The sequence below is a fragment of the Rhodococcus sp. 27YEA6 genome, from assembly GCF_044908235.1.
Classification (GTDB): domain Bacteria; phylum Actinomycetota; class Actinomycetes; order Mycobacteriales; family Mycobacteriaceae; genus Rhodococcus_F; species Rhodococcus_F qingshengii.
In genome coordinates, this window is sequence record NZ_JBIYCY010000012.1 from 115344 (window position 1) to 172932 (window position 57589).

General features: G+C 64.2%; 46 protein-coding genes, 4 tRNA genes and 1 rRNA gene (1 of these 51 running past the window's edge). 28 read left to right on the plus strand and 23 right to left on the minus strand.

Annotation, left to right across the window (positions count from 1 at the left end; genetic code table 11):
• Nucleotides 1-648, plus strand: partial view of an acyl-CoA thioesterase gene (locus tag ABH939_RS24960; RefSeq protein WP_404650300.1) — the 3' portion only. Its footprint begins 174 nt before the window's first position; only the last 648 of its 822 coding nucleotides appear in the window; its start codon lies off the left edge, out of view; its stop codon occupies nucleotides 646-648.
• Here the strand turns inward: ABH939_RS24960 and ABH939_RS24965 are convergent.
• Nucleotides 638-1999: an MFS transporter gene (locus ABH939_RS24965; protein WP_007733331.1), complete on the minus strand. Its 1362-nt coding sequence runs from the start codon at nucleotides 1997-1999 to the stop codon at nucleotides 638-640. The genes ABH939_RS24960 and ABH939_RS24965 overlap by 11 nt on opposite strands.
• Before the next feature lie 128 nt (nucleotides 2000-2127).
• Between ABH939_RS24965 and ABH939_RS24970 the strand changes: the two genes are divergently transcribed.
• From ABH939_RS24970 to lysA, 5 genes are all read left to right on the plus strand, one after another.
• Nucleotides 2128-2742 carry a PadR family transcriptional regulator gene (locus ABH939_RS24970; RefSeq protein ID WP_047888983.1) on the plus strand — a complete coding sequence of 205 codons (615 nt, stop codon included), beginning with the start codon at nucleotides 2128-2130 and terminating at the stop codon, nucleotides 2740-2742.
• Complete coding sequence (locus ABH939_RS24975) at nucleotides 2739-4769, plus strand: FAD-dependent oxidoreductase (protein WP_404650302.1); 2031 nt, start codon at nucleotides 2739-2741, stop codon at nucleotides 4767-4769. The genes ABH939_RS24970 and ABH939_RS24975 overlap by 4 nt, the downstream gene beginning before the upstream one ends.
• 19 nt (nucleotides 4770-4788) lie before the next feature.
• Nucleotides 4789-5592 (plus strand): mycolate reductase, encoded by an 804-nt coding sequence (gene cmrA, locus ABH939_RS24980; RefSeq protein WP_019749133.1) that lies wholly within the window; start codon nucleotides 4789-4791, stop codon nucleotides 5590-5592.
• 172 nt (nucleotides 5593-5764) lie between these two features.
• A complete protein-coding gene (locus ABH939_RS24985) occupies nucleotides 5765-6304 on the plus strand; it encodes a hypothetical protein (RefSeq protein ID WP_404650303.1) in 540 nt (179 codons plus the stop codon).
• Nucleotides 6305-6351: 47 nt separating this feature from the next.
• On the plus strand, nucleotides 6352-7695 hold the full coding sequence (gene lysA / locus ABH939_RS24990) for a diaminopimelate decarboxylase (RefSeq protein WP_054187164.1): 1344 nt from the start codon (nucleotides 6352-6354) through the stop codon (nucleotides 7693-7695).
• A 19-nt stretch (nucleotides 7696-7714) separates the two neighbouring features.
• On the opposite strand, the gene ABH939_RS24995 is transcribed toward lysA, so the two are convergent.
• On the minus strand, nucleotides 7715-9454 hold the full coding sequence (locus ABH939_RS24995) for a helicase HerA-like domain-containing protein (RefSeq protein ID WP_404650305.1): 1740 nt from the start codon (nucleotides 9452-9454) through the stop codon (nucleotides 7715-7717).
• A 120-nt stretch (nucleotides 9455-9574) separates the two neighbouring features.
• Here ABH939_RS24995 and orn point away from each other — a divergent pair, with 120 nt between their 5' ends.
• Both orn and ABH939_RS25005 read left to right on the plus strand, forming a co-directional pair.
• Nucleotides 9575-10174: an oligoribonuclease gene (gene orn / locus ABH939_RS25000; RefSeq protein ID WP_024487359.1), complete on the plus strand. Its 600-nt coding sequence runs from the start codon at nucleotides 9575-9577 to the stop codon at nucleotides 10172-10174.
• A gap of 84 nt (nucleotides 10175-10258) precedes the next feature.
• Nucleotides 10259-10331 (plus strand) — tRNA-His (locus ABH939_RS25005).
• Nucleotides 10332-10567: 236 nt separating this feature from the next.
• On the opposite strand, the gene ABH939_RS25010 is transcribed toward ABH939_RS25005, so the two are convergent.
• On the minus strand, nucleotides 10568-10978 hold the full coding sequence (locus ABH939_RS25010; protein ID WP_007733298.1) for a MerR family transcriptional regulator: 411 nt from the start codon (nucleotides 10976-10978) through the stop codon (nucleotides 10568-10570).
• A gap of 55 nt (nucleotides 10979-11033) precedes the next feature.
• Between ABH939_RS25010 and ABH939_RS25015 the strand changes: the two genes are divergently transcribed.
• Nucleotides 11034-11996 carry an oxidoreductase gene (locus ABH939_RS25015; protein WP_039973324.1) on the plus strand — a complete coding sequence of 321 codons (963 nt, stop codon included), beginning with the start codon at nucleotides 11034-11036 and terminating at the stop codon, nucleotides 11994-11996.
• A gap of 134 nt (nucleotides 11997-12130) precedes the next feature.
• On the opposite strand, the gene ABH939_RS25020 is transcribed toward ABH939_RS25015, so the two are convergent.
• Entirely contained in the window at nucleotides 12131-13300 is a 1170-nt protein-coding gene (locus ABH939_RS25020) for an Ig-like domain-containing protein (RefSeq protein ID WP_125052658.1), read from the minus strand.
• Nucleotides 13301-13668: 368 nt separating this feature from the next.
• Here ABH939_RS25020 and ABH939_RS25025 point away from each other — a divergent pair.
• From ABH939_RS25025 to ABH939_RS25035, 3 genes are all read left to right on the plus strand, one after another.
• Nucleotides 13669-13741: transfer RNA gene (locus ABH939_RS25025), tRNA-Lys, on the plus strand.
• Between the two features lie 111 nt (nucleotides 13742-13852).
• Nucleotides 13853-15283, plus strand: a complete 1431-nt coding sequence (locus tag ABH939_RS25030) for an amidase (RefSeq protein WP_404650308.1) — start codon at nucleotides 13853-13855, stop codon at nucleotides 15281-15283.
• Between the two features lie 93 nt (nucleotides 15284-15376).
• Nucleotides 15377-15449, plus strand: a tRNA-Lys gene (locus ABH939_RS25035).
• Nucleotides 15450-15515: 66 nt separating this feature from the next.
• On the opposite strand, the gene ABH939_RS25040 is transcribed toward ABH939_RS25035, so the two are convergent.
• The gene (locus ABH939_RS25040; protein ID WP_007733292.1) at nucleotides 15516-15737 is read right to left on the minus strand and encodes a DUF3618 domain-containing protein; all 222 of its coding nucleotides are present in this window, start codon (nucleotides 15735-15737) and stop codon (nucleotides 15516-15518) included.
• Between the two features lie 145 nt (nucleotides 15738-15882).
• Between ABH939_RS25040 and bcp the strand changes: the two genes are divergently transcribed.
• Complete coding sequence (gene bcp, locus ABH939_RS25045; RefSeq protein WP_007733290.1) at nucleotides 15883-16356, plus strand: thioredoxin-dependent thiol peroxidase; 474 nt, start codon at nucleotides 15883-15885, stop codon at nucleotides 16354-16356.
• Here the strand turns inward: bcp and ABH939_RS25050 are convergent.
• Entirely contained in the window at nucleotides 16353-17702 is a 1350-nt protein-coding gene (locus ABH939_RS25050) for a dipeptidase (protein ID WP_404650309.1), read from the minus strand. The two genes, bcp and ABH939_RS25050, sit on opposite strands and share 4 nt — an antisense overlap.
• A 290-nt stretch (nucleotides 17703-17992) precedes the next feature.
• Between ABH939_RS25050 and ABH939_RS25055 the strand changes: the two genes are divergently transcribed.
• The gene (locus tag ABH939_RS25055; RefSeq protein WP_003945379.1) at nucleotides 17993-18694 is read left to right on the plus strand and encodes a TetR family transcriptional regulator; all 702 of its coding nucleotides are present in this window, start codon (nucleotides 17993-17995) and stop codon (nucleotides 18692-18694) included.
• A gap of 58 nt (nucleotides 18695-18752) precedes the next feature.
• On the opposite strand, the gene ABH939_RS25060 is transcribed toward ABH939_RS25055, so the two are convergent.
• Both ABH939_RS25060 and ABH939_RS25065 read right to left on the minus strand, forming a co-directional pair.
• A complete protein-coding gene (locus tag ABH939_RS25060) occupies nucleotides 18753-19151 on the minus strand; it encodes a holo-ACP synthase (protein WP_003945362.1) in 399 nt (132 codons plus the stop codon).
• Nucleotides 19152-19161: 10 nt separating this feature from the next.
• On the minus strand, nucleotides 19162-28473 hold the full coding sequence (locus tag ABH939_RS25065; RefSeq protein ID WP_404650310.1) for a fatty acid synthase subunit beta domain-containing protein: 9312 nt from the start codon (nucleotides 28471-28473) through the stop codon (nucleotides 19162-19164).
• A 419-nt stretch (nucleotides 28474-28892) separates the two neighbouring features.
• Here ABH939_RS25065 and ABH939_RS25070 point away from each other — a divergent pair, with 419 nt between their 5' ends.
• Nucleotides 28893-29609 (plus strand): hypothetical protein, encoded by a 717-nt coding sequence (locus tag ABH939_RS25070; protein ID WP_064689267.1) that lies wholly within the window; start codon nucleotides 28893-28895, stop codon nucleotides 29607-29609.
• A 73-nt stretch (nucleotides 29610-29682) separates the two neighbouring features.
• Nucleotides 29683-29764 (plus strand) — tRNA-Leu (locus ABH939_RS25075).
• Nucleotides 29765-29823: 59 nt separating this feature from the next.
• Here the strand turns inward: ABH939_RS25075 and ABH939_RS25080 are convergent.
• Nucleotides 29824-30543, minus strand: a complete 720-nt coding sequence (locus tag ABH939_RS25080; RefSeq protein WP_064689268.1) for an aspartate/glutamate racemase family protein — start codon at nucleotides 30541-30543, stop codon at nucleotides 29824-29826.
• A gap of 258 nt (nucleotides 30544-30801) precedes the next feature.
• Here ABH939_RS25080 and ABH939_RS25085 point away from each other — a divergent pair, with 258 nt between their 5' ends.
• Nucleotides 30802-31209, plus strand: a complete 408-nt coding sequence (locus ABH939_RS25085) for a hypothetical protein (protein ID WP_021333455.1) — start codon at nucleotides 30802-30804, stop codon at nucleotides 31207-31209.
• Nucleotides 31206-31586: a DUF3817 domain-containing protein gene (locus ABH939_RS25090; RefSeq protein WP_003945334.1), complete on the plus strand. Its 381-nt coding sequence runs from the start codon at nucleotides 31206-31208 to the stop codon at nucleotides 31584-31586. The genes ABH939_RS25085 and ABH939_RS25090 overlap by 4 nt, the downstream gene beginning before the upstream one ends.
• A 62-nt stretch (nucleotides 31587-31648) precedes the next feature.
• On the opposite strand, the gene rdgB is transcribed toward ABH939_RS25090, so the two are convergent.
• The 7 genes from rdgB to clpS all read right to left on the minus strand — a co-directional run bounded on the left by rdgB (nucleotide 31649) and on the right by clpS (nucleotide 36729).
• Nucleotides 31649-32257: an RdgB/HAM1 family non-canonical purine NTP pyrophosphatase gene (gene rdgB / locus ABH939_RS25095; RefSeq protein WP_064689269.1), complete on the minus strand. Its 609-nt coding sequence runs from the start codon at nucleotides 32255-32257 to the stop codon at nucleotides 31649-31651.
• A 3-nt stretch (nucleotides 32258-32260) separates the two neighbouring features.
• Nucleotides 32261-33046, minus strand: a complete 786-nt coding sequence (gene rph / locus ABH939_RS25100; protein WP_003945332.1) for a ribonuclease PH — start codon at nucleotides 33044-33046, stop codon at nucleotides 32261-32263.
• Nucleotides 33047-33098: 52 nt separating this feature from the next.
• A complete protein-coding gene (locus tag ABH939_RS25105; RefSeq protein WP_007733274.1) occupies nucleotides 33099-33857 on the minus strand; it encodes a cyclic nucleotide-degrading phosphodiesterase in 759 nt (252 codons plus the stop codon).
• Nucleotides 33858-33954: 97 nt separating this feature from the next.
• Complete coding sequence (locus tag ABH939_RS25110) at nucleotides 33955-34614, minus strand: rhomboid family intramembrane serine protease (protein WP_064689271.1); 660 nt, start codon at nucleotides 34612-34614, stop codon at nucleotides 33955-33957.
• 92 nt (nucleotides 34615-34706) lie between these two features.
• A complete protein-coding gene (locus tag ABH939_RS25115) occupies nucleotides 34707-35774 on the minus strand; it encodes a P1 family peptidase (RefSeq protein WP_064689272.1) in 1068 nt (355 codons plus the stop codon).
• Nucleotides 35771-36361 (minus strand): DUF2017 domain-containing protein, encoded by a 591-nt coding sequence (locus ABH939_RS25120; RefSeq protein ID WP_042925785.1) that lies wholly within the window; start codon nucleotides 36359-36361, stop codon nucleotides 35771-35773. The genes ABH939_RS25115 and ABH939_RS25120 overlap by 4 nt, the downstream gene beginning before the upstream one ends.
• Nucleotides 36362-36417: 56 nt before the next feature.
• Entirely contained in the window at nucleotides 36418-36729 is a 312-nt protein-coding gene (clpS, locus tag ABH939_RS25125) for an ATP-dependent Clp protease adapter ClpS (protein ID WP_029255695.1), read from the minus strand.
• Nucleotides 36730-36850: 121 nt separating this feature from the next.
• On the opposite strand from clpS, the gene ABH939_RS25130 reads away from it, so the two are divergent.
• The 3 genes from ABH939_RS25130 to ABH939_RS25140 are packed head-to-tail and all read left to right on the plus strand — an operon-like array spanning nucleotide 36851 to nucleotide 40893.
• Nucleotides 36851-38191, plus strand: coding sequence for a nicotinate phosphoribosyltransferase (locus tag ABH939_RS25130; RefSeq protein ID WP_030537905.1), 1341 nt, complete (start codon nucleotides 36851-36853; stop codon nucleotides 38189-38191).
• Nucleotides 38188-38835 (plus strand): nicotinamidase, encoded by a 648-nt coding sequence (locus tag ABH939_RS25135; RefSeq protein ID WP_042925786.1) that lies wholly within the window; start codon nucleotides 38188-38190, stop codon nucleotides 38833-38835. Before ABH939_RS25130 ends, ABH939_RS25135 begins: the two co-directional genes overlap by 4 nt.
• Nucleotides 38836-38844: 9 nt before the next feature.
• Nucleotides 38845-40893: an ATP-dependent DNA helicase gene (locus ABH939_RS25140; RefSeq protein ID WP_064689273.1), complete on the plus strand. Its 2049-nt coding sequence runs from the start codon at nucleotides 38845-38847 to the stop codon at nucleotides 40891-40893.
• Between the two features lie 68 nt (nucleotides 40894-40961).
• On the opposite strand, the gene glgP is transcribed toward ABH939_RS25140, so the two are convergent.
• Nucleotides 40962-43562 (minus strand): alpha-glucan family phosphorylase, encoded by a 2601-nt coding sequence (glgP, locus tag ABH939_RS25145; RefSeq protein WP_064075828.1) that lies wholly within the window; start codon nucleotides 43560-43562, stop codon nucleotides 40962-40964.
• Between the two features lie 177 nt (nucleotides 43563-43739).
• Between glgP and ABH939_RS25150 the strand changes: the two genes are divergently transcribed.
• Genes ABH939_RS25150 through ABH939_RS25160 form a run of 3 tightly spaced genes read left to right on the plus strand, consistent with a single transcriptional unit; the run spans nucleotide 43740 to nucleotide 49413 of the window.
• Nucleotides 43740-45764 (plus strand): alpha-1,4-glucan--maltose-1-phosphate maltosyltransferase, encoded by a 2025-nt coding sequence (locus ABH939_RS25150; protein ID WP_404650311.1) that lies wholly within the window; start codon nucleotides 43740-43742, stop codon nucleotides 45762-45764.
• Nucleotides 45764-47965, plus strand: coding sequence for a 1,4-alpha-glucan branching protein GlgB (gene glgB / locus ABH939_RS25155; RefSeq protein WP_030537900.1), 2202 nt, complete (start codon nucleotides 45764-45766; stop codon nucleotides 47963-47965). The genes ABH939_RS25150 and glgB overlap by 1 nt, the downstream gene beginning before the upstream one ends.
• On the plus strand, nucleotides 47965-49413 hold the full coding sequence (locus ABH939_RS25160; RefSeq protein ID WP_042446171.1) for a neutral zinc metallopeptidase: 1449 nt from the start codon (nucleotides 47965-47967) through the stop codon (nucleotides 49411-49413). Before glgB ends, ABH939_RS25160 begins: the two co-directional genes overlap by 1 nt.
• A gap of 18 nt (nucleotides 49414-49431) precedes the next feature.
• Here ABH939_RS25160 and ABH939_RS25165 read toward each other — a convergent pair whose 3' ends face one another.
• The 3 genes from ABH939_RS25165 to ABH939_RS25175 all read right to left on the minus strand — a co-directional run bounded on the left by ABH939_RS25165 (nucleotide 49432) and on the right by ABH939_RS25175 (nucleotide 52090).
• Nucleotides 49432-50328, minus strand: a complete 897-nt coding sequence (locus tag ABH939_RS25165) for a tetratricopeptide repeat protein (RefSeq protein WP_030537899.1) — start codon at nucleotides 50326-50328, stop codon at nucleotides 49432-49434.
• 105 nt (nucleotides 50329-50433) lie between these two features.
• Nucleotides 50434-50796 (minus strand): DUF3817 domain-containing protein, encoded by a 363-nt coding sequence (locus ABH939_RS25170; RefSeq protein ID WP_003945330.1) that lies wholly within the window; start codon nucleotides 50794-50796, stop codon nucleotides 50434-50436.
• Nucleotides 50797-50896: 100 nt separating this feature from the next.
• On the minus strand, nucleotides 50897-52090 hold the full coding sequence (locus ABH939_RS25175) for an acetyl-CoA C-acetyltransferase (RefSeq protein ID WP_070159775.1): 1194 nt from the start codon (nucleotides 52088-52090) through the stop codon (nucleotides 50897-50899).
• A 107-nt stretch (nucleotides 52091-52197) separates the two neighbouring features.
• On the opposite strand from ABH939_RS25175, the gene mce reads away from it, so the two are divergent.
• The gene (mce, locus tag ABH939_RS25180; RefSeq protein WP_007733251.1) at nucleotides 52198-52671 is read left to right on the plus strand and encodes a methylmalonyl-CoA epimerase; all 474 of its coding nucleotides are present in this window, start codon (nucleotides 52198-52200) and stop codon (nucleotides 52669-52671) included.
• Nucleotides 52672-52711: 40 nt separating this feature from the next.
• Nucleotides 52712-53770 (plus strand): hypothetical protein, encoded by a 1059-nt coding sequence (locus ABH939_RS25185; RefSeq protein ID WP_042452411.1) that lies wholly within the window; start codon nucleotides 52712-52714, stop codon nucleotides 53768-53770.
• A 7-nt stretch (nucleotides 53771-53777) separates the two neighbouring features.
• On the opposite strand, the gene ABH939_RS25190 is transcribed toward ABH939_RS25185, so the two are convergent.
• Both ABH939_RS25190 and nucS read right to left on the minus strand, forming a co-directional pair.
• On the minus strand, nucleotides 53778-54122 hold the full coding sequence (locus ABH939_RS25190; protein ID WP_054828484.1) for a hypothetical protein: 345 nt from the start codon (nucleotides 54120-54122) through the stop codon (nucleotides 53778-53780).
• A gap of 19 nt (nucleotides 54123-54141) precedes the next feature.
• Entirely contained in the window at nucleotides 54142-54816 is a 675-nt protein-coding gene (gene nucS, locus ABH939_RS25195; protein ID WP_007733244.1) for an endonuclease NucS, read from the minus strand.
• Between the two features lie 42 nt (nucleotides 54817-54858).
• On the opposite strand from nucS, the gene ABH939_RS25200 reads away from it, so the two are divergent.
• Nucleotides 54859-56451 carry an adenylate/guanylate cyclase domain-containing protein gene (locus ABH939_RS25200; protein ID WP_063316266.1) on the plus strand — a complete coding sequence of 531 codons (1593 nt, stop codon included), beginning with the start codon at nucleotides 54859-54861 and terminating at the stop codon, nucleotides 56449-56451.
• Nucleotides 56452-56591: 140 nt separating this feature from the next.
• Complete coding sequence (locus tag ABH939_RS25205) at nucleotides 56592-57218, plus strand: dihydrofolate reductase family protein (RefSeq protein WP_404650312.1); 627 nt, start codon at nucleotides 56592-56594, stop codon at nucleotides 57216-57218.
• A 278-nt stretch (nucleotides 57219-57496) separates the two neighbouring features.
• Here the strand turns inward: ABH939_RS25205 and rrf are convergent.
• A 5S ribosomal RNA gene (rrf, locus tag ABH939_RS25210) occupies nucleotides 57497-57589 on the minus strand; the annotation flags it as partial.

Below are 57589 nucleotides of genomic sequence, written 5' to 3' on the forward strand. Positions count from 1 at the left end.
CTCGGCGATCCGCTGTCGTTGACCGTCAACTTTGCCGGTCCGATCACCGAGGGCGCCTTCGAGATCTCCGCCCGGCCGGTGCGCACCAACCGCTCGACGCAACACTGGTCCATCGAACTTTCTCAGGACGGAACCGTCGCCACTACCGCGACGGCAGTGTTCGGTACCAGGCGTGAAACCTGGTCGTCTACCGAGATCACGATGCCGGAAGTTCCGTCGGCCGAAGACGTTACGCTGCTGCCGTTCCCCGAGTTCATCGCCTGGGCACAGAACTACGAGATGCGCTTTGTCGAGGGTGCGATCCCCGACCTGGAGTCGGGCGAGCATCCCGACTCGACAACGACGCTCTGGGTGCGCGATCAACCGGCACGCGCTCTCGACTTCACGTCGCTGGCCGCACTGTGCGATGTCTTCTTCCCACGAGTCTTCTTGCGCCGAGGCAAGATGGCTCCGGCTGGGACGGTCTCGATGACCATCTACTTCCACGCCGACGCTCAGACGCTGACCGAACAGGCAGACAATTCCGTGCTGGGAACCGCGCGGACCCAACGGTTCGGCAACGGGTACTTCGATCAGTCGGCCGAAATTTGGGGCAGTGACGGCGCATTGCTCGCTACGACACACCAGTTGGTCTACTTCAAGGATTGACGGGCAGCGCACTGTCCCCTTCCGGCGCCTTCACCATCGACAATGCGGCAAGGCCGACGCCGAGAACCACCAGCAGTCCGATGATGCCGGCACGGTCTGCACCGAAGAGCCATGCAAACAGGCCGAACAGTGTCGGTGCCAAAAACGACACTGCTCGGCCTGTGGTCGCATACAGGCCGAACATCTGACCTTCACGCCCAGGCGGGGTGATGCGCGCCAGGAAGGTTCGTGCCGAAGACTGAGCGGGCCCGACGAAGAGGCAGAGCGCGAGACCGAAGATCCAGAACATCACCGGCCCGGACACCGCGATCAGGATCGCGCCGACCACGATCATCGACGCCAGCGAGACGGTGATGACCTGTTTCGGTCCGATCCGATCGTCGAAACGTCCGGCCACCAATGCACCGATTGCGGAAATCACGTTGGCCGCAACACCGAACAACAGCACGTCGGCCGCACTGATTCCGTAGACGTTGACAGCCAGCACGGCTCCGAAGGTGAACACGCCCGCGAGACCGTCACGAAAGAGCGCGCTCGCGATCAGGTACCAGATCGTGCGCCTGTCGACGTTCCAGAGTTCGCGCAGATCGCGCCACAACACCCGATAGGAGTCGAGGAACCCGGCCTTGGACGCTCCCGGATCGACCGCGGGGCTGGGCAACTCGGGAACCTTGAAGAACACCGGAATCGCGAAGACCGCGAACCACACTGCAGCCAGCAGTGCCACCATCCGGATGTTCATGCCGCCGTCGGTGGTCAATCCGAGGAATCCCCGAGTGTCGCCGTCGCCGACGATGAACCCGAAGTAGCACAGCAACAGCAGCACGATTCCGCCGAAATATCCCATGGCCCAGCCGAAGCCGGAGACTCTACCCAGATTCTCCGGTGTCGACACCTGCCGCATCATGGCGTTGTAGGGAACGCCGGCAAGCTCGAAGATCACCGAACCGATTGCGAGCAGAACCAATCCGAGCCACAGATAGCGGTAGTTGTCCTCGACGAAGTAGAGGCCCGCCATCGAGAGCACGGTGATGCCGGTCAGTATCGCGAGCGAGAGTTTACGTTTACCCGACGCATCGAAACGTTGTCCGGTGATCGGAGCGAGAATCGCAATGAAGAAGCCGGCGATTCCGAGTGCCCAGCTGAGCCACGTAGTTGCCGAAATCGTGCCGGGAAGGTCGTCACCGACCGCGTCGGTGAGATAGACCGAGAAGACGAACGTGAGGATCACTGCGTTGAATGCGGCCGATCCCCAATCCCACAGCCCCCATGCGAACACTTGACTCTTCGTGGCCGCACCGCCGATGCCTGCGGGTGGCTCGGCCTGCGTGCTCGTGGACTCGGCGCTCATACGGCGAAGCCTAACTGCGCGCGGGCGACTCGGCGCCTCTCTCCGAAGTCGACATACAAGACGTTCTATGCACCCGAGTTAGTACGCACTTAGTTGCATACGCACCTGAGTGCATAGATACTTTTTCCATGGCACTCGAACATGCGTTGCTCGTCTCCCTTTCCGAACAGGATGCGTCGGGATACGACCTCACACGCCGGTTCGACAAGTCGATCGGCTTCTTCCACAGCGCGACGCACCAGCAGATCTACCGAGTCCTCAAGCGAATGGACGAGGCAGGCTGGGTGGAGGTGGAGGCCATCGCGCAGGACGGCCGACCGGACAAGAAAATGTACCGCGTCAGCGATGCCGGCCGCGCCGAACTGACCCGATGGATCGCAGAGCCGTCCGAACCGAACCACCTGCGCAACGAGTTGGCCATCAAGATCAGGGCCGCTGCGCACGCCGATCTCCCCGCTCTACGACGCGAAGTCGCTCGCCACCGCGACGGCCACGCCGCCCGCCTCGACGTCTACCGACTCATCGAAAAGCGTGACTTCCCCAATCCAGCAGCGCTTTCCGGCTCTTCACTGCACCAGTACCTCGTACTTCGCGGCGGCATCCGCGTCGAAGAAGGATTCACCGACTGGTGCCAGGAAGTTCTGGACGCATTGCCCACTGGCGAGTACGCCATCGAAGACACCGGCGAGTACGCCACCGAAGACACTGGCGAGTACGCCACGGAAGGACATCTTCAGTCATGACGGATACACAGTTCCCCCGCCTGCTCGAACCGCTCGACCTCGGATTCACGACGCTGAAGAACCGCGTCGTCATGGGATCGATCCACACCGGCCTCGAAGATCGCGCGAAGGACACCGACCGCTTGGCCGAGTACTTCGCCGAACGTGCCCGTGGCGGAGTCGGCTTGATCATCACCGGCGGCTACGCGCCCAACCGCACCGGTTGGCTCTTACCCTTCGGTGCCAAGCTGACCAACCGCATCGAAGCGCGCCGTCACCGCCGGATCACCAAGGCGGTTCACGACGCGGGTGGAAAGATCGCCATGCAGATCCTGCACGCCGGCCGCTACAGCTACCAGCCGTTCAGTGTCTCCGCGTCGTCGATCAAGGCGCCCATCAATCCGTTCCGTCCGCGCAAGCTGACCGGCCGTGGGGTGCGTTGGCAGATCCGGAACTACGTTCGCTGCGCGCGTCTGGCCAAGTCCGCGGGTTACGACGGCGTCGAAATCATGGGCGGTGAGGGCTACTTCATCAACCAGTTCCTCTGCGAGCGCACGAACAAGCGCACCGACCAGTGGGGCGGCAGTTCCGAGAACCGTCGACGCATGGCAGTCGAAATCGTGCGACGCACACGCAAGGCCGTCGGCCCGAACTTCATCATCGTGTTCCGGTTGTCGATGGCAGACCTGGTCGAGGGCGGTCAGACCTGGGATGAAATCGTCTCGTTGGCAAAGGAAGTCGAAGCTGCCGGCGCCACGATCATCAACACCGACATCGGATGGCACGAGTCACGGGTGCCCACCATCGTCACCTCGGTTCCCCGAGCAGCCTTCGTGGACATCACGAGCAAGCTCGAGAAGCACGTCGACATTCCGGTAGCCGCCTCGAATCGGATCAACATGCCCGAGACTGCCGAAGAGATCCTCAACCGCGGTGACGCGCAGTTGATTTCGATGGCCAGGCCGATGCTCGCCGATCCCGACTGGGTGAACAAGGCCGAGCGCGGAGCGTCCGACGAGATCAACACGTGCATCGCCTGCAACCAAGCCTGCCTCGACCACGCCTTCGTTCACAAGCAGGTCTCCTGCCTGCTCAATCCGCGCGCGGGCCGTGAGACCACGCTGATCCTCTCCCCCACTCGGCGGACCAAGAATCTCGCCGTCGTCGGCGCCGGTCCTGCCGGACTTTCCGCAGCACTCAATCTTGCTCAGCGTGGTCATTCGGTCACGTTGTTCGAGGCCTCGGACAAGATCGGCGGACAGTTCGGGATCGCACAGCTCATTCCGGGTAAGGAAGAGTTCGCCGAAACCATTCGCTACTACACCCGCATGCTGGACGTGGGCGGAGTGACAGTCAAGCTCGAAACCCGCGTCGCACCAGCAGATCTCATCGGATCCTTCGACGAAGTGGTGGTTGCCACCGGCGTGACGCCGCGGGTTCCCAAGATCCCCGGCATCGAGAACCCGAAGGTGCTGACCTACGCCGAGGTCGTCCGAGAGGGCAAGCCCGTCGGCAAGTCCGTCGCCGTCATCGGTGCCGGCGGCATCGGCGTCGACGTGAGCGAATTCCTCACGCACCCCACTTCCCCCACTCTTCATCTCAAGGAGTGGAAGCAGGAATGGGGCGTCACCGAACCCGAAATGGCCCCGGGCGCTCTCACCACTCCGGTACCAGAGCTCTCCGAGCGGGAGGTCTACCTCCTCCAACGCAAGCCAGGACGCATCGGCGCCGGCCTCGCGAAGACCACCGGCTGGGTCCACCGGGCGGCCCTCAAGAACAAGGGCGTCCACGAGCTCTCGGGCGTCAACTACGAGCGCATCGACGACGCCGGCCTGCACATCACCTTCGGTGAGAAGCACGAGAAGCCCCGACTTCTCGAGGTCGACACCATCGTCATCTGCGCCGGGCAGGAGTCGGTTCGCGATCTAGTGGACGAACTGACCGTCGCGGGCGTGGTGACCCACATCATCGGCGGCGCGGATGTCGCTGGAGAACTCGACGCCAAGCGTGCCATCGAACAGGGCACACGACTGGCCGCGAAGATCTGACCGGCTACGCTGACTGATCGTGAGCCTGCCGACACCCACAACCACAGCCCGCGCCGTAGTGACCGGCGCCTCCTCCGGCATCGGAGAGGCACTGGCCGCTGATCTGGCATCACGCGGACACTCCCTGATCCTCGTTGCCCGTCGTGGCGAGGTCATGGAGGTCCTCGCCGAGAAGCTTCGCGCCGCGCACGGCGTTGAGGTGGAGGTCCGTGCATCGGACCTCTCCGACAGCGCGGCGCGTGCCGTTCTGGTCGAGGAACTCGGTGGCCGCGACATCAGCATCCTGTGCAACAACGCCGGTATCGCCACCTTCGGGCCGATCGCCGAGCTGGACCCGGCATACGAGCGCGACCAGGTCGAGCTCAACGCCGTTGCAGTGCACGATCTCACGCTGGCCGTGCTGCCGGGCATGCTCGCGCGCAAGTCCGGAGCCATCCTGATGGTCGGGTCCGCGGCCGGAAACATGCCGATCCCCAACAACGCGACGTACGCCGCCACCAAGGCGTTCGTGAACACCTTCGCGGAATCGTTGCGAGGTGAACTCAAGGGCACCGGAGTGAACGTCACCCTGCTCGCCCCAGGCCCCGTACGCACCGAAACCCCGGACCCGGCCGAAGCGTCGATCGTCGACAAGCTCGTCCCGGACTTCTTCTGGATCTCGAGCGAGTACACCGCCAAGGTCTCGCTCGACGGCCTGGCCGAGAACAAGATGCGCGTCGTACCGGGCATCTTGAGCAAGGCGATGTCCGTCGCGGGCGGTTACAGCCCGCGTGCCGTCGTTGCGCCGATCGTGGGCACGTTCTACAAGAAGCTCGGCGGCTGATTCACTCAAACTTCTCAGAGCAGGCCATAGCAGACCATATAGTCGGTTAATGGCGATGCGAAGAACACTGTCAGTCGGGGCAATCCTTCTTTTGACCGGAGGGTTGCCCCTACTGCTGCCCACGGCAGCGAATGCATGTTCGTGCGCATCATCGGCTACCCCGGAAGAAGCCGTGAGCGTCTCCAGCACCGTTTTCCTCGGGACTCCGACGGAGAAAACTTCGGACGGGTTCGAGGACACCTACCTGTTCGACGTCAGCCGGGTCTACAAAGGCGATCTGGCATCGGTGACGTCGGTGGGGACACTCGCGAACGGGAACGGTTGTGGCACAAGCTACGTGCTCGGCACCGAGCAGCTGATGTTCGTTTCTGCGCCGTACGACGTCGACGCCGAGCACGAGGGGCACAGCTGCGGCCGGCTACCGAAACCGGGTTCGACATCCAAGCGGCGGTCGAGTCCGTGTACGGCGCCGGTTACGCCCCGAGTGCCGGCGGAACTCCGTCCGTTGGTGTGTCCGCCGACCGATCGACGGTCATCGGCGGAGGCGCCGCGGTGGCATTGCTCGCGGTGCTCGGTTGGTTCGGATGGAGGCGGCGACGGGCACAGTGAGTCCACGGGCACAGTGCCGAGGCCGTCAGAGCCGCGTCAACCTCGTTCGGCGGCGCGTCAAGTAAGCGTCAAGATCCGCCCCACCGGTGATCTTCGGGAGTAGATCTGAAAGTAGCCCGCAACACGGCGGGTCACCTTCAGGAGATCGACGTGACGCTACTCGAAATCTTCCCCTCCCTACGCGGCGCAATGACACCGCGTATGGATCCTGCGTTGTGGCCCATCAGTACTCGCCACGACCACAGCGGGCGTGTCTGCATCGGCGACGTCTCCCTCGAAGAGATCGCGGACCAGTACGGCACACCGACGTACGTCGTCGACGAGGCGGACGTGCGGCACCGCTGCCGCACGTATCGAGAGATCTTCCCCGACTCGGAGATCGTGTACGCCGGCAAGGCACTGATGATTCGAGCGATGGCTACCTGGGTCTCCGACGAGGGACTCGGGGTGGATGTCTGTTCCGCCGGTGAACTCGCCGTCGCGCTTGCCGCGGGCGTGGACCCCCATCGAATCATCCTGCACGGCAATGCCAAATCGGTTTCCGAACTGAGGGCGGCGGTCAACGCGGGTGTCGGCCGGATCGTCCTCGACTCCCCCAGCGAAGCGGTACGGCTCGCGTCGGTGTGCACCCACCGACAGAAGGTGTTGGTCAGAGTCACACCCGGCATCGACATACACGGACACAAGGCAGTGTCCACGGGCATCGTGGACCAAAAGTTCGGCCTACCAGCGTTTTCCGAAGAACTGGAACATACGGTATCCGTCGTCGCCAACGCGACGCACCTGCAGCTCATCGGCCTGCATTGCCATCTCGGCTCCCAGATCACCGATCCCGAACTCTTCCGCCCCGCGATCGAGACGATGATCGCACAGATGGACGACATACGACGCACGCATCGAATCATCCTCACCGAACTCGATCTCGGCGGTGGCCATGGGATCGCCTACGTGCCGGGAGATGCCCAATTGGATCTGACCCGCCTCGCTCACGTCATCGACGAAACTCTCGACGACGCGTGCACCCGAAACCGCTTCCCTCGCCCCGAAATCGTGCTCGAGCCTGGCCGAGCGATCGCTGCGCGGGCCGGAGTCACGCTCTATCGCGTACAGAACATCAAGTCGATCAGCGGGGGACGAACCTTCGTCTCCGTCGACGGCGGGATGAGCGACAACCCTCGGGTGTCGTTGTACGACAGCCACTACGACGTCGAACTGGTGAACCGACATTCGCGCGCACCGCTCCAGGAAGTCACCGTCGCCGGGCGACACTGCGAATCGGGCGACGAAATTGCCGTCGGAGCAAGGCTTCCCGCCGACCTACATGAAGGTGACCTGTTGGCAGTGCCGTGTACGGGCGCATACCACCACAGCATGGCCTCCACCTACAACAGCGTCGGCCGGCCGCCGGTCGTCGCCGTGCTGGGCGGGATTGCGCGGCCGTTGATCAGGCGCGAATCGATCAACGACCTGCTGGCCCGCGAGGTCGGCATCTGACCTCGCGGGCGCCTGAGCCTCAGCGCCTGCGGCGACTACCGGTGCCGAAGATGTTTCGCGAAATCTCGCGTCCCGCAGCCGAAGCCGCCGAGCGCAGGAAACTCTTGACAGCCGAGTTGCCCAAGATCTGCTCGGCGATGTTGGGGCCCTCCGGCTCGGCCGGCGGCGGTGGCGGCAGATCGGGCAGCGGCGGAAGATCCAGGGACTGATCCGCTGTCGGAGCACCGGCCACCTTGGCCGTCAGCTTCTCGTACGCCGACTCGCGGTCGATGGTCTGGCCGTACTTCTGATTCAGGGGACTCGACGACGCGGCCGCCTTGATCGCGTCGTTGCCGATGGTGTCCATCAGCGACCTCGGAGGACGAATCTTGGTCCAGGCCACCGGCGTCGGCGCACCCTTTTCCGAGAGTACGGTCACGATGGCTTCACCGATGCCGAGTGAAGTCAGTGCCTTTTCCAGGTCGTAGTGCTCGGTCTTCGGGTACGTGCGGACGGTCTTGTTGAGGGCTTTCTGATCGTCGGGCGTGAAGGCACGCAGGGCGTGCTGAACCCGCGCACCCAACTGTGACAGCACCGAATTCGGAATGTCGGTCGGAAGTTGCGTGCAGAAGAACACGCCGACGCCCTTGGAACGAATGAGCTTGACCGTCTGTTCGACCTGCTGCAGGAAGGCCTTCGACGCGTCCGCGAACAGAAGGTGCGCCTCGTCGAAGATGAACACGAGCTTCGGCTTGTCCAGATCTCCCTCTTCGGGCAGCGTCTGGAACAGGTCCGCGAGCACCCACATCAGGAAGGTGGAGAACATTGCCGGGCGCGCCGCCTGGGCACCGAGTTCGAACAGCGTGATCACACCGGCACCGCCGACGACACGCAGCAGATCCTCGGTTTCGAGTTCTGGTTCACCGAAGAAGGTGTCACCACCATCTGCTTCGAGGTTGACCAACGCGCGCAGAATCACTCCCGCCGTCGCCGAGGAAACTCCGCCGATACCCTTCAGATCGGCCTTGCCCTCAGCGCTTGTCAGGTGGGCGATGACCGAACGCAGATCCTTGAGGTCCAGCAGGGCGAGGCCCTGAGTGTCGGCCCAGTGGAAGATCAGCCCGAGTGTCGATTCCTGGGTCTCGTTGAGGCCCAACACTTTACTGAGCAGGATCGGCCCGAAACTGGTGATGGTCGCGCGCACCGGGATACCGATTCCGTCAGTACCCAACGACAAGAACTCGACTGGCATCCCAGCGGGAGTCCACGAATCGTCGCCCGTCTCGACTGCGCGAGACTTCATCTTCTCGCTCGGATCCCCCGCCTTCGACAGACCCGAGAGATCGCCCTTGACGTCGGCCATCACAACCGGCACACCCGCGGCGGACAGCTGCTCGGCGATGCCCTGCAACGTCTTGGTCTTGCCGGTACCCGTCGCACCGGCGATCAGACCGTGACGGTTGATCGTCGCCAACGGAATCCGCACCCGCGCGGTGGGATCTGCAACACCGTCGATCACCACCGAGCCGAGCTCGAGTGCCCGCCCCTCGGATGAATAGCCCGCCGCGATTTCAGCGGCAGCACCCGAGGGCACCTGAGCAGCGGGGGTGGCTCCGGCCGATGCTTCGGCCTCGGCGGCAGCCGCTTCCTTCTCTGCTTCCTCAGCTGCTGCAGCGGCTTCAGCTGCAATCCGAGCGGCTTCGGCAGCGGCAGCCTTGGCAGCTTTCGCCTTCTCCGCCGGCGTCAGCGGCGCTGCTCCGTCCTTCGGATCCACGGTCATCGAAAAGCCCTCCTCGTTGCAATGCGGCGAAGTTCTTGTCATCACCCGAACGCCGTCTCACACACGTCGAGTTTCCACCGCAGACCTTATCCCGCGCCCGCGCGCACTACTGTGTTCCTGGTGCAGGACAAATTGGTATGGATCGATTGCGAAATGACCGGGCTGCGACTCGAGTCGGACAAACTCATCGAGATTGCGGCTCTGGTGACCGACAGCGACTTGAACATCTTGGGCGAAGGTGTGGACATCGTCATCCACGCCGACGACGACGCGTTGGCTGCAATGCCCGACGTCGTGAAGAAGATGCACGCAAAGTCGGGACTGACCGAAGAGGTTCGTAAGTCGACGGTCACCCTCGCCGAGGCGGAGAAAGAGGTGCTCGCGTACATCCGCAAGCACGTTCCCGTCGCCGGTACGGCTCCCTTGGCGGGTAATTCAATCGCCACCGACCGCGGATTCATCTCACGGGACATGACGGCACTGGACACATACCTGCACTACCGGATGATCGACGTCAGCTCCATCAAAGAACTCTCCCGCCGCTGGTACCCGCGAATCTACTTCGGCCAGCCCGAAAAAGGTCTCGCCCACCGGGCACTCGCCGACATCAAGGAATCCATCCGCGAACTCAAGTACTACCGCGGCACTGCATTCGTCGCGGCGCCCGGACCGTCGAGCGCGGAGATCGCAGCCGTCGTAGAGGGCTTGGGTCCCGCCTGACCTGCCGATTGGCTTCCTGACCGACTTTCGCGCTAGTATCTCTTTCGTCAAAGCAGCCGGGTCAAACCGGTGGCCGAGGCAATGGTGGGCGTAGTTCAGTTGGTAGAGCACCAGGTTGTGATCCTGGCTGTCGCGGGTTCGAGTCCCGTCGCTCACCCAAGCGGAACCCCCGAAGATGTCGAAAGACATTTTCGGGGGTTCTTATGGTTTGTGCGCCAGCCCCAATCTCCCCTTCCACAGCCGGGTGAGGTGGCGACCGCGACAAATCGCGCGCTCCCGAGCAACCCGTGCCCGAGCTGAGCGAACGTACCTCTCGTCGCCTCAGATCGACCGAAAGCCACTTTCGCTTACATCGGGGTAGCTGGAATTCGCCGCAAATGGCCCAGCCGTCGATCACTCGGGCGACGGTTGCGGCTCCCAGACACCTACGACGGTCCCCTCGCGAACATGTCGCTCGTACACCGAAACCTTGTCGTGGATGACGTTCAGGTTTTCCTGCATCGCAGCGATCCTGGATCGAATCAACTCCTCATGCGACTGTAAAAGTGAAAGCCGCTCCTTCTCGTTTCCTGGACCTGACCTGACGAGAGCGGCGAATTCGCGGATCGTGGCGATCGGCATACCCGAGTCTCGGAAGCGATTGCACAGCTTCAACCAAGAGACATCGCTTTCGGAGTAGACCCGACGCCCACCTGCCGAGCGCGCCACCTCGTGAACGAGCAATTCCTCACGTTCGAAGTATCGAAGGGAATCGATACTGATTCCGGTCTGGACAGCGACGTCACCGATTGACAGTTCGCGCATTGCCTGGCGACCTTTCCTTGACCTGGAGTGCACTCCAGATTTTACGGTCGCAGCCATGAATTCCATCCAGCGCAAAATCAACACCGGATACTCCCGAGTCTCCACTGCCGACGACGTACTTGCCGGACAAGATTTAACAGGCACTACGGTTTTGGTCACCGGCGGGTACTCCGGACTGGGATATGAGGTTTCGCAGTCACTTTCTTCGGTCGGCGCGCGAGTTGTAGTTCTTGCCCGCCGACCAGAACAGGCACGGAGGGCGGTGGCCGACCTTCCGGGTATCGAAGTGCGAGCGTGCGACCTGTCGGACCCGAGCAGTGTCAGATCGTGTGCGCGAGAAATTCTCGAATCCCGGATCACTCCAGACATCATCATCTGCAATGCGGGGGTCATGGCCTGCCCGGAACTCCGTGTCGGCTCCGGATGGGAATCACAATTCGCGATCAATCACCTCGGGCACTTTGTACTGGTGAACCTGCTTGTGCCAGCCATGCCCGCAAACGGTTCTCGCGTAGTCGCTGTCTCGTCGGCGGGACATTTTCTGTCGGGAGTGCGTTGGAATGACATACATTTCCGCAACGGTTACGACCGCTGGCTTGCGTACGGTCAAGCCAAGACTGCAAATGCTCTATTCGCTGTACAGCTGGCGAGCTCCGGTGCTTCACGCGGTATCAGTGCGTTCTCCGTCCATCCCGGGAGCATCCTCACTCCGCTTCAACGTCACTTCTCCACATTGGAGAAACACGATCTCGGATGGACGACGTCGAATGGCGACGCCGTGCCGGGGTTCAAGACTCCCTCCCAGGGCGCCGCTACAACGGTGTGGGCAGCGACGGCACCGATACTCGCCGATCACTCCGGCGCGTATCTCCAGGACTGCAACATCGCGGACGTCGCGCAGACCGATGACATGAGCGTCGGCGGAGTGAAACCTTGGGCTACCGATCCCGCCGACGCACGCAGATTGTGGGCACTGTCCGCTGAGATGACCGGAGTGGACGCGTTCGGTCGACGCTGACACCGAGCGAACGTACCTCCCGTCGCCTCAGATAGACCGAGAGGCACTTTCGCTCACAAAAGGTGTGCAGATGCAGAAATGCCCCCAACCGGACGGTCGGGGGCATTCTGCCGTTCAAGGCTTCAGGGACGAACTCAGACGTCCGCGTTGCCGGTCTTCCAGACGCTCCAGGGGATGTTCCAGTCACCGAGGCCGTCGGTGCCGGAGAGAGTGCCGCCGACGGTGTTCTTGACGACGACGATGTCCCCACGCTTGGTGTTGTCGTAGACCCACTTGGCGTTGGACGGGCTCAGGTTGAGGCAGCCGTGACTTGTGTTGGAGTAGCCCTGCTGCCCGACCGACCACGGCGCCGAGTGGAAGAAGATACCGCTGTAGGACATTCGGGTCGCCCAGTCGACGGGGGTCTTGTAACCCTGCGCCGAGGTGACCGGGACGCCGTACGTGGACGAGTCCATGATCATGTTCGCGAAGCGGTCACCGATGATGTAGACGCCGTTGTCGGTAGGAGTGCTGTCCTTGCCCATGGAGGTGGGCATGGTCATGACAGTCTCACCGTTGACCTGGAAAGTGACCTGCTTGGTGTTGTCGTCCGCCGTGGCGATGACGGCATCACCGATGGTGAAGGAACTCTTGGCGTCTTCCTGCCCGAAGACTCCCTTGCCGAGATTGCGCCCGTACACGTTGACGCTCACGTCGACCTTGGTGCCCGGTGCCCAGTAGTTCTCCGGACGCCAACGGACCTCACGATTGTTGACCCAGTAGAACGCACCTTCGACGGCCGGAGTCGTGGTGACGGTGATCGCGGCTTCGGCAGCCTTGCGATCGGGGATGTTCTCGTCGAACTGCACCGCGATGGGCTGACCGATGCCGACCACGTCACCCTCGTTGGGCAAGACGTACGGCTTGGTGACGTTGCCGGGTGCGCTGGTGGTGAAGGACGTGACCGTCGTACTTGCGCCACCCAATCCGAATGCGCGGGCCTCGATTTTGTACTTGCGGTTGTAGCCGAGTGGCTCGGTGGTGGTCCACGACGCACCGTCGGCAGCAATCGCGCCGGCAACTGCCTTGCCGTCCTGATTGACCATCGTCACGTCGGACAGAGCGCCGTCAGCGACGTTGATCTTGACCGGGTCGCCCGGCGAGAAGCCGACAGCGCCGTCGGCAGCGGTCGAGGTGAGCTTCGGCTTGATGAGTTCGGTGAGCGGATTGGAATCGATCGGCGCCGACCCTTCGGTACTGACGTCCTTGCCGCCCGACGTGCACGCGGTCATCAGAACGAGAGCACCGAGAGACGCCGCGATCATCGCCGCGCCCTTCGACGCTCGACCGTTCCCCCCGCGCACGGACAGACCCCACCTTTGACGACTCATCGTTCGACTCCGCTTCACAATTTCTCCGACTAACTTCCGCGTCACATGCGAATCCCACTTACCGGAAGGCAAGTGGGACTTGCGGTATGACTGCGCTGCACCAATGATGCCAGGCGCGCTCGTTACCAACGGTCATGAAAGGCCACGCCGTCAGTAACGTTCAAGTATCAATCGCTCCGAACCGTCCGTTTTGTTACCGCTTTCAGCGGATTTCCTCCGATCGGACTACAGCGGTGACGCCTCCACCTGGCGATTTGCTCCCGAACCGGCGATTCGGCTAATGTTCTGTCTCGCAAGAGCGAGCGCCTATAGCTCAGTTGGTAGAGCAAGTGACTCTTAATCACTGGGTCCGGGGTTCGAGTCCCTGTGGGCGCACTTGCAAAGGTCCCCACCTTCTTCGGAAGGTGGGGATTTTTCTTTGTGTCGTGGTGAACAGGTTGTGGTGAATAGACTTCACAGTTATCGGAACCACGGCCTGGAGGATTGATGACCGAGCGCGAAACCACACCGGGCAGCGAGCTGGCATTTGCCGGTGTGGCGGGTCAGGCCGCTCTGATCCGGTCCGGAGAAATATCGGCCCGCGAGCTCACCGAGAACACACTTCGCCGTATCGAACGCCTCGATTCGACGCTCAATGCTTTTGTGCGAGTTCTCGCAGACGAAGCGCTCGACGAAGCGACACGTCTCGATCAGCGCCAGGCCGACGGCCACAGCCTGGGCCCACTGCACGGAGTTCCGATCGCGATCAAAGACGAGAACGACGTCGCCGGAACGCCGACGACGTACGGCGGTGCGGCGGCAACCCGCATCGCCTCTGCTGACTCGGAGGTCGTCCGGCGGTTGCGCGACGCCGGCGCGGTGATCGTCGGCAAGACGACGATGCCCGAGTTCGGCATCTGGCCCTTCACGGAGACTGCTGCAAACGGCTACACCAGAAACCCTTGGGACACCGGCGTATCCACGGGCGGATCGAGCGGAGGATCTGCGTCGGCCGTCGCGTCAGGCATGGTCGCAGCGGCAATCGGTGGCGACGGCGGCGGTTCCATCCGACTGCCTTCGGCGTTCTGCGGGTTGTTCGGACTCAAACCGCAGCGCGGTCGGGTGAGCACCGCGCCGAACCGCAACCTCTGGCGCGGACTCGGCACACTAGGCCCTCTCACTCGTTCCGTCGAGGACAGCGCGCTCGTGTACGACGTGATAACCGGTACCACCGGGACCGACGACTACACAGCCGAAACGCTCCGCACCAGCTTTGCCGAGTCAGCCGCGTCGGCGCCCGGGCCGCTTCGCATTGCAGTGTCCACCCGGAGTCCGGTCCGGGGCGTCCGCCCGTCCCCGGAGGTCGTTGCCGCGGTGCATTCGATCGCAGAGATGTTGAGCGCGTTGGGACATCACGTCGAAGAGCACGATCCCGAGTACCCGGACGCAACTGCGGCATTTCTCCCCCAGGTGCTCGGCGGCGTCCGCGACGAAGCACTGCGCGTCGATCATCCAGCGTTACTCGAGAAGCGCACACGAGCACTCGCGTCGATCGGCCGGATAGCCGCTCCCGCGCGCGTCGGGAAATTCGCTTACCGCAAAGGCGAGCGAATCGCAGCGACGGTCAACCAGGTCTTCGACACCTTCGACCTGGTCCTGATGCCGACCACGCCCGCGCTGCCACGCCCGATCGGACAACTCGAAGGAACCGGCCTTCTGTCAGCAGTCCGCAAGGCGTTGCCGATCGCCGCCTACTGTTCGATCTGGAATGTCTGCGGCAACCCGGCGGCCGCTGTGCCCGCCGGGTTCTCCGAACGCGGACTCCCCCTGAGCGTCCAACTGGTCGGGCGCAGCGGTGGTGAACCGACCATTCTCGCCGTCGCACAGCAGTTGGAAAGCACCGTCCGCTGGCCGGATTCGCACCCTCCACACTCGTGAATTCCGGAAGCGATGTAACCATCGTCACCACGATGAACACGCGTTTTGCAAACTCCTGAGCCTGTCGGCTAATGTTCTGTCTCGCAAGAGCGAGCGCCTATAGCTCAGTTGGTAGAGCAAGTGACTCTTAATCACTGGGTCCGGGGTTCGAGTCCCTGTGGGCGCACTTGCAAGAAGGCCCCCACCTCACCAGGTGGGGGCCTTCTTCATGTTCTGTCTTCGACAACTCGGGTCAGCGAATGATCTTCCGGACCACGAGTATTCCCACCACTGAACCGACTGCGATCAGCGCGTACTTCACTGCCGGCTCGTTGAGCTTGGCGAGCACCGTCTTCTTGGTGTTCTCGACCAGCCGCTTCGGGTTGGTGCGGACCGTCAGTTCGTCGAGTGTGCTCGCGAGCTGGTTACGCGCCTTCTCGATCTCGCGTTCGATGCTCTCGGTGTCCCTGGGCACGTGTCCTCCAACTTGTCTGTGTTCTGCTGCTCTGTGTGCGGGTCTGCTGTGCGGACGCAGCGCGCCGACACTTCGCTCTACCGTAGAGGAGCAGAATGCCCTCGCGCCCACCTGCCGCGCAATTTCTCGACTAACCTCGATTCCCGTGACCGAGAACAGTAGATTGTCCGCCGGCGACGTCGCGCCGGATTTCACGCTCCCAGACGCCGATGGCAACGAGGTTTCCCTTCACGATTACCGCGGCCGCAAGGTCATCGTGTACTTCTACCCGGCGGCCAGCACCCCGGGGTGCACCAAGCAGGCCTGCGACTTCCGTGACAGCCTCGCCGAGCTGAACGGCGCCGGCCTCGAAGTCATCGGAATCTCGCCGGACAAGCCCGCAAAACTCGCGAAGTTCCGCGATACCGAAGAGTTGACCTTCCCGCTGCTCTCCGATCCCGAGAAGGCGACGCTCGAAGCCTGGGGCGCGTTCGGTGAGAAGAAGATGTACGGCAAGACCGTCCAGGGCGTCATCCGCTCGACGTTCCTCGTCGACGAGGAAGGCAAGATCGAGGTGGCCCAGTACAACGTCCGGGCCACCGGCCACGTCGCCAAGCTACGACGCGATCTGTCGGTCTAACGCCCGTACCGGCTCAAGAACAGAGCCTCCGCGAAAGCGAGATTCTCGATCTCCGACGGGTCGACGCTTTCGTCGGGCGCATGAATGCGGCATTGCGGTTCCTCGACGCCGATCAACGCGATCTCCGCGTCGGGGAACTGCTCGGCCAGTGCACTGCACAGCGGTATCGATCCCCCTTGGCCGGCAAATCCGACTTCGCGGCCGTAGGCATCGGTGAGCGCGGACTTCAGCTGCGCGAAACCTGCACCCTCCGTCGAGGACGAGAACGGCGATCCCGTCGATTCCGGAACGACCTCGATGTGGACGCCCCACGGCGCCGCCGCGCGGAGGTGGTCCGTCAACAACTTCTGTGCCTGCGCCGGATCCGTGCCAGGCGGGACACGAAGATTCAGGCGCGCCGACGCGCGGGGCGTGATCGCCGCCGCCGAACCCACGACCGGCGGGCAGTCGATACCCAGGATGGTCAGCGCCGGACGAGCCCACACCTGCTCGGCGACCGAACCGGAACCAGTCAGCTGCACCCCTTCGAGCACCCCGGCGTCGGAGCGGAACTGATCGCCGTCATAACTGACACCCGCCCATTCCTGGTCGTTGGTCAAGCCTTCGACAGTGGTGTTTCCGGCGCTGTCGTGCAGCGTCGAGAGTATGTGCACCAGCGCGGTGATCGCATCGGGCGCCGGTCCACCGAAGACACCGGAGTGAATCTCACCCTCGAGCGTCGACACGTGGACCACAACGTTCGCGATCCCGCGCAATGACGTCGTGATCGTCGGCTCCCCGACTTCGGTGTTGCCGGTATCGGCGATCAGGATCATGTCGGCTGCAAAAAGTTCGGGCCGCTCTCGCACCAGATCCTCGAGACCGCCAGTGCCCATCTCCTCGGATCCTTCGGCGACGAGCGTCAGGTGGACGCTCGGATCCACACCGGCTGCGGCGAGCGCTCGCAGAGCTGTCAGATGCATGACGACGTTGCCCTTGCAGTCGGAAGCGCCCCGTCCGTACCACCGTCCGTCGCGCTCGGTGAGCGTGAAAGGCGGGGAGCCCCAGAGCTCTTCGTTTCCGGGCGGCTGAACGTCGTAGTGGCAGTACAGCAGAACGGTCGGAGCACCGCCCGGGCCTGGTCGACGCCCGACAACCGCGGCCGAACCGTCGGAGGTCTCGATCGCCTCGATATCGGCGAAACCCTGAGCCCGGAATGCCTCCAGGACCCAATGCGCAGCGGCCGCGCATTCTTCCGGCGGGTACTGCCGCGCATCGGCGACGGACTTCATCGCCACAAGTGCACTCAGATCCTCACGGGCACGCGGCATGAGTTCACCTACCGCGGTTCGCAGTTCTTCCGTCATCGTCTCCCTCTCCTCGGCATCGAATCTCGGTGTGCCCGAAGAATCTCAGTCTGCCCGAATCGGACGTAGGCAGGCGCCAGGATCGCCGTTGCGCCACACCGCGCAGCAACCTCTTCGGCTACTGGACAGTTGGTCACCTAGTATCGAGGTGTGGCAACAGCATCGGGACTCGTGTGCGCGCACCTGCGCGGTGCGTTTCGACCGATCACGACCGCCGAAGTAGGTGGCCGATGACACCGGATAATGCACAAGTCCCAAATTCGACAGAAAACACCGATAGCCTGGAAGACGTGCAGCCCACGACTCGTCACCGCGCGCGGCGACGAGTCGACCCAGCACTGGAGAATCCCCAGAGCCTCGAAGAACCGCAGGAACTGCTGCCGCGCAAGCGTCCGACGCAAGAGCGCAGCCAGCGTAAATTCGACGCACTCCTGGCTGCGTCACGGGAACTCCTCACCGATGTCGGTTTCGAATCGTTCACCTGTGAAGAAGTCGCGGCACGTGCTGACGTCCCGATTGGGACGCTTTACCAGTTCTTCGCGAACAAGTACGTCATCGTGTGCGAATTGAACCGCCAGGACCTCGTCGGGGTCCAGCACGAGCTTGCTCAGTTCGGCGGCGAAGTACCCTCGCTCGACTGGTTGCGGTTCCTGAACAGTTTCGTCGATCACATGGCCGGGCTGTGGACGTCTGATCCGTCGCGCCGCGAGGTCTGGCTGGCGATGCAGTCGACGCCGTCCACGCGGGCAACCGGAGTCATTCACGAAAAGCAGTTCGCCGAGACCGTAGCGAAAATGCTCGGCCCGTTGACGCCTCGTACGCGGCGAGATCGTCGCCTGATGATGGCGGAAGTTCTTGTCCACGTGGTGTATTCGATGCTCAATTTCTCGGTTCAGGACGGTCAGTCGCATGCCGACGCCGTCGCCGAACTGAAAAGGTTGATGATCGCGTATCTCCTCGTCGCCGAGAAGGAATCCCGCACGAAGGACTAGTCGAACGACAAAGAGCCGGTCTCCCCTTGGGAGACCGGCTCTTTCGTGTCCGGCAGTGCTACTCCGGGTCGGATTCGATGACCGCGAAAGCGCCCGCCATGTCCCCGTCGTGCGTGAGCGAAATATGAATCTTCACTCCGGTCAGGTGTTTGGCCACGTCACCGCGAAGCCGGATGCCGGGGCGCCCCCAGGCGTCCGAGACGACCTCGATCTGATTGTGGATCATTTCCCCCAGCACCGGTGGGCCGGCGAAGAGAGCAGTTGACCATGCCTTGATCACTGCTTCCTTCGCAGCCCACCGGGCGGCGAAATGTCGTGCCGGTTCGGAGCTCCGGGTAGCGGCGTCTCGACGCTCGCCCGGTGTGAAGTTGTCGAGCATTGCCGTTCCCGGCCTGTTCAATTGCTCGGCGAACTCCGACACCGTCACGAGGTCGAAACCGATACCCAGAACTCCCATACCGTGACTACTACTTGCAGCCGGGCAGATTCGAGCGGTACACCTGGTCTGCGCCGAGTCGTGCGTCCTCGCTCAGCAGCATGTCCGCTTCGAGCTGACGCGACGCCTTGGCCGGCGTTCCGTCGGCACCGAGGCGACGATCCGCCGGGCGCTCGTAGAGGCTGTCGCCACCGCACATCGCCTTCGCGAGGCGACGCTGACCGTCGATCGTCCGCTGCTGGGCCGCAGCAACATAGGCGTCACGCTTGTCGGCCGGAACCGACTCGACGAATGCCTGCGGGTGCACGACTGCGATCAGTCCGGAGACGTGACCGAAGCCGAGGCTGGTCAGCAGGCCCGCGCGCAGCGGAAGATGCTCACCGAACTTGAGCGGCTGACGTGCCCACACGAGGTGCTCGAATTCGGCCATCTTGTCGTCGACGCAGTCGAGGCTGCGGTTCGGCGGGACGATGCCCTGGCTCAGTACCTGGCAGAGCCCGATCAGCTGGAAGGCTGCGGCACCACCCTTGGCGTGACCGGTCAGGCTCTTCTGCGAGACCACGAACATCGGCGCGCCTTCACTGCGTCCCAATGCCCCGGCGAGCCGCTCGTGCAGCTCTGCCTCGTTGGGATCATTGGCGGCAGTGGAGGTGTCGTGCTTGGAGATCACGGCGATGTCGTCGGCGCTCACGCCGAGAGCGTTGAGCGAGAGTGCGAGCTGCGAATCCGCTCCCCCACGTCCGGCGCCCAGTGCTCCGAGTCCCGGTGCCGGGATCGAGGTGTGGACACCGTCGGCGAACGATCCGGCCCAGGCGACCACACCGAGGACGGGAAGACCCATCTCGAGTGCCAGATCACCGCGAGCGAGGAGAATCGTTCCGCCACCGGCCGACTCGACGAATCCGCCGCGGCGACGATCGTTGGCCCGCGAGAAGCGGCGATCCTCGATGCCCTTGGCATGCATGTCCTCGGTCTTGGCAGTGGCCGACATGTCGCCGAAGCCGATGATGCCTTCCGTGCTCAGATCGTCGAACCCGCCGGCAACAACCAACTGCGCCTTGCCGAGTCGGATCTTGTCGACGCCTTCTTCGACGGATACCGCTGCCGTGGCGCAGGCGGCGACGGGGTGAACCATCGCGCCGTAACCGCCGACGTACGACTGAACGACGTGCGCTGCAATGACGTTCGGCAGCGCTTCCTGCAGGATGTCGTTCGGACGGTTCTCGCCGAGCAGCGTGTCGATGTACAGGCTCCTCATGGAGGTCATGCCGCCCATGCCGGTGCCCTGCGTGTTGGCGACCAGGCTCGGGTGTACCCAGCGGAGCAGTTCGCTCGGAGTGAAGCCGCCCGTCAGGAAGGCGTCCACCGTTGCGACGATGTTCCAGAGGCCGACGCGGTCGACCGAATCTGCCATGTCGGCGGGGATGCCCCACTTGGTGACGTCGAAGTTGGTCGGAATCTGACCGCCCACACTACGAGTCAGCTTCATCTTGCGCGGGACGCGGATCTCGGTGCCTGCGCGGCGGGTGACCGTCCAGTCTCCGGACTCGGCGGAAACCGTCGCCGTCGTGTTCTCCGGATCGGATTCGACGAAGGCCTGAGCCTCTGCCTCACTGCCGACCACGAAGCTCAGATCCTTGTCCAGGAACACGGAGGTGAGCAGCGGAGCGGTGTTGTCGATCATCGCGCCCTCGTCGACGTAGCGACGGATGCCGCAACGCTCGACGACTGCGTCGTGGTACTTGTCGGCGATTTCCGCCTCGGGTACCAGGTCACCGGATTCGACGTCGTACCAGCCCGGCTTGGGGTCGTTCTCCCAGACGATGAGTCCGGTGTTCCAAGCCAATTCGAGAACGCCTGCGGCAGAGAGCTGCTCGTCGACCTCCATCTCGAAGCGGGTACGCGAGGAACCGTAGGGTCCGAGCTCTCCGGCACCCACGATGACCACGAGGTCCGCGGGGGTGACGTCCAGTTCGGGCCAGCTCGGAGCCTTGACCGAGTCGTCGATGCGAGCCGGAGCGGGCAGCGCCAGGATGCTGGACTCGTCCACTGCTTCGTCGACAGCTTCGGCGATCTCGGCAACCTCGGCAGCTTCCTTGGCCAAAGCACCCAGATCCAGGTTGGCCTCGGACAGTCCGCCGGTCAGGTCGACCTCGAGCGGAGCCTCGGCAGCAGCGCGCCGCGACTCGCGGGTTGCCGTCTTCAGCAGTTCGGTCGCCATCTCCTGGGTGGACCAGGTGCGGACGCCCGCAGCTTCGACTGCGTCGACGATGGGATCGTTGTGACCCATGAGTCCGGTTCCGCGAACCCAACCGATGACCGCATGTGCCAACGTGACCCGCTCGGCCCAGTTGCGCTCGGCCTTCCAGCGATTGACCACGGCGATCAGCGAAGCCTTGGCCTCACCGTATGCACCGTCGCCGCCGAACGTTCCGCGGTTCGGCGAACCGGGCAGCACCACGTGCAGGTGCGTGTCGACATCGCTGTCGTAACCGATCTTCGACAGACCGCCGATGAGGCGCTCCACCGACCAGAGCAGCACGCGCATTTCCATTTCGGCGCGAGCGCCGGCGTCGGAGAGTTCGCCGCCGACACGGGGAGCTGCGAAGGGGAAGAGCATCGTCGGCGTCATGGCCGGCTTGATGAGCTTCTTTGCGCCGCCTGCGTTCTCGGTGGCCTCGTTGCCGATCCAGTCGATCAGTGCGTCGACGTCGGTGTACGACGCCATGTTCGCGGGAACCACCCAGAGGGCGGCACCGGCGCGAGCATTCTCGCGGTACAGGTCGCGGTAGAAGCCCAGACGCTGACCGTCGAGTCGCGAGGTGGTCACGAATACCGTTGCGCCACCGGCAAGGAGCTTGCCCGTGACCGCTGCCGCGATGGAACCCTTGCTGGCGCCCGTCACTACTGCGACCTCGCCTGCCCACTCGGGTGCGTCGGATTCTGCCGCAGCAGCCGCATCAGCGATGCGGGTGTAGACCTCGGCGAGTGGGGTGCGGCCTTCGTCGGTTGCACGGGTGGCCCACCACTTCGCCTGTGCGGCGACGGTGGAGCCGGCACCGATGAAGTTCTCGACCGACAACGCGGTGTCACCGAGCCAAATGCGAGCGAGATCCTCACGCGCACTTGCCCAGCGGTCGTCGAGCAGCACGGCCTTCTGCGCGTCGAATGCCGGAGCAACCAGACGCGGCCAGTCGGAGCCGAGTTCAGCCGAGACCAGGTCGACCAGTTCGGTGTCCTCGACCGTCGCGACTGCCGTTTCTTCGTTCAGTCCGAGCTGCTCGAGTACCAGGCGTGCGGCCGAGGCCAGAACGCCGTTGCGACCGGTGATGTTCTCGGTGAACTCACCCAGAGCGGCTGCGTCGACGGTTCCGCCGCTTCCGCCGCCGGTAGCCGGCAACGAGACGCTGACTCCACGAGCAGACCCGACCGAGGCAACTGCGCTGTCGATGACTGCGTCCACTGCTGCAGCGTCGGCCAGTGCGCCGGAGCTCAGGCCACCGAGGTCGCCGCCGCGGATGCTGGCGCCGTCACGGGTACCGAGAGCCACTGCTGCGGTGACGTGATGTGCCCAGCCGTCGCCCAGCTCCCAGACCTTCTTGACGCGGTCGGCGATGTAGCCGGGACGCTTGCCCGAGGGGCCGAAGACCTTGCGTAGGTGATCGTTGATCGAATCGGAGAGCACCGGTCCGAACGGCTTGTACGTACGGGCGAGCTTGTCGACGGTTGCCCCCAGGGAGCCCATGTCGGCGTCTGCGGCCCCGTCGATGGCACCGAGGGAGAGCTCGGAGCCGAGGTCGACCAGAAGCTGGTTGCGACGCGAGGAAACGCCGTCGCACAGTGCCTCGATCGTGTCCGCGGGGCCCACCTGATCGGGACGGAGCTTGGTCCACAGGCTGATCAGGACCTTCGTGGCGTCGGGCGCCTTGAAGGTGAGGTCGTCCGGACGCGGTCCACCCGAAGGTGCAGCCGGCGCGGCAGCGGCAACCGGAGCAGCGGCCGCGGCGACCGGAGCAGCCTGCGCGGCAGGCGCTTCGATCTCGTCGTCGTCATCGACAGCGGGGTCGACGTCGGTGCCGTAGACGATCGCAGCTTCGCGCTCGACGTTGAGAACCTCGACCGGGTAGCCGAAGCGGCCCGGCAGCTTGAGGGTCTGCGACGCGAGGTTCGCGACGGTCGGGGCAGCGCCGAGACCGATCTCGACGAAGCGTTCGACCCCGAGCCCTCCTTCGGACTCGTCACCGAAGAGCAGGTCCTGCGTCTCGATCCAACGGACCGGGCTGGCGAACTGCCAAGCCAGCAGCTCGATCAGGATGATGCGGGACAACTCGTGAGTGCGCGTTGCGTAGCTGTCGAAGTCTGCGAGGACTTCCTGCAGCGGCTCGGACGGCACCAAGTCGGCGATTTCCTGAACGAAGTCACGACGCAGCGAGAACGGCTTCGGAACCAGGTTCGGGATGTAGCGGCCGATCAGGATGTCCGGGTCGATGTCGTGCGGGAGCAAGTCCTGCAGGCACACGCGGAAGTCCGCCACGCCACCGCGAAGGACGGTGGAGTGGAACGGCACGTCGATGCCGGGAACCTGGATGTATGCCCGCTTGCCACCGAATTCTGCTCGGCGACGGTCGATTTCGACCTCGAGTGCGTCGAGACCGGCTACCGAACCGGCGATGGCGTACTGGCTGCCGCGCAGGTTCAGGTTGACGATTTCGAGGAACTCACCGGAGGTCTCGGCGACACCGGCGACGAAGCCCTGCACGTCGTCGTCGGAAACACCGATCTGCGACGGGCGAATAGCGGCCATGCGGTAGTCGGAGCGTCCGGCTTCGTCACGGGGAACGAGCTGGTGCATGGCGGAGCCACGCTGGAAGACGACCTCGAGAAGTGCTTCGAGCGGGAAAACCTCGGCGACAGCGGCGAGTGCGTTGTACTCACCGACCGAGTGACCGGCCAGAAGGGAATCCTCGATGAAGGTTCCGGATTCGCGCAGCTCGGCAACCTGGGCAACACCGAGAACGGCCATGGCCACCTGGGTGAACTGAGTCAGGTGCAAGACACCGTCGGGATGCCTGTGCTCGACACCACGGGCCTTGACGGTCACCGGGTTGTCGCGCACGACAGCGAGAATCGAGAATCCGAGTGCCTTACGAGTGTGCTTGTCCGCGCGCTCCCAGACGTCGCGGGCGGCCTTGGAGCGTGCGCGAGCGTCGAGGCCCATGCCCGGGCGCTGAATGCCCTGGCCGGGGAAGGCGTAGACGGTCTTCGGCGCGGCGGTGCGGCCGGTGGCGACCATGACCAGTTCACCGTCGATGCGGCAGCCGACCTCGACGATTTCCGCGCCCTGGTCGATACCGACACGATCGACACGGACGTCGATCTCGGCGCCGGGTCGAACCATCCCGAGGAAGCGAGCTGTCCAGGCGGTCAGGCGGCGCGGCGGGACGCGGGTCTCGCCCGGGTCGACTGCGGTGACTACCTGCTGCGCTGCGGCGGAGAGCCACATGCCGTGCACGATCGGGGTTCCGAGGCCGGCCAGCAGAGCGGCGTTGTCGGAGGTGTGAATCGGGTTGTGGTCACCGGAAACCTGAGCGAACGCGCCCATGCTGACCGGAGCGAGGATCTTCGCGTCACGGCGACGACGCCGCGAGGTGTCGACAGCCGCATCGCTGATCGATCCACCGGCGCGAGCCGGGTCGGCGAGTTCGCCTGCACCGGTGCGTCCGCGGATCGCGAAACGCTCGGTCATGGTGACGACTGCGGGGGCGTCGAGGCCCTCGCCGAGCATGGCACCGACCTCGACCTTGACCTCGACGACACGACCGAGGTCGGTGTCGAGAACCGAGGCGACCTCGGCATTGACCACGAGAATGCTTGTCTCGGAGGGAAGTTCACCGACGAAGTCGACGGTGTGGTCGAGGTGGACCAGGTCGAGCATGCCTTCGATAACGGAAAGACTGTCGAGCTTGGCTGCGCCGAGGACTGCGAACACTGCAGGCCAGCATGCTCCGACGACGACGTCCGGAACAGCCTTGCCGCTGACACTGAGCGTGGCGGGCAGACCCGAACCGGTGACACCGGCGTGATCGGCGATGCGATCGGGAACCCACGCGACGTTGAGGCGAGCCTTGCCGTTCTTGACTGTCGGAAGTTCCTGTCCGGCAGCAACTGCCAGGAGCGCGGACATCGCACCTTCGGCATCGGCTTCGGTGACAACCGGAGCGCCGCCGTCGACGACGGACTCGGGGATCGTGATCGTGATGTCGACGGACTTGCCTGCCACCAACGGAACCGAAAGCAGCACGTGCGAGGAATCGACGACGGTCAGACTGGAACCGGTGGTGCCGTGAACTGCCTTGTCGGCAGACTCTGCACTCCACTCGTCGAGGTCGCCGAGACGACGGACGGGGTTCTGGGTCAGGCGGCCGGCCCACTGGAGGTCAGGAGCCGAGAGAACGGCGTCGAGAAGTCCGGGTGCGGAATCCTGGTGGCGACGGCTCGCGAGTGCAACCGGAGTGGTTCCGGCAGCAACCAATTCGTCGTAGGTCGCCTTCTCGAAGCGATCGAGCAGGTCACCGACCGGCTCGTCGACACGGGTGATGCCGGCGACGGCAACGGTGCCGGGGATGACGCAAACCTGATCGGCGGTGTAGCGGGGGTCGTGTGCCTGCCACAGGGAGTCGCTGCGCCACCAACGACGCACGTCACCGTCGACGACGGGAACGAAGTTGACCGGCTTGCCCGGCGTCTTGCACAACGAGATGAAGAACGAGACGTCTGCGGGATGCAGAACGGTGGTCGAGTAGTCCGGGTACGACGCCTGCAGTGCGCAGATTGCAGCCTCGGGGCGCTCGAGGGTCTCGGCGTCAGCGAACAGCGTGGGGATCGGGCCGCGGTCGACCGGGTGCAGACGCGCCTCGGTGCGCTGGAGCATCTCGCCGAAGCGAGCACGCCAGGTGATGTCGAGCCACGGGCTCGACGTCGCCTCGACGATGGCGTCCTGAAGATCGGCGCCGCAGTCGAATTCCTTCGCCGCGTCGATGCCGACGGTCAGCTCGAGGTAGCGGCGCAGCCACTGTGCGTACGTCATGGTCTCGACGTCGCCGAAGTACGGCTTGGCGGTGACGTCGAGGGCGGCGATGATCTCGTCGCGGCGCTCGGCCACTGCCTCGGAATCGCCGGCAACCTCGTCGAGGAGGCGCCCGGTACGCGAAGCCGCGTTGTCGATCTCGTGGATGTCGGCACCGAGCTGGCTACGGCCGGAGGCCATTCCGCCTTCAGCGGTACCTGCACCGACCCAGTCCGGCGTACCGGGTGTGTCGACGAGGAGCTGCTTGACCTCGGGAGAGGTGGTGGCCTCGAGAGTCGCCATGGCTGCGGTGCCGACAAGGATGCCGTCGACGGGCATGGCCGGGAAACCGGCTGCGGCGGACCAGCGACCGGTCAGGTAATCGGCTGCGCGCTCAGGTGTTCCGATGCCGCCACCGACGCAGATGACCAGGTTCGGGCGTGTACGCAGCTCGGCGTACGTGTCGAGGAGCAGGTCGTCGAGGTCTTCCCACGAGTGGTGTCCGCCGGCGCGGCCGCCTTCGATGTGGACGATGACCGGGAAGTTCGGAACCTCGTTGGCGATGCGGATCACGGAGCGGATCTGCGCCACGGTGCCGGGCTTGAATGCAATGTTGGTGATGCCGATCTCGGACAACTCGTCGATGAGAGCAACAGCCTCTTCGAGTTCCGGGATACCGGCGGTGACGATGACGCCGTCGATGGGAGCACCGGCGGTACGGGCACGCTGCACGAGGCGCTTGCCACCGAGTTGCAGCTTCCACAGGTACGGGTCGAGGAACAGGGAGTTGAACTGGACCGCGCGGCCCGGCTCGAGCAGCATCTTCAGCTCTGCGACACGGTCTTCGAAGATTTCTTCGGTGACCTGCCCGCCACCGGCAAGCTCGGCCCAGTGACCGGCATTGGCTGCCGCGGCAACGATCTTGGCGTCGACCGTCGTCGGCGTCATACCTGCGAGCAGGATGGGTGAACGACCGGTCAGCTTCGTGAACGCGGTCTCGACGCCGATACGGCCGCCGGGAAGCGCAACGGGCTTCGGCGCGAACTCGGACCACGAACGTGAGACCTCAGGTGCTGCACCGGGTGTGAGCAGATTGCGGTGTCCGCCGCGGGTGGCTGCGGCAATGATGCCGATGCCCTGTCCACGCAGCGAAGAGGACGTCATACGGGTCAGCTGATCGCTGGGTCCGAGATCGAGAATCCACTTGGCGCCGGCGGAGATTGCGCCGTCGACAGCCTCGACCCAGTCGACCGGATCGACGAGGACACCCTGCGCAAGTTCGCGCGCACGGTCCGCGTCGAGACCGCAACGGGTCGCCCAGCTGCCGACGAGTTCGACGGCCTCGGTCAATGCGGGGTGATGGAAGCCGATTTCGGTGTCGAGCGGATCGAAGGACGGCGCGAAGACGGAACCGCCACGCTTCTTACCCTCGCGCTCGCGGGCTTCCTCGGCTTCGATCTGCTCGCAACGCTCTTGCACGCGTGCCAGCTGAGCGGGCGGCCCGGCGAGAACGACGCGGCGACGGCCGTTGCGGATGGCGAGGACAGCCGCGCGCTCAGGCGCCACACCCTCGGCAAGCTCGGCGACGATGGCCGCGAGACGCTCGGGATCGACGCCCGAGACCGCAACCATCGGCTTCGCGGAGGCGCCGGCGATGACGCCGCGGCGACGGCCGACCAAGCTGGCAGCAGCACCGACGAGCTGTGCGACGGCGAGGAGTTCACCGTCGTCGTTGCCCTGCGCGGCTACGGCAGCCGTGGCCAGAAGGCCCTGCGAGTGGCCGATGACGGCAGCCGGCGGGTTACCGGCTACATCCAGACCCTGAGCGGAGAGTGCACGCAACGCCGCAAGCTGCGTGAGGAAGACGCCGGGGAGTGACACCGGAGCTGCGGTGAGCGCGGCAGCGGAAGGCCCGGCCGACTTCTCACCTTCTTCTTCGTCGACGATCTCGGCTTCGAGCATCCACGCGATCGGATCGAATCCGACCGGGCGAACCACGAGGAGATCCTGCGCGACGGGCGCGAGGCGTGCTGCTGCGTCGTTGACCAGATCGGTCAGAACGGGCTCCAGGCCGTTGTCACGGCTGAGCTCCTCGAGCGAGGTGAGCCAGGGAGCGCCCTGTCCACCGAAAGCGATTGCGTAGGAAACGCCGTTGTTCAGCGAATCGACGAGGGCACCTTTGCTGGTCGTGCGGGACTGTCCCCCATCGACGCCGAAACGGCGTCCACCCTTCGAGTCGCGTCCGTTTCCTGTAGGTGTCGTGTCATCGATCGTCACGCGTACGTCCTCTCCTGGTCACCTCTGCGGCGAGGTGGGATTTGCGGTGTGCTGCCCGGCTGAAGTGCTCGCGAATTCGTCGAGAGAATCGACGGAGTCAGGGCGTTCGTGCAAGACAAGGTTTACACAGAATCATGAGGATTTCCTCACGTTTGTCGGCACCCTGGAAATCTGGACTTTCGGGGCCGTGATCTTCCTCACGAGACTTCGAGAAAGTGACTCGCGAGTAGGTCGCGAACGCCCTGCCTGGGACTGTTACCGGGATTTTCAGAAACCTGAGGAACCCCTCATATTTATTGTTACCAATTCGTGACCTCCTTGACGGACGGTCGATCCCGTGCGTTCCGGGCCACAATCTGTCGGACCCCCTCGCTACGTTCAGCGCGTCCACACCGGACAACTTCTCGGGGGGAGAAATCATGAAAGACACAGACGTAGTCAGAGCGGCCGAATTCATCGGCGCCGAGCTTCCGCGCGAGGCGTGGCCGCATTGGAATCAGGGATGGCCGCGCGAGTCCGAAGCCGCCCTTCTCGATGCGATCTTCTCGTCGCGCGCCGCCTATGGAACACCGAAGACCGGAGTCCGCGCCGTCGTCGACCGTTGGCGCACACACCGCTCGGTAGCCGCCGACGATCGCCTCGACAGCTTGCCCGCTCTCGCCGCCTTCACCGACCGTGGCGACGAGCTCGCAACGATTCTCGGCAATCGCCAGCGCGTGCCGGGCAACTACTTCACCAAAGCCGAAGGCGCGGCTCGTGCGGCCAAGGCGCTCGCCGACGCCGGTTGCCGGTGCGGTGCCGACGTCGAGGACACCGAAGGCCTCCGTTCGGCAGTCGTCTCCGTTCCAGGCCTCGGCCCCAGGACCTTCGAGACACTGATGTTCCTGTCCGGGAGGTTGACGGTAACTTCGATCGACCTGCTTGCACGGTTCGCCACCGAAGCAAGCAGTAGCGAGAAATTGTTGTCCAGCACCGACGCAGCCGAGTTGCTCGTTGCGGTTGCCGAACATCTCGATGTCGATGTTCGGACACTCACCCACGCTGCGTGGCGGTATCAACGCACGGCCGAGCAACCTCGCCGATCGAAGAAATCCACCATGCCGCCCGCAGCGGATCCACTCGCCGAAACGGCCTGAGAGCGGGCGGGCGCATCCCGACCAGGGTGGTGTGCCCGCGAGCGATTCCACTCGCGTATCCTTTGAATTCCGCGCGCGAGTGGCGGAATTGGCAGACGCGCTGGATTTAGGTTCCAGTGTCTCAGGACGTGGGGGTTCAAGTCCCCCCTCGCGCACAACGAAGAGCCCCGCCGGATCTGATCCGGCGGGGCTTTTTCGGTTCTCGTGAGCAAGGTCAGCGCTTTCGATCCTTGACCGGTGGAGTCATGTACGTCGTCCGACTCGGTGTCAGCCCCAGACGGACCGAGCTCTCCAACCATGTGATCGCCGCTGCCGTCGGGTCCACAACCGGAACATGAATCCCTTTGCCATGCAGCCTGTCTCGGACTGCGGCGGTCACACCGAGCATGCCGGTGCAACCGAGAACGACGGAGTCGGCGTCACCGTTCTCCACTGCCGTAGACGCCTGTGCGGCCAGTCGATCGATCAGTTCCTCCCGATCGGTGAGGCCCAGCACCGGCATGTCCACGACTCGAATACTGCCCAGCCGACTATCGAGTCCATACCGCCGAGTGAGCGATCGGAGCATCGGCACGACATTCGGCAGGATGGTCACGACACCGACGCGATCGCCCAGACTCATCGCTGTCAGAAATGACGGCTCGAAGCCGCCGACCACCGGAGCGTCGATGACCTCTCGGGCGGCATGCACTCCGGGATCGGCGAAACACGTGATGAACACACCGTCGACGCCGTCGGCTGCCGCCTCCTCGACCCGCTGCACGATCCCGGGGCCGGCAAGTGCCTCGTCGTACTCGGACTCGATGCTCGCCGTGCCAGAGAGCAGTGACACGACGTCGACCGTCGTACCGGGCGCCGCCCAGTGCTCCACCTCGGCTGTCACCGCCGGAGTCAGTGTGGTGTCGATGACCGGGCGAATCACTCTGATGTGCATGAAACACTCCCCTGCTTTCGGATACGCGCCGAGGTTATCGATGCAGCACAGCCGGGAGAATGTGTTCAGTGCCCTGGCGTTGCGGGTGAGGATGGGCATAGCGCACAGGTGCTGCGGGACGGCCTCTACGACACGCCGTGGCACGGCTCCTACGACACGCCGTGGCACGGCTCCTACGACACGCCGTGGCACGGCTTCTACGACACCGTGTCGGAGATCGCAGGGCGAGGCACTATAGCTCTCAGGTACCGTCTTAGTGTGTCCAAGAACGCTACTAAACGCCGACCTGCGCTGATTCTGCTGGTCATCGTGTCAGCTGCCGGCTGCCTCGCGCTCGGCTGGTGGCAGTGGGAGCGCTTCGAAGCCGTCGGAGGCTCGGGACAGAATCTCGGGTACGCGTTCCAGTGGCCGCTGTTCGCGGCGTTTGTCGTGTACGCGTACCGCAAGTTCGTTCAGCTCGAAGACGTGGACCCCGAAGAGGCCGAAGCCGAGGAAGCCGCCGCGGAGCCGCGTGAGATTCCCGCCGACCTCTTGCCGCAACGCCCGCAGGCCGAGTTCGACGATGTGAACCTCGACGTCGACGACCCTGAAGCCCGCCAAATGCTGGAATACAACGACTACCTTGCGCAGCTCGCCGCTCGCGAGTCCGATAGGAGCACGACGTGAGTACCGGTTCGGAAGCGAGCATCGCTACCCCCGCAGTCAACGCAGAAAAGCAGAAGAAGGTTGCGTCGGCGCTGGTCCGATACCGCGTTCTCGCCTGGATCACCGGCCTCTGGCTGCTGTTCCTGACCGGTGAGATGGTCTACAAGTACCTGATTCTCGACAATTCGGCGGACGCACCGTCGTGGTTGTTCTACATCGGCCAGATCCACGGCCTGTTCTACATGCTCTATCTCGTATTCACGATCGACTTGGCGATCAAGGCCCGGTGGAAGCCCGGTACGACGGTTGCCACCGCGCTCGCCGGCACGATCCCGTTCCTGTCGTTCGTGTTCGAGCACAAGCGGACTGCCCAGGTGAAGCAGGCTTATCAGCTCTGAGAGTTCCAAAAAGTAGAGCCCTGAACGCAGACGCGTTCAGGGCTCTACTTTTCGGATTCGGTTCAGCCGGCCAGCGCCGCCAGAGCCGGAACGAGCTGCACGAGCGCGCGCCCTCGATGTGACGCCGCATCCTTCTCGGCCGGGGTGAGTTCTGCGGCCGAGCGGGTGTCGCCGTCCGGACGGAAGATGGGGTCGTATCCGAAGCCCCCGTCGCCGGCTGGTTCTCGGCCGATCACCCCGCGCCATTCGCCGCGCACGACGGTCTCGTCGCCGCCGGGGATCACCAGTGCACAGGCGGAGACGAATGCCGCGCCTCGACGCTCGTCCGGCACGTCTCCCAGCTGAGCCAGGACCAGAGCCGTGTTGGCGCCGTCGTTTCCGTGAGTACCCGACCACCGCGCGGACAGCACACCCGGCATACCGTTGAGTGCGTCGATCTCGACACCGGAATCGTCTGCGATGCAGGGCATTCCGGTTGCAGCTGCTCCGTCACGCGCTTTGGCGAGCGCATTCTCCTCGAACGTCGCTCCGGTCTCGGGGGCTTCGGCGAACGGCGGGACCTCGTCGAGCCCGACCAATTCGATTCCGTTCACTCCAGCGGCGTCGAGCACCCGGTGAAGTTCCTTCAGTTTCTTGGCATTTCGGCTGGCAACCAGTACTCGTACGCTCACAGCTCAGGCACCGAACTTCTTCTTGGGTTCCGGATTCTTCGGTTCGGGTAGCACCCCGGGATACGGCTCGGCCAACGCTTGACGCTGGATCTCGAAAAGTTGCTCACAACCAGCCAGAGCGGAGTCGAGCAGCTTGTCCAGCGTCGAGCGTGGGAAGGTGGCGCCCTCACCGGTTCCCTGAATTTCCACCAGCGTGCCGGTATCGGTGGCCACGACATTCATGTCTACCTCGGCACGCGAATCCTCTTCGTACGGAAGATCGAGGCGCACTCGTCCGTCCACGACGCCGACGCTGACGGCCGCTATGCCACACGAGATGGGCTGAGGGTCGGATAGCAGGTCGGCTGCGCGCAGGTACGTCACGGCGTCGACCAGGGCCACGTATGCCCCCGTCACTGCCGCGGTGCGAGTGCCACCGTCGGCTTGGAGGACATCACAGTCGAGGGCGATGGTGTTCTCACCGATTGCCGCGAGATCGATGCACGCTCGAAGTGATCGGCCGATGAGTCGACTGATCTCCTGCGTGCGGCCGCCGACCTTGCCCTTGACCGATTCGCGGCCACTGCGTGTGTGCGTGGCGGCGGGAAGCATCGCGTATTCGGCTGTCAGCCAACCCAAGCCGGAGCCCTTGCGCCAGCGGGGTACACCCTCTTCGACGCTGGCCGTGCACATGACGCGAGTGTTCCCGAACTCGACCAGAACGGATCCGGCCGGGTGACTGGTGAACCCGCGGGTGATCTTGACCGTGCGGAGCTCGTCGTCCGCCCTACCGTCTTCTCGTGTAGTCACCTTCGTGAGCCTAGCGGTCGCCCGGTGAGCGCTGCACCGAATGTGAGGGGAATCAGATGTCGTAGACACTTCCGGCGGAGACGGCATGGACCGGTCCGGAGAATTCGGATTTCGCTTCGGCGATCACGTCTTCACGCGATGTCCACGGCGGGATGTGCGTGAGGAGAAGTTCCTTGACGCCGGCGAGCGCAGCCACACGGCCGGCTTCCTTACCGGAGAGGTGAACTCCCTCGGGGCGATCCGGACTGTCGGTCCACGACGCTTCGGAGAGCAACACGTCTGCACCACGCGCGAGTTCGACGACGTTGTCGCACATACCGGTGTCGCCTGTATAGACGAGGACGCGGCCGTCGGCGCCGGTGATCCGGAAACCGTAAGCCTCGGGTGGATGATTCATCCGGCGGGCGACGACGCTCAGTTCACCGAACGTCACCGGCTCGTTCTCGGCCCAGAGCCGGACGTCGATGGTGTCGGAGATGTCGTCCATCTCGCCGGCGCACTCGGCGGAGGACACTCCGATGCGGCACGCGGTGTCGGTGGGGCCGTAAACCAGAGCACGGCCGACCGGCGGGTTGGGGTGATAGCGACGCCAGACGAGCAGGCCGGGCATGTCGAGACAGTGGTCCGCATGAAGGTGCGAAAGCAGGATCGTCACCTCGCCCGGATCGGCGTATCGCTGCAACGCCCCAAGAACTCCCGGGCCGAAGTCGATCACGAGCGGCGGAGTTCCCGGTGCCGTGAGCAGGTATCCCGAAGCCGGTGAATCCGGACCCGTGACGCTGCCGGAACACCCCAGGACGGTCATGCGCATACCGGTCATGCTGCCACGTCTACCCGTCTGGGAAAAAGCTCTTGGTGGTTTTGGCGCGTCGAAGTCACACCGCAGTGAGGGTGTGACCCACGTCCGTTCAGAAACTCGGTGGTCGAACGGCCGGCGCCGACCCGGCGCGCTTGGCCCTCTCCCCCGACGTGAGCGCCCAGGCGGCCACCACGCCGCCGATCGCTCCGAACAGATGTCCTTGCCAGGAAACCCGTGGATCGCTCGGCAGAACGCCCCACAGCACTCCGCCGTACACGACGAAGACGGCAACGCCGATCAGGATCTGTGTGAAGCTCCGCGTGAAGAACCCGCGCACCAACAGGTAGGTGACCCAGCCGAAGATCAGCACGGACGCACCGACGTGATTCGAGTTCGAGCCGGCGAACAACCAGGTCCCGACGCCGCCGATCACCCAGATGATGCCGGTCGCCGCGAGTCCTCGCGCAATTCCCGACACCAGCACGAGGTATCCGAGGATCAGCACCGGAATGGTGTTGGCGATCAGATGACCCCAGTCGTCGTGCAGCACCGGGGCGAACAGGATTCCCCACAGGCCGTCGAGCGTGCGCGGGGTGACGCCGGCGTTCTGGACATTCTGACCGGAGATGACATCCACGATCTCGATCACGTAGAGCAGGATCGCGAAGCCGCCCACCAACACGGCCGACTGCTTCCACACCGAGGGCGGACCGGATTTCAGTGCCGGCGTCCGGGTGCCGAAGTCCGGACTGTTGAAATCCATCGTCATCGTGTGCGTCCTCCACCGTCGATCCGGTCTTCTGATCCGGTCACTCGCGACCAGGCTCAATTCGAGATTACCGCCGATTCCAGGAGTGCTGCCTAGAGAAATGCGGACGGGAAGAGTTCGCGGTAGCTCGGGATTCCGGCTACCGACGTGGCGTCGAGAATCGCTGTGACGATCGCACGTTCGACCACCCGGGCCGAAGCCGCGCACACCGCGTCGAGTATCGGCAGATCGTTCGGGAAAGCGTCCGGAACCGTGATCTCCGAATTCGGAGTGTGATCACCGGTGGCGAGCGCAAAGATCGTGTCGCCGTCGAGCGGCGAATGTGCGGGCCGAATCGCTCGGGCCAGGCCGTCATGACCTGCGACGGCGACGCGTCGGCACCCGGCTTTCGTCAAGGCGGCGTCAGTGGCGACCACACCGATCGTGGTGTTGAGGACGGTTCCCTTGGCTGCAACGGCGTTGGCCGCCGCGAGTTCGGACGCGTCGGGGAGCCTGAGGCCGAACGACTCCGCGCCGTCCGAGCCGACGCCCCACGGCAGGCCTGTTCTGGGGTCGAAGACCGAACCCACCGGATTCGCCACGATCAAGGCGGAGACCGTCGCCCCCTCGGCGGGGCCGTCGACGATCACGACGCTGGCCGTTCCCACCCCACCCTTGAGCGCCCCGGCTCTGGCACCTACCCCCGCGCCGACCGTGCCGGTGGCGAATTCGCGCGAAGCAGTGTCGGCAGCGAGGAATCCGAAATCGCCGGTCGGACGAACGGTCCAGTCCCCCACCGGCAGATCGAAGATCACGGCGCCGGGCACGATCGGTACCACCTGGCCGGGAGCGCCCATCGCGATCCCGTGATCGTGTTCCTCGAGCCAGCGCATCACTCCGTCGGCCGCGGCAAGTCCGTAGGCACTACCGCCGGTCAACAGCACGGCATTGACCTGCTGGACCGAATGGCTCGGGTCGAGCAGATCGGTCTCGCGGGTACCCGGACCGCCGCCCCGGACGTCGACTCCGGCGACCACACCGGCCGACGCGAGCACGACCGTGCAGCCGGTGGCTGCGCCGCTTCCGAGAGTGGCTCCCTCGTCGAGCTTGTGGTGATGACCGACGGCGAGGCCGGCGACATCTGTCAGTGAATCAGTGGGCCCGGTCCGCGTTGTGGTCATGGCATGAGCGCCTGGACGAGGGAGTCCTGCATCCACGTCAACCAGTGATAGACGTCGAGATGCGGGGCTCGCGGGTCGTCGGGTTCGAGGCTCTCCGGGGTGTCGGCGTCGATGCCGAGATTGGTTCCGAGCGCGAGACGGACGTCGTTGAGCGAGGACAGCCAGGCGTCGGCCTGTTCCTGCGTGAGAACGACCTTGCCGCCGGCCTCCGGAAGCGAAGCCAACAACATGCGAGCGGACTCACGCTTGGCGTCGATGATCTCGGGTTCGTGCAAACTGCGCAGCGCGCCGTTGACATTGGCGCCGGCGTCGTCGAGATCGTCACTGTCCGGAGCGACCTTGTCCGGATCGGTGCGCTGGAAGTCGGGAAGCAAACGCGCCAACACCGGATTGTCGGGCGGCTCCGAATTTCCGGTACGAAGACCCGTCAGCGCGGCGAGCTCGTCTTGCGGCGCCGAAGACGCGCGCTCGTCGAGAAGCCCGGTCACCGACTCCACGAGCGAGCGCAGAACCGCCGCCTCGTGGCCGTCCATCTCGGATTTGAACTTCACTCCGCCGAGTGAACTCTTCCTACTCCACGTCCGCACGCGTCGGACTCCCGTCTACGAGTTAGGCGAACAAATCGGTCGAAAAAGTGCTTTTCTCAGGTGTCGTCGCGTTGCATCGTGGCCCAGAGACCGGCAGCGTGGAGGCGACGAACATCGGCCTCCATCTTGTCGCGCGAACCGCTCGAGACCACGGCCTTGCCCTCCGAATGGACCTGCATCATCAGGTCGGTGGCCTTGGCTTTGCTGTAGCCGAACAACTTCTGGAACACGTAAGTCACGTAATGCATGAGATTGACCGGGTCGTCCCAGACGATGGTCACCCAGGGCCGATCTGCGGCTTCGATGGTCGCAACAGCCTCCGACTGCTCGGGCGTGGCTTGAGGAGAAGAAGCCGTAGCGCCTCTCATCGTTACGTTCGCCGAGTAAGTGCCGGACACGGTCGCGCCGCCGAAAACCATGTATCCAGGGTACGGCGCGACGAGAGGCGACAACACCCACCCACGTCGTCTCGCGCATAGAGTTGTGTGCGTGCCTACGCAAATTTCCGACATCCGCGACGCCGGTGCCAGCACCGCACTGCTCACCGATCAGTACGAACTGACCATGCTCTCGGCGGCTCTCGCCGACGGATCTGCCTTCCGCAACTGCAGTTTCGAGGTATTTGCACGGCGGCTGCCAGACGGTCGTCGCTACGGCGTCGTCGCCGGTACCGAGCGCCTTCTCGACGCACTCGAGCAGTTCCGGTTCGGTGAACCGGAACTGGCGATCGTTGCAAAATTTCTCGACGACACGACCGTCGAGTGGCTGCGCAACTATCGATTCTCCGGTGACATCGACGGCTACCGCGAGGGAGATTTCTACTTCCCCGGATCACCGATCCTCTCGGTCCGCGGAACGTTCGCCGAGTGCGTCATCCTCGAAACCTTGATTCTCTCGATCCTCAACCACGACAGCGCGATCGCTTCGGCCGCAGCCCGCATGGTGAGCGCAGCGGGCGGTCGACGGATGATCGAGATGGGCTCGCGTCGTACACACGAACAGGCCGCCGTCGCCGCTTCACGTGCCGCGTATCTCGCCGGCTTCGACGCCACCTCCAACCTCGAAGCCGCGCGGCGTCACGACGTACCCAGTGCAGGTACCAGCGCGCACGCCTTCACTCTCCTGCACACCACCGAAGACGGTCCGGACGAGGCAGCGGCATTCCGCGGTCAGGTCGCGGCACTCGGCGTATCCACCACGTTGCTCGTCGATACCTACGACATCACCGAGGGTGTGAAAACGGCTGTCGCCGTTGCCGGTCCCGAGCTGGGCGGGGTTCGCATCGACTCCGGCGATCTCGGCGTTCTTGCTCGTCAGGTACGCCAACAACTCGACGATCTCGGTGCTACCAAAACACGCATCGTCGTCTCCGGCGACCTGGACGAGTACGCGATCGCGGCTCTGCGCGCCGAACCCGTCGACTCGTACGGCGTCGGCACTTCCCTGGTCACCGGATCAGGCGCCCCCACCGCCGGCATGGTCTACAAACTTGTCGAGGTCGACGGAATCGCGGTCGAGAAGAGAAGCACCAACAAGGCATCTCGCGGCGGCGCAAAGAAGGCACTGCGCGTAGTACGTCCGACCGGAACGATCGTCGAAGAAGTCATCTACCCCGCCGGATCACCGTCACCTGTCTCCGAGGCGGACGGCGCGACCGAACTGCTGATCCCGCTGGTTCGCGAAGGCAAGGTCGTCGACAGCGCGCCGACGCTCGAAGAGAGCAGAGCAGTTCTGAAGGCAGGGCTCGTGAGCCTGCCGTGGGAAGGCCTCAAACTCTCGCGCGGAGACTCGGCTGTGCCCGTTCGATTCACCGGAGGTGAGCACCAGTGAGTGCAAAAGCACTGATAATTGTCGACGTTCAGAACGATTTCTGTGAAGGTGGCGCTCTCGCGGTCGACGGCGGCGCTGCGGTTGCGGGAGCCGTCAACGATTTCGTCAACTCCCACGAGTACGACGCCGTAGTCGCGACTCGCGATTTCCACATCGACCCTGGGGCGCACTTCTCCGAGAATCCCGACTTCATCGACAGCTGGCCGGTTCACTGCGTCGTCGGGACAGCCGGCGCCGAGTTCCATCCGGCGTTCGACGCTTCCGTCGCCGGGTCGGCGATCTTCTCCAAGGGCGCCTACAGCGCGGCCTACTCCGGTTTCGAAGGAGCAGCCGAGGACGGCACGACGCTCGAGGACTGGCTCCGCGCCCACGAGATCACCGACGTCGACGTGATCGGAATTGCCACGGATCACTGTGTCAAGGCCACGGCCGTCGATGCCGCGCGCGCGGGGTTCGCCACGACTGTCCTTCTCCCCTTCACCGCTGGTGTGTCGACCGCCACGATCGAGTCGGCATTGGTGCAGATGCGGGAGGCGGGAGTGCAGCTGATCGGGCGAGACGAGGCCTCGTCGGAAGAAGACTCGAATGCCGGGGAACTACCCCGGGAATCATCCGTGGACGTTTCTGACGTAGGGATCCATTAACCTTCGTGGGTGGCCGATCAACTCCCGAACGTTCCCGAACTGCTCCAGACAGCGGTGCGGTCGCTCGGCGGTGCCGAACGAACCAGTCAGCTGACGATGGCGTCCGCCGTGGCGCACTCGATCGACACCGGCGAGCATCTGGCCGTCCAGGCCGGCACCGGTACCGGTAAGTCGCTCGCCTACCTCGTTCCGAGCCTGCGCCACGCGGTCGAATCGGGACGCACCGTGGTCGTGTCCACCGCCACCATCGCGCTGCAGCGTCAGCTCGTCGACCGAGATCTGCCTCGACTCGCCGATGCCCTGAAAAAGCCACTCGGCCGACGCGCAGAGTTCGCAATCCTCAAGGGCCGCAACAACTACCTGTGCATGAACAAGATCCATACCGGCGCGTCCGAGCAGCCACCCGAGGACGAGTTGTTCGATCCGTTCACGGTCTCGCGTCTCGGCCGGGAGGTCGTCCGCCTCACCGAATGGTCCTCAGACACCGAAACCGGTGATCGGGACGAATTGGTGCCGGGCGTATCCGATCACGCGTGGCGGCAGGTCAGTGTCACCTCCCGCGAATGCATCGGTAAGAACCAGTGCCCGGTCGGTGAGGACTGCTTCGCCGAGCGCGCCCGAGTCGAGGCGTCGAAGGCCGACGTAGTGGTCACCAACCACGCACTGCTCGCGATCGACGCCATCACCGGCATCCAGATCCTGCCTGACCACGACGTCGTGGTGATCGACGAGGCCCACGAGTTGGTCGACCGCGTCACCGGCGTCGCCACGGCCGATCTCACTGCCGCCTCGATCAGTGCCGCGGCCCGGCGTTGCGGCAAGATCGCCGAAGAGCAGGATGCCGATCGCCTCGAAGCTGCCGGCGAGGGGTGGGCTGGACTCCTCGAGGAATTGCGCCCAGGTCGCTGGGAAGGCCTCCCGGACGGGGCGGCACCCGCACTGGCTGCGATCCGCGACGCGGCCTGGTCGCTGCGCACCGCTATCGGTCCGGCCAAACCGGGAATGGCTGCTGCAGATCCCGAAGCCGCTGCGGCCCGCAACGCCGCACTCTCGTCCGTCGACGACGTCCACGACAGTGCCGTGCGTATTCTCACTGCTTTCGACGAACCCGACCCGGCCAAGCGCAAGGACGTCGTCTGGCTGTCCTCGGACGAGTTCCGCGGATCGGTGCGGCGCTCCGTCCGGATGGCTCCGCTCTCGGTCGGCGGATTGCTGCGCTCGCGACTGTTCGCCGAATCCACCGTCGTTCTCACTTCCGCGACACTGACCGTCGGCGGATCGTTCGACGGTCTCGCCGTCAACTGGGGTCTTCCTGCGGAGTCGTCCGCGCGCCCCGACTCGGGTACCGCCATCGGCACCGAAGCACCTTCTGACGCTTCGGCTTTCCGCTGGAACTCACTCGACGTCGGGTCGCCCTTCGACCATGCAAAGGCCGGCATCATCTACATTGCCCGCCACCTGCCCACGCCCGGCCGCGACGGCCTCTCCCCGGTCTATCTCGACGAGATCGCCGAACTCGTCGAGGCTGCGGGCGGACGCACCCTCGGCCTGTTCTCTTCGATGCGCGCCGCCAAAGCCGCCTCGGAGGCGATGCGTGAACGCCTCGACACCCCCATCCTGTGCCAGGGCGACGACGCCACCGGCACCCTCGTCAAGGCCTTCGCCAAGGACGAACCCACGTCACTGTTCGGCACGTTGTCCCTGTGGCAGGGCGTCGATGTTCCGGGTCCGTCACTGAGCCTCGTCATATTGGACCGGATTCCGTTCCCGCGCCCGGACGATCCACTGTTGATGGCTCGCCAGCAGGCTATCGAATCCCATGGCGGTAACGGCTTTCTCAGCGTCTCGGCCAATCACGCGGCGCTGCTCCTGGCACAGGGCGTGGGTCGCCTGCTTCGAAGCACCGACGACAAGGGCGTGGTGGCCGTGCTCGACCCGCGTCTGGCCACGGCGAGATACGCGGGTTACCTTCGCGCATCACTGCCTCCGTTCTGGGAGACGACCAACCCCGAAGTCGTCCGCAAGGCACTCACCCGCATCCGCGACTCACGTCCCTGACCCAGTTCTCACGCGGGCACAATTCTGCCCCGGTACCGACCGAACGGACCGGGGCAGAATGTATTACGTCAGACGCTCGGAGTGGTCACCAACCCGAGTTCGGAGGCATCGACCAACAACCGGTGATGCGGCAACACCCGCACGGTGTAACCCACGGAGCCGGAGACCGGAAGCGCAGCCTCGGCTTCGAAGATCTCGGCTCCGTCCTCGGTTCCGAAATGTGTCATCGGGAACGTCACCACGTCGGTGAGTTCCTCGCCTGGGCTGACGCGTCCCAGGACTGCCTGAACCTCCACATCCGAGACCGACAAGCCGCCGAGGCGGACCTTGGCTTTCAAAGAGATGGTCGCACCGATCTCCGGAGTGTCCGGCAAGCCGGAACCGTCCACCTGCTCGACGGCGACCGACGGCCACTGCGACTCGATACGGCGACGGAACTCGGCCACCTCACGCGCGCCGGCAAAATCGTCCGCCACTACCGCTCGAGCTGATTCCGCCGAAGGGGCGTAGTAGTCGACGGCGTAGTCACGAACCATGCGTGATGCCAACACCTTCGGGCCCAGATTCTCGAGGGTGTGGCGAACCCTCTCGACCCAGCGCGTCGGCAGATCGGCTGCATCACGGTCGTAGAACGTCGGCAGTACCGCGTGCTCGAGAAGTTCGTAGAGGGCGCTGGCTTCCAGATCGTCACGCCGCACGTCGTCGAGAACACCGTCGGCCGTCGGAATGGCCCACCCGTTCTCGCCGTCGTACATCTCGTCCCACCATCCGTCGCGAATGGAGAGGTTGAGGCCGCCGTTGAGCGCGGATTTCATGCCGGAAGTACCGCACGCCTCGAGTGGGCGAAGCGGGTTGTTGAGCCACACGTCGCAGCCCCAGTACAAGTAGCGGGCCATCGACATGTCGTAATCAGGCAGGAAGACGATGCGGTGACGCACATCCGCTTCGTCGGCGAACCGCACGACCTGCTGGATGAGTGCCTTACCGCCGTCGTCGGCGGGGTGCGACTTGCCGGCCACCACCAACTGCACCGGACGTTTCTCGTCAAGCAACATCGCACGCAGACGCTCGGGATCACGCAGCATCAGCGTCAACCGCTTGTACGTCGGAACGCGCCTCGCGAATCCGACTGTCAAGACGTTGGGATCGAATACTCCAGTGGTCCAGCCGAGTTCGGCCTCGGTCGCGCCGCGTTCGAGCCAGGACGCTCGGACGCGACGACGAACTTCGTCGACCAACTTGCCGCGCAACGCATTACGTGTTTCCCACAGTTCGGTTGCCGACAACTCGTGCAGGCGCTCCCACCCGCGTGCTTCTTCGAGTTGCTCCTGACCGACGATCCGCCTGGCCACGTCCATCCACTCCGGCGCCGCCCACGTCGGCGCGTGAACACCGTTGGTGACCGAACCGATCGGCACCTCGTCGGCGTCGAAGCCCGGCCAGAGACCGTTGAACATGTCGCGGCTGACGATGCCGTGCAACTTCGAGACGCCGTTGGCTCGCTGGCCCAGGCGAAGACCCATGTGCGCCATGTTGAAGATCGAAGGATCGGCTTCACGCCCCATCCCGACGATGCGGTCGACGGTCAGGCCGGGAAGCAAACTCGATTCGTTCTCGCCGTTCGCTCCGCCGAAGTAGTGACGGACCAGATCCGCCGGGAAGCGGTCGATTCCGGCGGGAACCGGAGTGTGCGTCGTGAAGACCGTTCCGGCACGGACCGCGGCCAGAGCCGAATCGAAGTCCAGACCGCTGGTGGTGACAAGTTCCCGAATCCGTTCGATGCCGAGGAATCCGGCATGCCCCTCGTTCATGTGGAACACCTCGGGATCGGGCAATCCGTACGCCGCGGTGTAGGCGCGCACCGCGCGGACGCCGCCGATACCCGCGAGGATCTCCTGCTTGATGCGGTGATCCTGGTCCCCGCCGTAGAGACGGTCCGTGACGCCGCGCAGATCCGCGTCGTTCTCGGCGATGTCGGAATCGAGCAGCAGCAACGGCACTCGTCCGACCTGAGCGATCCACACTCGCGCACGCAGCACCCGGCCACCGGGCATGGCGACGTGAATGACGACCGGCGATCCGTCTTCGGAAGCCGGGCCTGCGTCCGTCAGCAAACGAAGAGGCAACCCTTGAGGGTCGTGCGGCGGGTAGTGCTCGGCCTGCCAACCGTCGGCGGTCAGCGACTGGCGGAAGTAGCCGGATCGGTAGAGCAGTCCGACGCCGATGAGCGGCAGCCCGAGGTCGGACGCGGCCTTGAGGTGATCGCCCGCCAGGATGCCCAATCCACCGGAGTAGTTGGGCAGAACTTCGCTGACTCCGAACTCCATGGAGAAGTACGCAATTCCGCCGGCTAACGATGTGCCCTTGGCCTGCTGGGACTGATACCAACGCGGGGTGCTCAGATAAGCATCGAGATCGGCTGCTGCAGTGTCGAGGTCACCGAGAAATGCCTCGTCACTGCTGAGTTCGTCGAGACGGGTGGGGTCGACTTCCCCGAGCATGCGGACCGGATCGAACTGGACTGCTTGCCAGAGTTCGGGGTCGAGTCGCGAGAACAGATCCTGTGTCTCGGGATGCCACGACCACCGAAGGTTGGTGGACAGGGGGCCGAGCGCGGCGAGGCGCTCCGGAAGGTGGGCTCGGACAGTGAACCGACGCAAGGCTTTCACCCCGCGAACCCTAGTCGAGTTCCTTGCACTCTGTCCGGTGGAACCGAACGCCCGAGCCGACCTGACCACCGACAGACCCGAATTCGTCGTTATCAGCACTCCAGCGCCGCACCCACTACGGTTGAACCCGGCGAAAGAAAGTTTTACCGCGATCCATCACCAGAAATGGAGCTTCCCGTGTCAGGACGCCTCGGTATCGACGACGTGGTACCCGAGATCTCGGGTAACTATCCGGCAAAGGCCGTGGTCGGTGAAGTCTTCCCAGTGCACGCAACCGTGTGGCGAGAAGGCCACGACGCCATTTCCGCCACTCTTGTCGTGCGTGGTCCGCGCGGTACCAAGCCGCTGCGCATTCCGATGGACCCCGGGACCGAACCGGACACCGTCGACGCGGTGTTCACGCCGTCCGCCGAAGGTATGTGGTCGTTCCGGATCGAGGCGTGGAGCGATCCCATCGCCACCTGGAAGCACGCCGTGGAAGCAAAGCTCGCCGTCGGGCAGGGGGCGGCCGAGTTGGCCAACGACCTGGAAATCGGTGCGCGCCTGTTCGAACAGGCCGCGCACGAGGTACCGCGGGGCAACAGGTCCAGGCTCGAGGCCGTCACGGCGTCGCTGCGCAGCGATCAGGCGCTGACTGCTCGCGTCGCGCCGGCCTTCGCCTCCGACGTCGCCGAACTGCTCCGCGCCACTCCGCTCCGTGAACTGGTCACCAAGGGCGAGTCCCACCCCGTCGTCGTCGATCGCAACCGCGCACTGTTCGGATCGTGGTACGAGTTCTTCCCCCGCTCGACGGGCGGTTGGGACGAGAACGGGGTGCCGCAACACGGTACTTTCCGAACCTCGGCCGAAGACCTACCCCGCATCGCCGCAATGGGTTTCGACGTCGTCTACCTTCCGCCGATCCATCCCATCGGCGAGATCAACCGCAAGGGACGCAACAACACTCTCACTCCCGAACCCGGTGACGTCGGCTCGCCGTGGGCCATCGGCTCGGTCGACGGCGGGCACGACGCTGTTCACCCGCAGCTCGGCACGCTCAAGGACTTCAAGGCGTTCGTCGCTGCGGCCCGCAAGCTCGATCTCGAAGTGGCACTGGATCTCGCGCTGCAGTGCGCCCCGGATCATCCATGGGCCAAGAAGCATCCGGAGTGGTTCAACGTCCTTCCTGACGGCACCATCGCCTACGCCGAGAACCCGCCCAAGAAGTATCAGGACATCTACCCGATCAACTTCGACACCGATCCTCGCGGTCTGGACAAGGAAATCCTGCGAGTCGTCCGACACTGGATCAGTGCCGGCGTCAAGATCTTCCGGGTAGACAACCCGCACACCAAGCCGCCGAACTTCTGGGAGACACTCATCTCGGAGGTCAAGAAAACTGACCCCGACGTCTTGTTCCTCGCCGAGGCTTTCACTCGTCCGGCGCGCATGTACGGCCTTGCCCGGCGCGGGTTCACGCAGTCGTACACGTACTTCACCTGGCGAGTTGCGAAGTGGGAGCTCACCGAATTCGGTAACGAGCTGGCGGCGAAGGCCGACGAAGCCCGACCGAACCTCTTCGTGAACACGCCGGACATCCTGCACGAGTCCCTCCAGCACGGTGGGCCCGGAATGTTTGCACTGCGAGCAGCTCTCGCCGCCACCCTGGCGCCGACGTGGGGCGTCTACTCCGGTTACGAACTCTACGAACACCAAGCCGTTCGCCCCGGCAGCGAGGAATACCTCGACTCCGAGAAATACGAACTTCGGCCGCGCCGTTTCGCCGAAGCAGCAGCGCGAGGCGAGTCTCTCGAGCCGTGGATCACCGCGCTCAACCGCATCCGGCGTGCACATCCGGCCCTGCAACAGTTGCGGAACCTGCACTTTCACCACATCGACAACGACGCGTTGATCGCCTACTCGAAGTTCGACGCCTCGACCGGTGACGCCGTCCTGACGGTGATCAACCTCAACCCGTTCGCTGCAGAAGAGGGCACCGTCTGGTTGGACATGCCGGCGCTCGGACGCGAATGGCACGACCACATGACCGTGCTCGACGAGGTAAACGGTGAGCAGTTCAATTGGGGCCAAGCCAATTTCGTCCGCCTCGAGCCCTGGCGTTCGGTGGCGCACATCCTCGCGCTCCCACCCGTTCCGTATCCGGCCCGGATCTCTCTGGCCTATCAAGCACGCAATGCGCACCGCGCAGGTGGAGGCAAGTGATGTCAACCGAGAAGTTCCGTTCGGGTATCGCACCGGACAATCACGATCTGGAGCTGTTGGCGCGCGGTGAACATCACGATCCGCACAGTGTCCTCGGCGCCCATCCCCACGCCGACGGCACCGTTCTGCGTGCGTTGCGTCCCAACGCCGAGTCCGTCAGTGCCGTCATCGGCGGCAAAGACTTTCCTCTCGAACATGTTTCGAACGGAATCTTCGTGGCTCTGGTCCCCTACCCCGACCTGATCGACTATCGCTATTCCGTGACGTACCCGGGTGGACACACGGTTCTCGCAGCCGACCCTTACCGATTCCTGCCGACTCTCGGTGAACTCGACCTTCACCTGTTCGGCGAAGGTCGGCACGAACGACTGTGGGACATCCTCGGTGCACATCCGCGTTCTTACGAGACACCGGATGGACCCGTCGACGGCACCTCGTTCGCCGTCTGGGCTCCGGCCGCCCGCGGCGTGACCGTCGTCGGCGACTTCGACGGGTGGAGTGGGCAATTCGCCCCCATGCGAGTCCTCGGATCCACTGGGGTCTGGGAACTCTTCCTGCCCGACATCGCAGTCGGTTCGCTGTACAAGTTCCGGGTCCACGGCCACGACGGCTCCGTTCGCGACAAGGCCGATCCCATGGCATTCGGTACCGAGGTCCCGCCGGCGACTGCATCGCGAGTGACCACCAGTTCGCATGAGTGGAACGACGCGGCCTGGCTCGAAACCCGCGCCGGTGTCGATCCTTCGCAGTCCCCGATGAGCGTGTACGAGGTGCACCTCGGATCGTGGCGTCCCGGGCTCGACTACCGGCAGATGGCCGAGCAACTCGCCGTCTACGTCACCGAAACCGGATTCACCCACGTCGAACTGCTGCCCGTCTCCGAGCATCCGTTCGGTGGATCGTGGGGATACCAGGTCACCTCGTACTACGCACCGACCTCCCGCTTCGGCACCCCGGACGACTTCCGCTGGTTCGTCGACCACCTGCACGCCGCAGGGATAGGTGTCATCGTCGATTGGGTGCCTGCACACTTCCCCAAAGACGAGTGGGCCCTGGCTCGTTTCGACGGAACTCCCCTGTACGAGCACGCCGATCCGCGTCGCGGCGAGCAGTTGGACTGGGGCACATACGTATTCGACTTCGGTCGCCGCGAGGTGCGGAACTTCCTCGTCGCCAATGCACTCTTCTGGCTCGAGGAGTTCCACATCGACGGACTTCGCGTCGACGCTGTCGCATCGATGCTGTACCTGGATTACTCACGCCCGGAAGGTGGATGGACTCCCAACATTCACGGCGGCCGCGAGAATCTCGAAGCCGTTGCGTTCCTGCAGGAGATGAACGCCACCGTCCACAAGAACCATCGAGGAGTCGTCACCGTCGCCGAGGAGTCGACGGCGTGGCCCGGAGTCACTCGGGCGACCAATGTCGGCGGCCTCGGATTCAACATGAAGTGGAACATGGGGTGGATGCACGACACCCTCGGGTTCCTCGGTCACGACCCGGTACACCGGACCTACCACCATCACGAGATCACGTTCTCACTGATGTACGCGTGGAGTGAGAACTACCTGCTACCGATCAGCCATGACGAAGTGGTGCACGGCAAAGGAACTCTGTGGACCCGGATGCCCGGGAACGACTTCGCCAAGGCGTCCGGCCTGCGCTCACTGCTTGCATACATGTGGGCGCATCCTGGCAAGCAACTGCTGTTCATGGGACAGGAGTTCGGTCAGAGTGCGGAATGGTCCGAAGAACGCGGCCTCGACTGGTGGCAGCTCGACGATCAGTACACCGGCACTCTCCATCGCGGCGTCCAGCGACTGGTCGGCGATCTCAACTCCGCGTATCGACGTCATCCGGCCATGTGGACCCTCGACACCTCGCCCGGTGGATACTCCTGGATCGACGCCAACGACACCGAGAACAACGTCCTCAGTTTTCTGCGTTACGGTACTGACGGTTCGATTGTCGCCTGCCTGTTCAACTTCTCGGGCAGTGAGCACTCGAGCTACCGCGTCGGGCTACCAGAGCCCGGCCGATGGGTGGAAATTCTCAACACCGATGCCGAGGTGTACGGCGGCTCCGGAGTCGGGAACCTCGGAGCGGTCACAGCAACGTCGCATTCGTGGCACGGTCGGCCAGCCTCCGCACAGGTGGCGCTGCCAGCTGCTGGAGCGATTTGGATAAGTCTGGAGCGTTGATGGTCGGCCGGCGAGTAGTCATTGTCACGTCGTCATTGTTGGCAGTGGCCGCACTGCTCGCCGGTTGTGCCCAGGGAACGAGTGGCCACGCCGTCTCGATTTATCACGATCCCTTCCGCGTCGCCGGACTCGACGCAACGGCAGGACCAAGTGGGTTGCGTCCGGGAGCCCCCAACGCCGACCGAGCAATCACCGGCACCGACGGCGGGGACATCGACGCGCTGGCAGCCAACGCCATCACAGACATCGAAACCTACTGGGCCGCCGAGTACCCGGCTCTGTTCGACAAGCCCTTCGAACCGGTCGACGAGCTGATCTCGTGGGACCCCACCGAATCGAACGGCCCGGACTTCTGTGAGGAGACCACCGAAGAACTCATCAACGCCGGGTACTGCAGCATCGATCACACCATCGGTTGGGATCGTGAATTGCTGCTGCCCGAGGTGCGGGAGAAGTTCGGTGACGTGGCCGTCGCGTTCATCTTTGCGCACGAGTACGGCCATGCCGTTCAACGCAAGGCCGGGATCGTCGGCGGTAAACGAGACGCAGCCCTGGTGCGCGAACAGCAAGCCGACTGTTTCGGTGGCGCCTTCTTGCGGCACGTCGCCGAGGACAAGGCCGCGCACTTCACGATGAACACCTCCGACGGACTCAACAAGGTGTTGGCGTCGGCGGTCGCCATCCGCGACGAAGACCCTAATGATCCTGAGAGCCACCATGGTTCGGCGTTCGAGCGCGTCACCGCCACTCAGATCGGCTTCACCGACGGCGCCGGTGCGTGCGCGAAGATGGACGCCGACGAAATCGAGTCACGACGTGCAGACCTCCCGCAGCAGTTCGCCGAGGGCAACGATTCCGGAGAACTGCCCGTCACCGAGGCAACTCTCGACGAGTTCGTGAAGACCTTCCAAGCGATCTTCGATCTACCGCAGCCACCGAAGGTCGTGTTCACCGGCGCAGACACCGGGTGCAGCGATGCCGTTGCGACCGAACCCGTCTCGTACTGCCCATCGACGAACACCATCGGAATCAGCGTCGACGACCTTGCCGAGCGCGGCACGCCGGGTCGCGTCGGGCGACGCGAGTTAATCCAGACCAACATCACCGGTGACTACAACGCCTATGTCCTGCTCGCGTCGAGGTACACCCTCGCGATGCAGAAGGAGAACGGCCAATCGCTCGACACTCCGCAGACTGCCCTGCGCGCGGCCTGCTTGTCCGGTGTCATCACCGCAGCACTCAGTCCCACCAACGCCGCGGCGTCCGGAGCACAGGTCACACTCTCCCCCGGCGACCTCGACGAAGCTGTATCGGGGCTGCTGACCGACGGCCTGGCTGCCAGTGACGTCAACGGTGAGACGGTCCCGAGCGGGTTCGCACGTGTCGACGCGTTCCGGACCGGCGTTCTCGGTGGCCGGGAAGTGTGCGACAGCCGCTACACGGAGTAGCGACTGCCGGTCCACACGTCAGTAGAGAGCGGAAGCCAACTTACGACGGGCCGCGATGACGATCGGTTCTGCCGGGTCGAACAGTTCGAACAGTTCGAGCAGGCGCGTCCGAGCGGCAGCCTTGTCGTCGCCGGCAGTTCGCGAGACCACCGAGATCAAGCGGGCGAACGACGCCTCGGGTTGCTGGGCGAACATTTCCAGGTCGGCCGCAGCGAACTGCAGTTCGAGATCGGACGGATCAGCATCCGCGGCCGCAATCGACTCGGGATCGACACCCTGAACCCGAGCCATGAACTTCACCTGGCGGACAGCGCTCTTGGCCTCCGCATTGTTGGGTTCGGCGTCGAGAATTTCCTGGTACGCAGCGATGGCGGCGTCGAGATCGCCCTCGTCCAGCGCGGTTTCAGCGGCCACGAAGCGAGGATCCTCGACCTCCTCCACCGGTTCGTCCGCGTCGGAGACCGGCCCACTCAACTTGCCCTCGACAGCTTGGAGGACTGCGTCGAACCACTGGCTGAGCTGCGCCTCTGGCTGAGCGCCCTGAAAATCGGCCAACGGCTGACCAGCCGCGACAGCAACAACCGTCGGAACCGACTGGACACCGAATGCCTGCGCGATACGAGGGCTCACGTCGACGTCGACGTTGGCAAGAATCCACTTGCCGCCGGCTCGCGCTGCAAATGATTCGAGAACTTCGGTGAATACGACCGAGGGCTCGTATGCGCGGCCACCGATGTTGACGATCACCGGCACCTGGCTCGACTTCAGCAGGACTTCGCTTTCGAAGTTCTCCTCGGTCACCTCGATCACTGCCCCGGAGACAGCAGAAACGGCCCCGTCGCCGCTGGTGTTACGCGGCGGTGGTGGGGCCGTGGCCCGCTCTTTGAAGGCGGACAAGTCGACTGCGCCGCTCATGGCGGCAGCAACTGCGGACGAACGCGCGGGGGGCCTGGAACCTGGTCGAGTCACGGCTCCCAGTTTGTCACGAGTTGCGAGAAGCTACGTAGAGGGATGCAGCACTCAGACGAGCGCCGCGTTGCCCTTGGACGCCTCGAACTCCGTGGACAGCTCACCGAGCTTGCCGTTTCGCACTGCCCAGCGTTCGAAGATGACGGTGCCGAAGGGCGGAACGCTCGAGATCAGCGCAAGGATCGTGGTCTTGACGTCCCACTTGAGCGACCACGCGGTCAGGAGTGCAACAACGATGAACACCAGGAAGCCGGCGGTTCCGTGGACCATTCCGGGGATGCGAATCGCTTCTTCGTGTCCGAGGACCCACTTGAAGAACATGGCAACCAGCAAGGCCGCCCAGGTCACAGCTTCCCACCACGCCACCAGACGGAAGCGTTTCGCGGGAGTGGATACGTCAAAGATGTTCGCCATGAGGCCATTGTGCCCGAACAACTACGACGCCCCGTAGTTGTGTGAGGAAAACCACGGGGCGTCGCAGAGCGAGAGCGCTCGTTCAGGTGTATTTAGACACTCACGCCTTGGGGACGCGGACGATGAGTGCGTCGCCTTGTCCGCCGCCGCCGCAGAGTGCGGCTGCGCCGATGCCGCCGCCGCGGCGTTGCAGTTCGAGGGCGAGGTGCAGGGCGATGCGGGCGCCGGACATGCCGAGGGGGTGGCCGACGGCGATGGCGCCGCCGTTGACGTTGACCTTGGCGGGGTCGAGGCCGAGTTCGCGGGTGGAGGCGATCCCGACGGCGGCGAATGCTTCGTTGATTTCGACGAGGTCGAGGTCGGTGGGGTCGATGCCTTCCTTCGCGCAGGCTTTGGCGATGGCCCGGGCGGGTTGGGACTGGAGGGTGGAGTCGGGTCCGGCGACGACGCCGTGGGCGCCGATTTCCGCGATCCAGGTCAGGCCGAGTTCTTCGGCTTTGGTTTTGCTCATCACCACGACGGCGGCGGCGCCGTCGGAGATCGGGGAGGCGGAGCCGGCGGTGATGGTGCCGTCCTTGCTGAACGCGGGACGCAGTTTGCCGAGGGATTCGGTGGTGGTGTCGGCGCGGATGCCTTCGTCCTGGGCGAAGACGATGGGCTCGCCCTTGCGTTGGGGGATGGAGACGGGGACGACTTCGTTGTCGAAGAGGCCGTCTTTCCAGGCGCGGGCCGCGTTCTGGTGTGAGGCGGCGGCGAAGGCGTCCTGCTCGGCGCGGGTGATGTGGGCGGTTTCTTGTTGGTTGACTTGTTCGGTGAGCAGGCCCATGGCCTGGTCGGTGAAGATGTCGTGGAGGCCGTCGTAGGCCATGTGGTCGCGGAGGGTGACGTCGCCGTATTTGAAGCCTTCGCGGCTTTTTTCGAGCATGTGGGGTGCGCGGGACATCGATTCCTGCCCGCCGGCGACGACGATGTCGAATTCGCCGGCGCGGATGAGTTGGTCGGCGAGGGCGATGGCGTCGATGCCGGAGAGGCACACTTTGTTGATGCTCAGGGCGGGGACGTTCATGGGGATGCCGGCGGCGACGGCGGCTTGGCGGGCGGGCATCTGGCCGGCGCCGGCGGTGAGGACCTGTCCCATGATGACGTAGTCGACCTGTTCGGGTGCGACTGAGGACTTGTCGAGGGCGCCTTTGATGGCGATGCCGCCGAGGTCGGACCCGGAGAGGTCTTTCAACGATCCGAGGAGTCGACCCATCGGGGTACGAGCTCCCGCAACAATCACAGAACTGGTCACGATTTCCTCCGGCTGCAAAAGAGAGATAGTCGTCGGTTCCGTGCGGCCTAAGAGCCAAGTCACATCCCGACGTGTACTCCTCAAACGGTAGCGCTACCGTGAAAGGTATGACACAGACCTCCCCCAGTTCTGCACTCGCACCTTTGTCGTCCGACCTCGTCGTCGCGATCGATCACGTCGGGATCGCGGTGCCCGATCTCGACGTGGCAATCGAGTGGTACACGCAGCACCTGGGCATGGTGTCGACCCACGAGGAAATCAACGAATCGCAGGGCGTGCGTGAGGCCATGCTCTCCGTCGTCGGCTCCCCCGCCGGATCCACTGCCGTTCAGCTGCTCGCGCCTCTGGACGAGAACTCGACCATCGCCAAGTTCATCGACCGAAGCGGCCCCGGCCTCCAGCAGCTCGCCTACCGGGTCACCGACATCGACGCCATCTCCGCCGAGCTTCGCGACCGCGGGGTTCGGTTGCTGTACGACGCTCCCCGACGCGGTACGGCCAACTCGCGCATCAACTTCATCCACCCGAAGGACGCCGGCGGCGTCCTGGTGGAACTGGTCGAACCCGACGCGAGCCACTAGCAGACCCGACTCCAGCTCGTATGCCAGGTAGATTGTCGCCATGGCATACGAGCAGGACCGCGGTTCGATCCAACTTCCGTTCCAGATCGCACGGAAGGGATACGACCGCGACGAGGTACGTAACTACTTCGAGCGATTCGACGCGGAGCTGCGAGTTACCGCGGCTGATCGTGATGCTGCCGCTGCGCAGGCCCGTGACCTCGCCAAGCAGCTCGACGATGCACGCGACGACATCGACGACCTCCGCAAGGACGTAGACCGCCTCTCGGTACCGCCCACCACTGCGGAGGGCATGAGCGATCGCATCAGCCGCATGCTGCGCCTTGCCTCCGACGAGGCCTCGGAGGTGCGCGCGAAGGCCGAGGCCGACGCAGCCGAGATGACCTCCATCGCCGAACAGGACGGCGCCCGCCTTCGTGGTCACTACGAGTCGCTGATCGCCGAACTCGAGGACCGTCGCAACGCGATGGAAACCATGCACGAGCAGACCATGGCACAGGCCCGTACCGAAGCCGCCCGGATCGTCGAAGCCGCGCAGGCCGAGCGGGATCGACTGGCTGCCGAGTCCGAGGCCAAGCGCACTCAGATCCGCGAAGACTTCGACATCTCGATGTCGGAGCGCCGCGCCAAGGTCGTCGCCGCCGTCAACGAGCTGGAGTCGTCGAGCAAAGCAGAGGCCGAGCGTCGACTCGCCGATGCGTCGCACGAGGCTCAGCGCAGGCTGCAGGCCGCCACTGATCAGTCCGAGCGCAAGATCGCTCACGCGAAGGAACTCACCGAAGAACTGCGCGTTCTCCGAGGCCGAATCCTGGCTCAGCTCTTGGGCATTCGCGGACAACTCGATTCGGTTCCGGCCATGCTCGCATCGGTCAACCGGGAGAGCGAACTCCTCGATGCACCGCCCGCTCCGGTCATCGTCGAAGCCGAGGAAGATCTCGAGATCGAAGACAAGAAGGCCGACGCAGATCCGGTCGACTCAGATAAGGTCAAATCAGAACCGAGTATCGACGAAGACGACGTTCTCGAGGACTCGGACGAGACGAACACCGCCGAGATCGACACCCGCGCCGTCGAGCAGCGAGCCCAGTCCAGGAACTGATCGACGCTCAGGACCACCGTCTGGTCAGGCTGCGCGTACCGCGGCCTGACCAGCATCCGGTGTGCCAGTGTCGACGCTCGTTCGCGCCGCCCGGTTCCGAAGGCCACGTCACCACGTGAGCGACGCCGGGTCTGATGTCGTGATCACAACCGGGGCATCGATAGAACTTCGTCGCGTTGGAGCCGGGTATCGGCCTGACCATGTACATTTCACCGCCCGGCCCGGGTTCCTCCCGGACCAGCGCTCCGCCGAACAACACGCCGCTTGGTGACGCCGACTCCGCGCTCGAATCCCGAGCACGCCGAGTATCCGTTCGACGGGTTTGCTTCGGCGAAGGTTTGCGGCGCGGCATGGTTCGAGTCTAAACAGCGTCAGAAGAGGCGGAACTCGGTGCTTTCGGTGCCCCGCAAGGCCTCGTAGTCAAGGACCAGGCAACGGATCCCACGGTCGTTGGCCAAAGTCTTTGCCTGCGGCTTGATCTGTTGCGCTGCAAAAACTCCCGTGACCGGCGCGAGCAGCGGATCGCGGTTGAGCAATTCGAGGTAGCGCGTCAACTGCTCGACGCCGTCGATCTCGCCGCGACGCTTGATCTCCACCGCCACCGATGCACCGTCCGCGTCTCGGACCAGAAGATCGACCGGCCCGATGGCCGTCATGTACTCACGCCGCACCAACGTGTAGCCGGGGCCGAGTGTCTCGACATGCTCCGCCAGAAGTTCTTGAAGGTGTGCCTCGACACCGTCCTTGATCAAACCCGGATCGAGGCCGAGTTCATACGACGAATCGTGCTCGACCTCTTCGAGAGTGATCCGGAGTTCCTCGCCTGCCTTGTTGGTGACGACCCACAGGATGTCGTCGCCGTCCCCGGTGGTCTCGACCAACCAGCACGGCGGACTCATCCAGTTGAGCGGCTTGTACGCCCGATCGTCGGCATGGATACTGACCGAGCCGTCGGCTTTGACCAACAGCAGTCGTCTTGCGGTAGGGAGGTGGGAGGTCAGGCGTCCCACATAGTCGACACGGCAACGAGCAATAACTAGGCGCACCGGACCACCCTAAGCGATCATTACGACTACTCTCGACACACTATGCAGCGAAGCCGTGTCCCGAGTGCGCCCCTGGGGTCGTGGCTGCTCGGATCCACCGACGAAAGCCCCAGGCGCCGCCGAATCCGCGTCCAGGCACTACTCACCGCGCCCCTCCTGGTCACAAACCTGATCGGAGCGGTACTGGCGATCGTGCTCATCGGATTCGTGGTTCCCGGACCCGAGATCATCCACCCCGAATTCGCATGGATCAACTTCATTGCCGTGCCCGTCTTCATCGGGTGTGTCTTTCTCATCGGATTGCTGTGGGGCACCAAACGGCTGATGCGGGATCTTCGATGGGCCACCGAGGATCACCCACCGACAGAGCAGAATCAACGCGCGGCGCTGCGCGGGCCGTGGCGACTGACCCGAGTGCAAGCCGTCCTGTGGACGGCCGCGCTCATCACCTTCACGACCATGTACGGAATCGTCGACCCCGACACCATTCCGAAAGTTCTGTTCACCGTGGCTTTCAGCGGTATCACCACGTGCGCTTTCTGCTACCTGCTCAGCGAGTTCGCACTCCGCCCGATTGCTGCGCGTGCACTCGAATCCGGAGCACCCCGCAAGGCTGCCGTTCTCGGACTGACCGGCCGGACAATCCTCGTCTGGCTGCTCGGAAGCGGAGTCCCCGTCACCGGCTTGATGCTCGTGGCGGTCTTCAGCTTCATCCGGCCTGCATCGTGGCAAGCCCTCGCGATCGCCATCCTCGTCATTGGCGGAATCACCCTGTGCGTCGGACTCGGGCTGACATACATCAACATTCGGTCCGCCGCGGCCCCCATTCGGTCCGTGCGACGAGGAATGGAACAAGTCACCCGTGGCGACCTCACCGCGTCCGTCGTCGTGTACGACGGAACGGAACTGGGACTACTGCAGGCCGGCTTCAATCGCATGGCCGAGGGTCTGCGCGAGCGAGAGCGAATACGCGACCTCTTCGGGCGCCACGTCGGACACGAGGTTGCCGCAAACGCGGTTCGCCGAAACCCGGAACTCGGCGGTGAAGAACGTGACGTTGCCGTACTCTTCGTCGACGTCATCGGATCGACCACCATCGCGGCCACCAACTCCCCTACCGCGGTGGTCGCTCTACTCAACCGTTTCTTCGACGTCATCGTCGACGAGGTCGACGCACACGGCGGATTCGTCAACAAGTTCGAGGGCGACGCAGCGCTGGCGATCTTCGGAGCGCCGACGACACTCGACGATCACGCCGGCAGCGCACTCGCCGCTGCCCGCAAGATTCAGCAGCGCCTGCGTGCCGAGGTACCGGAAGTGAGCGCGGGAATCGGCGTCGCCGCAGGTGTTGCCGTAGCCGGGAACGTCGGTGCGCGAGAAAGATTCGAATACACCGTCATCGGTGATCCCGTCAACGAAGCGGCGCGACTGTCCGAAGTTGCCAAGACGGTTCCGGGTAACGTCGCCGCATCCGGTCGGGCTGTGGCTGCCGCTGACAGCGCCGAGGCTGCACAGTGGTCGATCACCGAGAACATCACCCTTCGCGGCCGCCTCGAACAGACCGAGCTCGCGATTCCGTGCGACGCCCTGGAGTCCGAGACCAGCCCGTCAGACTCCGTGCCCGTTCAGCCCTGACCCCACCTCCCCCTGAGCGAACGGCACGTTCGGTCGATCCAAGGCGATCAACGCCACGTTCGCTCGATGACTTTCCCGCTTCCCAACGGTCTATATCGAAACAGCGGAGATCCGACGACACCTGGGAGATGGGTACGACTATGAAACTGACGACCTTTACCATCGTCACTCTCGACGGTGTGATGCAAGGACTCGGTGGTCCGGACGAAGATCGCCGTGGCGGATTCGAGCGGGGCGGCTGGTCCGCGCCATTAGTGGACACCGAAGCCATGGATTACCTCGTCCAGGTCTACCAGCGAGCTGACGCGTTCCTGTTCGGGCGACACACGTACGAGATCTTCGCCGGCTATTGGGGCGCGTTCGAGAATCCCGACGTCAACCCCATTGCAAGCGCACTGAATTCGCGGCCCAAGTACCTTGCGTCGACGACGCTCACCGATCCGCAATGGAAGAACACGACAGCCCTTTCAGGTGACACCGCCATCGCTCTCGGCGAACTGAAAGCCAGACCCGGCGGTGAGCTTCAGGTGCACGGCAGTGGCAACCTGTGCCGCTGGCTTTTCGCGAACGATCTTGTCGACGAGATGATCCTGCTGATCGTTCCGGTGGTGGTAGGCCAGGGCACGCGACTGTTTCCCGACACCGGACCGGACATCGCACTCGAGCGGGCCGAATCGCGAGCCACATCAAAGGGCGTGACGATTCAGAGGTATCTGCCGGCTGGCCGGCCGAAGTATGCGACTGCCACCGCCGACGGCATCGACTGATCCGGGCAAAGCGCCTGTCGTCCTCAGTCGTGTTCCCGCCCCTGATGGTGTGAACGTACCGTTCCCCTCGCCTAAGAGGGTGAGAGTGCCGTTCACTCCATGCCGGGGTGCCGGCGGCGTGCCCGCCCCTGATGGTGCGAACGGTACGTTGGGTCGATCTGAGGCGACGAACGTGCCGTTCACTCGATCAGAGGGTGCCGGCGACGGGATGTTTCGGGGTGTTTTGGGTACGAGAAAGCCCCCCAACCATCACTGGTTGGGGGGCTTCTCTAATGTGTGTTCGGCGGTGTCCTACTCTCCCACACCCTGTCGAGTGCAGTACCATCGGCGCTGAAGGGCTTAGCTTCCGGGTTCGGAATGGGACCGGGCGT

What these genes read in the sequence shown, in the direction of transcription:
- ABH939_RS25185 (WP_042452411.1), top strand. Translation starts at nt 52,712, where the DNA reads ATGGCATACGAGCAGGACCGCGGTTCGATCCAACTTCCGTTCCAGATC.
- ABH939_RS25190 (WP_054828484.1), bottom strand. Translation starts at nt 54,122, where the DNA reads ATGCCGCGCCGCAAACCTTCGCCGAAGCAAACCCGTCGAACGGATACT.
- glgB (WP_030537900.1), top strand. Translation starts at nt 45,764, where the DNA reads ATGTCAACCGAGAAGTTCCGTTCGGGTATCGCACCGGACAATCACGAT.
- ABH939_RS25115 (WP_064689272.1), bottom strand. Translation starts at nt 35,774, where the DNA reads ATGACCACAACGCGGACCGGGCCCACTGATTCACTGACAGATGTCGCC.
- ABH939_RS24995 (WP_404650305.1), bottom strand. Translation starts at nt 9,454, where the DNA reads ATGACCGTGGATCCGAAGGACGGAGCAGCGCCGCTGACGCCGGCGGAG.
- ABH939_RS25170 (WP_003945330.1), bottom strand. Translation starts at nt 50,796, where the DNA reads ATGGCGAACATCTTTGACGTATCCACTCCCGCGAAACGCTTCCGTCTG.
- ABH939_RS25160 (WP_042446171.1), top strand. Translation starts at nt 47,965, where the DNA reads ATGGTCGGCCGGCGAGTAGTCATTGTCACGTCGTCATTGTTGGCAGTG.
- ABH939_RS25050 (WP_404650309.1), bottom strand. Translation starts at nt 17,702, where the DNA reads ATGACGGAAGAACTGCGAACCGCGGTAGGTGAACTCATGCCGCGTGCC.
- ABH939_RS25165 (WP_030537899.1), bottom strand. Translation starts at nt 50,328, where the DNA reads ATGAGCGGCGCAGTCGACTTGTCCGCCTTCAAAGAGCGGGCCACGGCC.
- ABH939_RS25080 (WP_064689268.1), bottom strand. Translation starts at nt 30,543, where the DNA reads ATGCACATCAGAGTGATTCGCCCGGTCATCGACACCACACTGACTCCG.
- ABH939_RS25205 (WP_404650312.1), top strand. Translation starts at nt 56,592, where the DNA reads ATGAAACTGACGACCTTTACCATCGTCACTCTCGACGGTGTGATGCAA.
- ABH939_RS25070 (WP_064689267.1), top strand. Translation starts at nt 28,893, where the DNA reads ATGAAAGACACAGACGTAGTCAGAGCGGCCGAATTCATCGGCGCCGAG.
- ABH939_RS25010 (WP_007733298.1), bottom strand. Translation starts at nt 10,978, where the DNA reads ATGCGCGAACTGTCAATCGGTGACGTCGCTGTCCAGACCGGAATCAGT.
- ABH939_RS25110 (WP_064689271.1), bottom strand. Translation starts at nt 34,614, where the DNA reads ATGACGATGGATTTCAACAGTCCGGACTTCGGCACCCGGACGCCGGCA.
- ABH939_RS24970 (WP_047888983.1), top strand. Translation starts at nt 2,128, where the DNA reads ATGGCACTCGAACATGCGTTGCTCGTCTCCCTTTCCGAACAGGATGCG.
- ABH939_RS25020 (WP_125052658.1), bottom strand. Translation starts at nt 13,300, where the DNA reads ATGATCGCGGCGTCTCTCGGTGCTCTCGTTCTGATGACCGCGTGCACG.
- ABH939_RS25015 (WP_039973324.1), top strand. Translation starts at nt 11,034, where the DNA reads ATGAATTCCATCCAGCGCAAAATCAACACCGGATACTCCCGAGTCTCC.
- ABH939_RS24975 (WP_404650302.1), top strand. Translation starts at nt 2,739, where the DNA reads ATGACGGATACACAGTTCCCCCGCCTGCTCGAACCGCTCGACCTCGGA.
- ABH939_RS24965 (WP_007733331.1), bottom strand. Translation starts at nt 1,999, where the DNA reads ATGAGCGCCGAGTCCACGAGCACGCAGGCCGAGCCACCCGCAGGCATC.
- ABH939_RS25200 (WP_063316266.1), top strand. Translation starts at nt 54,859, where the DNA reads ATGCAGCGAAGCCGTGTCCCGAGTGCGCCCCTGGGGTCGTGGCTGCTC.
- mce (WP_007733251.1), top strand. Translation starts at nt 52,198, where the DNA reads ATGACACAGACCTCCCCCAGTTCTGCACTCGCACCTTTGTCGTCCGAC.
- clpS (WP_029255695.1), bottom strand. Translation starts at nt 36,729, where the DNA reads ATGAGAGGCGCTACGGCTTCTTCTCCTCAAGCCACGCCCGAGCAGTCG.
- ABH939_RS25105 (WP_007733274.1), bottom strand. Translation starts at nt 33,857, where the DNA reads ATGCGCATGACCGTCCTGGGGTGTTCCGGCAGCGTCACGGGTCCGGAT.
- ABH939_RS25030 (WP_404650308.1), top strand. Translation starts at nt 13,853, where the DNA reads ATGACCGAGCGCGAAACCACACCGGGCAGCGAGCTGGCATTTGCCGGT.
- ABH939_RS25060 (WP_003945362.1), bottom strand. Translation starts at nt 19,151, where the DNA reads ATGGGAGTTCTGGGTATCGGTTTCGACCTCGTGACGGTGTCGGAGTTC.